Annotated in this window: 57 protein-coding genes, 3 tRNA genes and 1 pseudogene (1 of these 61 only partly in view); 26 read left to right on the top strand and 35 right to left on the bottom strand. The window is 68.1% G+C overall.

Annotated features, from left to right (window positions below; genetic code table 11):
• The 4 genes in view from ACQUSQ_RS04550 to ACQUSQ_RS04535 are tightly spaced (at most 49 nt apart) and all read left to right on the top strand, a layout consistent with a single transcriptional unit that may run on beyond the window.
• On the top strand, positions 1–99 hold the end of the coding sequence (locus tag ACQUSQ_RS04550) for a sulfite exporter TauE/SafE family protein (RefSeq protein WP_435067333.1). The gene continues 678 nt to the left of window position 1, outside the view; only the last 99 of its 777 coding nucleotides appear in the window; the start codon falls outside the window, past its left edge; the stop codon is at positions 97–99.
• Complete coding sequence (locus tag ACQUSQ_RS04545; protein WP_435067332.1) at positions 99–2,555, top strand: heavy metal translocating P-type ATPase; 2,457 nt, start codon at positions 99–101, stop codon at positions 2,553–2,555. Before ACQUSQ_RS04550 ends, ACQUSQ_RS04545 begins: the two co-directional genes overlap by 1 nt.
• A gap of 49 nt (positions 2,556–2,604) precedes the next feature.
• Complete coding sequence (locus ACQUSQ_RS04540; protein WP_435067331.1) at positions 2,605–3,456, top strand: MBL fold metallo-hydrolase; 852 nt, start codon at positions 2,605–2,607, stop codon at positions 3,454–3,456.
• Positions 3,453–3,629, top strand: a complete 177-nt coding sequence (locus ACQUSQ_RS04535; RefSeq protein WP_435067330.1) for a hypothetical protein — start codon at positions 3,453–3,455, stop codon at positions 3,627–3,629. The genes ACQUSQ_RS04540 and ACQUSQ_RS04535 overlap by 4 nt, the downstream gene beginning before the upstream one ends.
• Here ACQUSQ_RS04535 and ACQUSQ_RS04530 read toward each other — a convergent pair.
• Both ACQUSQ_RS04530 and ACQUSQ_RS04525 read right to left on the bottom strand, forming a co-directional pair.
• Positions 3,622–4,581 (bottom strand): DUF5787 family protein, encoded by a 960-nt coding sequence (locus ACQUSQ_RS04530; RefSeq protein ID WP_435067329.1) that lies wholly within the window; start codon positions 4,579–4,581, stop codon positions 3,622–3,624. The two genes, ACQUSQ_RS04535 and ACQUSQ_RS04530, sit on opposite strands and share 8 nt — an antisense overlap.
• The gene (locus ACQUSQ_RS04525) at positions 4,581–4,856 is read right to left on the bottom strand and encodes a DUF5808 domain-containing protein (RefSeq protein ID WP_435067328.1); all 276 of its coding nucleotides are present in this window, start codon (positions 4,854–4,856) and stop codon (positions 4,581–4,583) included. Before ACQUSQ_RS04525 ends, ACQUSQ_RS04530 begins: the two co-directional genes overlap by 1 nt.
• 169 nt (positions 4,857–5,025) lie before the next feature.
• Here ACQUSQ_RS04525 and ACQUSQ_RS04520 point away from each other — a divergent pair, with 169 nt between their 5' ends.
• Positions 5,026–5,301, top strand: a complete 276-nt coding sequence (locus ACQUSQ_RS04520) for a hypothetical protein (RefSeq protein WP_435067327.1) — start codon at positions 5,026–5,028, stop codon at positions 5,299–5,301.
• Here ACQUSQ_RS04520 and ACQUSQ_RS04515 read toward each other — a convergent pair.
• The 7 genes from ACQUSQ_RS04515 to ACQUSQ_RS04485 all read right to left on the bottom strand — a co-directional run bounded on the left by ACQUSQ_RS04515 (position 5,298) and on the right by ACQUSQ_RS04485 (position 10,306).
• Positions 5,298–6,920 carry a bifunctional N(6)-L-threonylcarbamoyladenine synthase/serine/threonine protein kinase gene (locus ACQUSQ_RS04515; protein WP_435067326.1) on the bottom strand — a complete coding sequence of 541 codons (1,623 nt, stop codon included), beginning with the start codon at positions 6,918–6,920 and terminating at the stop codon, positions 5,298–5,300. The genes ACQUSQ_RS04520 and ACQUSQ_RS04515 overlap by 4 nt on opposite strands.
• A gap of 70 nt (positions 6,921–6,990) precedes the next feature.
• Positions 6,991–7,317 carry a 30S ribosomal protein S24e gene (locus ACQUSQ_RS04510; protein WP_435067325.1) on the bottom strand — a complete coding sequence of 109 codons (327 nt, stop codon included), beginning with the start codon at positions 7,315–7,317 and terminating at the stop codon, positions 6,991–6,993.
• A gap of 63 nt (positions 7,318–7,380) precedes the next feature.
• Positions 7,381–7,905 carry a GTP-dependent dephospho-CoA kinase family protein gene (locus ACQUSQ_RS04505; RefSeq protein WP_435067324.1) on the bottom strand — a complete coding sequence of 175 codons (525 nt, stop codon included), beginning with the start codon at positions 7,903–7,905 and terminating at the stop codon, positions 7,381–7,383.
• A gap of 2 nt (positions 7,906–7,907) precedes the next feature.
• Positions 7,908–8,105 (bottom strand): transcription elongation factor subunit Spt4, encoded by a 198-nt coding sequence (gene spt4, locus ACQUSQ_RS04500; RefSeq protein WP_435067323.1) that lies wholly within the window; start codon positions 8,103–8,105, stop codon positions 7,908–7,910.
• Positions 8,105–8,677: a DNA-directed RNA polymerase gene (locus ACQUSQ_RS04495; protein ID WP_435067322.1), complete on the bottom strand. Its 573-nt coding sequence runs from the start codon at positions 8,675–8,677 to the stop codon at positions 8,105–8,107. Before ACQUSQ_RS04495 ends, spt4 begins: the two co-directional genes overlap by 1 nt.
• A gap of 1 nt (position 8,678) precedes the next feature.
• On the bottom strand, positions 8,679–9,050 hold the full coding sequence (locus tag ACQUSQ_RS04490) for a DUF188 domain-containing protein (protein ID WP_435067321.1): 372 nt from the start codon (positions 9,048–9,050) through the stop codon (positions 8,679–8,681).
• A 23-nt stretch (positions 9,051–9,073) separates the two neighbouring features.
• The gene (locus ACQUSQ_RS04485; RefSeq protein WP_435067320.1) at positions 9,074–10,306 is read right to left on the bottom strand and encodes a translation initiation factor IF-2 subunit gamma; all 1,233 of its coding nucleotides are present in this window, start codon (positions 10,304–10,306) and stop codon (positions 9,074–9,076) included.
• A 129-nt stretch (positions 10,307–10,435) separates the two neighbouring features.
• On the opposite strand from ACQUSQ_RS04485, the gene ACQUSQ_RS04480 reads away from it, so the two are divergent.
• Together ACQUSQ_RS04480 and ACQUSQ_RS04475 are read left to right on the top strand one after the other, a co-directional pair.
• On the top strand, positions 10,436–11,056 hold the full coding sequence (locus tag ACQUSQ_RS04480) for a non-canonical purine NTP pyrophosphatase (RefSeq protein WP_435067319.1): 621 nt from the start codon (positions 10,436–10,438) through the stop codon (positions 11,054–11,056).
• A gap of 40 nt (positions 11,057–11,096) precedes the next feature.
• Positions 11,097–11,675 carry a hypothetical protein gene (locus ACQUSQ_RS04475; RefSeq protein WP_435067318.1) on the top strand — a complete coding sequence of 193 codons (579 nt, stop codon included), beginning with the start codon at positions 11,097–11,099 and terminating at the stop codon, positions 11,673–11,675.
• 11 nt (positions 11,676–11,686) lie between these two features.
• On the opposite strand, the gene ACQUSQ_RS04470 is transcribed toward ACQUSQ_RS04475, so the two are convergent.
• The 7 genes from ACQUSQ_RS04470 to ACQUSQ_RS04440 all read right to left on the bottom strand — a co-directional run bounded on the left by ACQUSQ_RS04470 (position 11,687) and on the right by ACQUSQ_RS04440 (position 15,319).
• Positions 11,687–12,160 (bottom strand): DUF7384 family protein, encoded by a 474-nt coding sequence (locus ACQUSQ_RS04470; protein ID WP_435067317.1) that lies wholly within the window; start codon positions 12,158–12,160, stop codon positions 11,687–11,689.
• Positions 12,161–12,584: 424 nt separating this feature from the next.
• On the bottom strand, positions 12,585–12,866 hold the full coding sequence (locus ACQUSQ_RS04465) for a type II toxin-antitoxin system RelE family toxin (protein WP_435067316.1): 282 nt from the start codon (positions 12,864–12,866) through the stop codon (positions 12,585–12,587).
• Complete coding sequence (locus ACQUSQ_RS04460) at positions 12,859–13,137, bottom strand: ribbon-helix-helix domain-containing protein (protein WP_435067315.1); 279 nt, start codon at positions 13,135–13,137, stop codon at positions 12,859–12,861. Before ACQUSQ_RS04460 ends, ACQUSQ_RS04465 begins: the two co-directional genes overlap by 8 nt.
• Before the next feature lie 132 nt (positions 13,138–13,269).
• Positions 13,270–13,341: transfer RNA gene (locus tag ACQUSQ_RS04455), tRNA-Thr, on the bottom strand.
• A gap of 41 nt (positions 13,342–13,382) precedes the next feature.
• The gene (locus tag ACQUSQ_RS04450) at positions 13,383–14,039 is read right to left on the bottom strand and encodes a DUF7114 family protein (RefSeq protein WP_435067314.1); all 657 of its coding nucleotides are present in this window, start codon (positions 14,037–14,039) and stop codon (positions 13,383–13,385) included.
• 61 nt (positions 14,040–14,100) lie between these two features.
• The gene (locus tag ACQUSQ_RS04445) at positions 14,101–14,958 is read right to left on the bottom strand and encodes an NAD+ synthase (RefSeq protein WP_435067313.1); all 858 of its coding nucleotides are present in this window, start codon (positions 14,956–14,958) and stop codon (positions 14,101–14,103) included.
• 100 nt (positions 14,959–15,058) lie between these two features.
• The gene (locus ACQUSQ_RS04440; RefSeq protein ID WP_435067312.1) at positions 15,059–15,319 is read right to left on the bottom strand and encodes a hypothetical protein; all 261 of its coding nucleotides are present in this window, start codon (positions 15,317–15,319) and stop codon (positions 15,059–15,061) included.
• Positions 15,320–15,407: 88 nt separating this feature from the next.
• Here ACQUSQ_RS04440 and ACQUSQ_RS04435 point away from each other — a divergent pair.
• Together ACQUSQ_RS04435 and ACQUSQ_RS04430 are read left to right on the top strand one after the other, a co-directional pair.
• Positions 15,408–15,478, top strand: a tRNA-Gly gene (locus ACQUSQ_RS04435).
• A gap of 372 nt (positions 15,479–15,850) precedes the next feature.
• Positions 15,851–16,951, top strand: coding sequence for a peptidase (locus tag ACQUSQ_RS04430; protein WP_435067311.1), 1,101 nt, complete (start codon positions 15,851–15,853; stop codon positions 16,949–16,951).
• Here the strand turns inward: ACQUSQ_RS04430 and ACQUSQ_RS04425 are convergent, their stop codons facing one another.
• The 5 genes from ACQUSQ_RS04425 to ACQUSQ_RS04405 form a co-directional block, all read right to left on the bottom strand.
• Positions 16,952–17,632, bottom strand: a complete 681-nt coding sequence (locus ACQUSQ_RS04425) for a hypothetical protein (protein ID WP_435067310.1) — start codon at positions 17,630–17,632, stop codon at positions 16,952–16,954.
• Positions 17,632–18,702 (bottom strand): PQQ-dependent sugar dehydrogenase, encoded by a 1,071-nt coding sequence (locus ACQUSQ_RS04420; protein ID WP_435067309.1) that lies wholly within the window; start codon positions 18,700–18,702, stop codon positions 17,632–17,634. Before ACQUSQ_RS04420 ends, ACQUSQ_RS04425 begins: the two co-directional genes overlap by 1 nt.
• A gap of 30 nt (positions 18,703–18,732) precedes the next feature.
• Positions 18,733–19,632 carry an acyltransferase gene (locus ACQUSQ_RS04415; protein ID WP_435067308.1) on the bottom strand — a complete coding sequence of 300 codons (900 nt, stop codon included), beginning with the start codon at positions 19,630–19,632 and terminating at the stop codon, positions 18,733–18,735.
• Positions 19,633–19,697: 65 nt separating this feature from the next.
• Positions 19,698–21,365 (bottom strand): heme-binding protein, encoded by a 1,668-nt coding sequence (locus ACQUSQ_RS04410; RefSeq protein ID WP_435067307.1) that lies wholly within the window; start codon positions 21,363–21,365, stop codon positions 19,698–19,700.
• 64 nt (positions 21,366–21,429) lie between these two features.
• Entirely contained in the window at positions 21,430–23,220 is a 1,791-nt protein-coding gene (locus ACQUSQ_RS04405) for a site-2 protease family protein (protein WP_435067306.1), read from the bottom strand.
• Positions 23,221–23,315: 95 nt separating this feature from the next.
• Between ACQUSQ_RS04405 and ACQUSQ_RS04400 the strand changes: the two genes are divergently transcribed.
• The 5 genes from ACQUSQ_RS04400 to mutL all read left to right on the top strand — a co-directional run bounded on the left by ACQUSQ_RS04400 (position 23,316) and on the right by mutL (position 30,846).
• Positions 23,316–23,735, top strand: a complete 420-nt coding sequence (locus ACQUSQ_RS04400; RefSeq protein WP_435067305.1) for a hypothetical protein — start codon at positions 23,316–23,318, stop codon at positions 23,733–23,735.
• Positions 23,736–23,817: 82 nt separating this feature from the next.
• The gene (locus tag ACQUSQ_RS04395; RefSeq protein WP_435067304.1) at positions 23,818–24,264 is read left to right on the top strand and encodes a universal stress protein; all 447 of its coding nucleotides are present in this window, start codon (positions 23,818–23,820) and stop codon (positions 24,262–24,264) included.
• Positions 24,261–26,489, top strand: coding sequence for an amino acid permease (locus ACQUSQ_RS04390; RefSeq protein WP_435067303.1), 2,229 nt, complete (start codon positions 24,261–24,263; stop codon positions 26,487–26,489). Before ACQUSQ_RS04395 ends, ACQUSQ_RS04390 begins: the two co-directional genes overlap by 4 nt.
• 38 nt (positions 26,490–26,527) lie before the next feature.
• Positions 26,528–29,206 (top strand): DNA mismatch repair protein MutS, encoded by a 2,679-nt coding sequence (gene mutS / locus ACQUSQ_RS04385; protein WP_435067301.1) that lies wholly within the window; start codon positions 26,528–26,530, stop codon positions 29,204–29,206.
• Positions 29,203–30,846, top strand: a complete 1,644-nt coding sequence (mutL, locus tag ACQUSQ_RS04380; RefSeq protein ID WP_435067300.1) for a DNA mismatch repair endonuclease MutL — start codon at positions 29,203–29,205, stop codon at positions 30,844–30,846. The genes mutS and mutL overlap by 4 nt, the downstream gene beginning before the upstream one ends.
• An 81-nt stretch (positions 30,847–30,927) precedes the next feature.
• Here the strand turns inward: mutL and ACQUSQ_RS04375 are convergent, their stop codons facing one another.
• The 4 genes from ACQUSQ_RS04375 to ACQUSQ_RS04360 form a co-directional block, all read right to left on the bottom strand.
• Positions 30,928–31,089 (bottom strand): DUF7573 domain-containing protein, encoded by a 162-nt coding sequence (locus ACQUSQ_RS04375; protein ID WP_435067299.1) that lies wholly within the window; start codon positions 31,087–31,089, stop codon positions 30,928–30,930.
• Positions 31,090–32,070: a 5,10-methylenetetrahydromethanopterin reductase gene (locus ACQUSQ_RS04370; RefSeq protein ID WP_435067721.1), complete on the bottom strand. Its 981-nt coding sequence runs from the start codon at positions 32,068–32,070 to the stop codon at positions 31,090–31,092.
• A 123-nt stretch (positions 32,071–32,193) separates the two neighbouring features.
• Positions 32,194–32,952, bottom strand: coding sequence for a coenzyme F420-0:L-glutamate ligase (locus tag ACQUSQ_RS04365; protein WP_435067720.1), 759 nt, complete (start codon positions 32,950–32,952; stop codon positions 32,194–32,196).
• Between the two features lie 23 nt (positions 32,953–32,975).
• Positions 32,976–33,479: a metallophosphoesterase family protein gene (locus tag ACQUSQ_RS04360; protein WP_435067298.1), complete on the bottom strand. Its 504-nt coding sequence runs from the start codon at positions 33,477–33,479 to the stop codon at positions 32,976–32,978.
• Positions 33,480–33,786: 307 nt separating this feature from the next.
• Here ACQUSQ_RS04360 and ddh point away from each other — a divergent pair, with 307 nt between their 5' ends.
• Complete coding sequence (gene ddh / locus ACQUSQ_RS04355; RefSeq protein WP_435067297.1) at positions 33,787–34,719, top strand: D-2-hydroxyacid dehydrogenase; 933 nt, start codon at positions 33,787–33,789, stop codon at positions 34,717–34,719.
• Here the strand turns inward: ddh and engB are convergent.
• Positions 34,716–35,330: a GTP-binding protein EngB gene (engB, locus tag ACQUSQ_RS04350; RefSeq protein ID WP_435067296.1), complete on the bottom strand. Its 615-nt coding sequence runs from the start codon at positions 35,328–35,330 to the stop codon at positions 34,716–34,718. The genes ddh and engB overlap by 4 nt on opposite strands.
• Positions 35,331–35,410: 80 nt before the next feature.
• Between engB and ACQUSQ_RS04345 the strand changes: the two genes are divergently transcribed.
• The 4 genes from ACQUSQ_RS04345 (at position 35,411) to ACQUSQ_RS04330 (ending at position 39,396) form a co-directional block, all read left to right on the top strand.
• A complete protein-coding gene (locus ACQUSQ_RS04345; RefSeq protein WP_435067295.1) occupies positions 35,411–36,100 on the top strand; it encodes a 5-formyltetrahydrofolate cyclo-ligase in 690 nt (229 codons plus the stop codon).
• 49 nt (positions 36,101–36,149) lie between these two features.
• Positions 36,150–37,130 (top strand): bile acid:sodium symporter family protein, encoded by a 981-nt coding sequence (locus ACQUSQ_RS04340; protein WP_435067294.1) that lies wholly within the window; start codon positions 36,150–36,152, stop codon positions 37,128–37,130.
• 67 nt (positions 37,131–37,197) lie between these two features.
• Positions 37,198–38,574, top strand: coding sequence for a TIGR00341 family protein (locus ACQUSQ_RS04335; RefSeq protein WP_435067293.1), 1,377 nt, complete (start codon positions 37,198–37,200; stop codon positions 38,572–38,574).
• Positions 38,575–38,718: 144 nt separating this feature from the next.
• Positions 38,719–39,396 carry an SIMPL domain-containing protein gene (locus ACQUSQ_RS04330; protein ID WP_435067292.1) on the top strand — a complete coding sequence of 226 codons (678 nt, stop codon included), beginning with the start codon at positions 38,719–38,721 and terminating at the stop codon, positions 39,394–39,396.
• Here ACQUSQ_RS04330 and ACQUSQ_RS04325 read toward each other — a convergent pair.
• Genes ACQUSQ_RS04325 through ACQUSQ_RS04315 form a run of 3 tightly spaced genes read right to left on the bottom strand, consistent with a single transcriptional unit; the run spans position 39,393 to position 41,435 of the window.
• A complete protein-coding gene (locus ACQUSQ_RS04325; protein ID WP_435067291.1) occupies positions 39,393–40,397 on the bottom strand; it encodes an NOG1 family protein in 1,005 nt (334 codons plus the stop codon). The genes ACQUSQ_RS04330 and ACQUSQ_RS04325 overlap by 4 nt on opposite strands.
• A gap of 45 nt (positions 40,398–40,442) precedes the next feature.
• A complete protein-coding gene (locus tag ACQUSQ_RS04320; RefSeq protein WP_435067290.1) occupies positions 40,443–40,907 on the bottom strand; it encodes a hypothetical protein in 465 nt (154 codons plus the stop codon).
• A 39-nt stretch (positions 40,908–40,946) separates the two neighbouring features.
• Positions 40,947–41,435, bottom strand: coding sequence for a DUF367 family protein (locus tag ACQUSQ_RS04315; protein WP_435067289.1), 489 nt, complete (start codon positions 41,433–41,435; stop codon positions 40,947–40,949).
• A 460-nt stretch (positions 41,436–41,895) separates the two neighbouring features.
• On the opposite strand from ACQUSQ_RS04315, the gene ACQUSQ_RS04310 reads away from it, so the two are divergent.
• Positions 41,896–42,237, top strand: a complete 342-nt coding sequence (locus ACQUSQ_RS04310) for a nuclear transport factor 2 family protein (protein ID WP_435067288.1) — start codon at positions 41,896–41,898, stop codon at positions 42,235–42,237.
• On the opposite strand, the gene ACQUSQ_RS04305 is transcribed toward ACQUSQ_RS04310, so the two are convergent.
• Together ACQUSQ_RS04305 and serS are read right to left on the bottom strand one after the other, a co-directional pair.
• Positions 42,234–42,524 carry an amphi-Trp domain-containing protein gene (locus ACQUSQ_RS04305; protein WP_435067287.1) on the bottom strand — a complete coding sequence of 97 codons (291 nt, stop codon included), beginning with the start codon at positions 42,522–42,524 and terminating at the stop codon, positions 42,234–42,236. The two genes, ACQUSQ_RS04310 and ACQUSQ_RS04305, sit on opposite strands and share 4 nt — an antisense overlap.
• A 54-nt stretch (positions 42,525–42,578) precedes the next feature.
• Complete coding sequence (serS, locus tag ACQUSQ_RS04300; protein ID WP_435067286.1) at positions 42,579–43,964, bottom strand: serine--tRNA ligase; 1,386 nt, start codon at positions 43,962–43,964, stop codon at positions 42,579–42,581.
• A gap of 90 nt (positions 43,965–44,054) precedes the next feature.
• Here serS and ACQUSQ_RS04295 point away from each other — a divergent pair, with 90 nt between their 5' ends.
• From ACQUSQ_RS04295 to ACQUSQ_RS04285, 3 genes are all read left to right on the top strand, one after another.
• Entirely contained in the window at positions 44,055–44,948 is an 894-nt protein-coding gene (locus tag ACQUSQ_RS04295) for an MBL fold metallo-hydrolase (protein WP_435067285.1), read from the top strand.
• 126 nt (positions 44,949–45,074) lie between these two features.
• Entirely contained in the window at positions 45,075–46,940 is a 1,866-nt protein-coding gene (locus ACQUSQ_RS04290; protein ID WP_435067284.1) for a cation:proton antiporter domain-containing protein, read from the top strand.
• Positions 46,941–47,017: 77 nt separating this feature from the next.
• Complete coding sequence (locus ACQUSQ_RS04285) at positions 47,018–48,379, top strand: ATP-binding protein (protein WP_435067283.1); 1,362 nt, start codon at positions 47,018–47,020, stop codon at positions 48,377–48,379.
• Position 48,380: 1 nt separating this feature from the next.
• On the opposite strand, the gene ACQUSQ_RS04280 is transcribed toward ACQUSQ_RS04285, so the two are convergent.
• The 3 genes from ACQUSQ_RS04280 to ACQUSQ_RS04270 all read right to left on the bottom strand — a co-directional run bounded on the left by ACQUSQ_RS04280 (position 48,381) and on the right by ACQUSQ_RS04270 (position 51,171).
• Positions 48,381–48,578, bottom strand: coding sequence for a hypothetical protein (locus tag ACQUSQ_RS04280; protein ID WP_435067282.1), 198 nt, complete (start codon positions 48,576–48,578; stop codon positions 48,381–48,383).
• Positions 48,579–48,624: 46 nt separating this feature from the next.
• Positions 48,625–50,088 (bottom strand): methyl-accepting chemotaxis protein, encoded by a 1,464-nt coding sequence (locus tag ACQUSQ_RS04275; protein WP_435067281.1) that lies wholly within the window; start codon positions 50,086–50,088, stop codon positions 48,625–48,627.
• Between the two features lie 69 nt (positions 50,089–50,157).
• The gene (locus tag ACQUSQ_RS04270; protein ID WP_435067280.1) at positions 50,158–51,171 is read right to left on the bottom strand and encodes an alcohol dehydrogenase; all 1,014 of its coding nucleotides are present in this window, start codon (positions 51,169–51,171) and stop codon (positions 50,158–50,160) included.
• A 129-nt stretch (positions 51,172–51,300) separates the two neighbouring features.
• On the opposite strand from ACQUSQ_RS04270, the gene ACQUSQ_RS04265 reads away from it, so the two are divergent.
• The 3 genes and pseudogenes from ACQUSQ_RS04265 to ACQUSQ_RS04255 all read left to right on the top strand — a co-directional run.
• Positions 51,301–52,725 carry a PAS domain-containing protein gene (locus ACQUSQ_RS04265; protein WP_435067279.1) on the top strand — a complete coding sequence of 475 codons (1,425 nt, stop codon included), beginning with the start codon at positions 51,301–51,303 and terminating at the stop codon, positions 52,723–52,725.
• 41 nt (positions 52,726–52,766) lie between these two features.
• Positions 52,767–53,084 carry a hypothetical protein gene (locus ACQUSQ_RS04260; RefSeq protein ID WP_435067278.1) on the top strand — a complete coding sequence of 106 codons (318 nt, stop codon included), beginning with the start codon at positions 52,767–52,769 and terminating at the stop codon, positions 53,082–53,084.
• 40 nt (positions 53,085–53,124) lie between these two features.
• A pseudogene (locus tag ACQUSQ_RS04255) lies at positions 53,125–53,438 on the top strand (succinylglutamate desuccinylase/aspartoacylase family protein); the annotation flags it as partial.
• Between the two features lie 291 nt (positions 53,439–53,729).
• On the opposite strand, the gene ACQUSQ_RS04250 reads toward ACQUSQ_RS04255, so the two are convergent.
• A tRNA-Cys gene (locus ACQUSQ_RS04250) sits at positions 53,730–53,805 on the bottom strand.
• Positions 53,806–53,964 lie beyond the last annotated feature (159 nt).

Genomic DNA, 53,964 nt, shown 5'->3' with positions numbered 1-53,964 from the left:
TGCTTCGTCGTCCTCGGCTACCTGCCGCTGGCACACGGGCTGGCGCTGTTCGGCGTCCCGCTTCCCCACCCGCCGATTCCCGTCTACCAGCCCCTGTAATGCCCTGTACGCTCTGTGACCTGCCGACGCCCGACCCGCCCGTGAGCGACGACGACGTCGACGGCACCTTCTGCTGTCGGGGCTGTCTGGAGGTGGCGCGAACCCTCGACGACAACGCGAGCGATATCGACGGCCCGGAGGACGTGCGCTCGGCGCTCGGCGACGACGGCGAGGATTCGGCCCCCGACCACACCGACGCCGCCTTCGTCGCCGTCGACGGGATGCACTGTGCCACCTGCGAGGCGTTTCTCGAAGCCCGAGCGACCGAGCACGAGGGGGTCGTGGCCGCCGAGGCGTCCTACCCCTCGAACCTCGTCCGACTCGTCTACGACCCCGAGCGGTTTGACGAGGAGGACTTACCGCCACTGCTCGACGGCGCCGGCTACCGCGCCCGCCCCGTCGACGCAGAGGGCGAGGACGACACGACCGAGACGATTGGCCGTCTCGTCATCGGCGGCTTCTTCGGCATGATGACGATGGCGTGGTACGTCCTCTTTCTCTATCCGACGTATCTCGGCGTCGCGCCCGACGCCCTGCTTCTGGACGTGACGGGCGTGGCCGGCCAGTATCTCCTCTGGAACGTGTGGGTGATGACGAGCGTCGTCCTCGGCTACACCGGCTACCCCATCCTCCGGGGGGCCTACGTCAGCCTTCGGGCGAGCCAGCCGAACATGGACCTGCTGGTCGCGCTGGCGGCGGGCACCGCCTACGTCTACAGCACGGCGACGCTCCTCCTCGGCGGAACGGAGGTGTATTTCGACATCACGACGGTGGTCGTGCTGGTAGTGACTCTCGGCGGCTACTACGAGACGCGCCTGAAAGACCGGGCGGCGGGGCAGTTGACGGAACTCACCGAGAACCGAGTGGCGACGGCGCGGCGCCGCACCGACGACGGCGAGGAGACGGTCGATATCGACGACGTACAGGCGGGCGACGAACTACTCGTCGGCGCCGACGAGCGCGTTCCAGTCGACGGGACGGTTATCGAGGGCACCGCCGCCGTCGACGAATCGCTCGTGACCGGCGAGTCCGTCCCCGTCGACCACGAACCGGGTGACGAAATCATCGGCGGGGGGCGCGTCACGTCCGGCGGCCTCGTCGTCGAAGCCGGCGACGAGGCGACGAGCACGCTCGACCGCCTCGTCACACATCTCTGGCGCGTCCGGAGTTCGCGGCCGGGGGTCCAGCGTCTCGCCGACCGTCTCGCCGCCGTGTTCGTGCCCGTCGTCCTCCTGCTCGCGCTCGGCGCGTTCGTCGTCCATCTCGCGCTCGGTTCGGCGCCGAGCGACGCCGTGTTGACCGGGTTGGCCGTCCTCGTCGTCTCCTGTCCCTGCGCGCTGGGGCTGGCGACGCCACTCGCCGTCGCGGCGGGCGTCCGCGACGCGCTCGATGCGGGCATCGTCGTCACCGACGGCGACGTCTTCGAGCGCGCGACGGAGGCGGAGGTAATCGCCTTCGACAAGACGGGGACGCTGACGACGGGCGAGATGCGCCTGCACGACGCCGTGGGGTCGGACGACGCCCTCGCCCGCGCCGCCGCCGTCGAGGCCTTCGCCAGCCACCCGATGAGTCGGGCGGTCGTCGAGGGGGTCGACGCTCCCGACCGACCCGTCGAGGCGTTCGAGCGCCACCCCGGCCGCGGCGTGAGCGGGCGGGTGGACGGCGTGCGCGTCACCGTCGGCCGCGCCGACCTGTTCGAGGACTGCACCGTACCCGACGCCTACCGCGAGCGCTACGAGCGAGCGGTCGAGGCCGGTCACGTCCCCGCCTACGTCGGGTGGGACGGGGCCGTTCGGGGCGTCCTCGTCGCGGGCGACCAGCCCCGGCCCGAGTGGGAGCGCGTCGTCGCCGCGGTGGCCGAGGAGGTGCGTCGCGTGGTCGTCATCACGGGCGACGGCGGCGACGAGCGCTCGCCGAGCCGAGCGCCGCGGGCCGACGACGGGGGCGTGGCGGACCGCTTTCGCGCCCATCCCGACGTCGACGACGTGTTCACCGGCGTCCCGCCCGAGGCGAAAGCCGAAATCGTCGAGCGACTTCGCGAGGACGGGACGACGGTGATGGTCGGCGACGGGAGCAACGACGCGCCGGCGCTCGCGGCCGCCGACCTCGGCATCTCGCTGGAGAGCGGGACGCGCCTCGCCGCCGACGCCGCCGACGCCGTCGTGACGACGGACGACCTGACGACCGTGCCGCGAGTGTTCGACCTGACGCGGGCGACGAAACGGCGCATCCGCGAGAATCTGGGCTGGGCCTTCTGCTACAACGCGCTCGCGGTGCCCGCGGCCGCCATCGGCGTCCTCAACCCGCTGGTCGCGGCGGTGGCGATGGCGGCGAGCAGTCTGCTGGTGGTAGCCAACTCCGCGCGCGGGGTGGGCGGCGAGGGCGAGGCACCGACGACGGAGGCCAGCGAGGAGCCGGCCGCGCTCGCGGGCGCGGCGCCCACCGCCGACGACTGAAGCGCCGAACCGCGACCACTAAGAGCGCCGGGCGGCAAGCCACGCCCGAATGCGGGTGACGCTACTCGGAACGGGCGATACGACGGGGACACCGACGGTCGGCTGTGACTGTGCCACCTGCGAGCGCGCTCGCGAACTCGACGTCGAGCGCTCCCGGTTCTCCGTCCACATCGAGAACGAGCGGACCGGCGAGTCCCTCCTCATCGACTGCAGCCCCGACTTCAGACACCAGTTTCTCACGCAGGACGTGCCGCTGCCCGACGCCGTTCTCGTGACCCACATCCACTTCGACCACCTCGACGGCCTCGGCAACGCCTACCGCATCTTCGACGACCTGCCGGTCCACGCCACCGACGTCGTCGACCCCGTGACCGACGAGAGCGTCGCCGGGACGGTTCGGCGGAAGTTCGACTACCTCGACCGGGTGACGGTCCACGACCAGACCCCCCACGAGACGTTCCGAACCTGCGGGCTCGACGTGACGTTCGTCCCCGTCGACCATCCCCCGCTCCTGTGTTACGGCGTCGTCGTCACCGACCCGGAGACGGGGGCGAAATGCTCGCTCACGGGCGACACCAGTTACGACATCCCCGAGCAGTCGCGCGCGGCGCTCGCGAATCCCGACCTCCTGCTGGCGGAGGCTATCGTCCCCGCGTCGGCCGCCGAACACCACCCGCTCGGCGGCAACCATCACGACGACGAGGGCGTCCCGCGAACCTTCGGCACGAAACACATGACTCGCGAGGGGGCGCTCGACTTGGCCGCGGAACTCGACGCCGACCGAACCCGGCTCGTTCACCTCGCACACTACTACCCCGCCGAGGAGGCGTTCGCGGAGCCACTCGCCGTCGACGGCGAGCAGTACGACCTTTACCCCTCGGCGGCGGAGGGAGACACATGACCGTCGTCACGACGCTCGGCCGCGGCGCCGCCAGCGGCCTCGCGGGCGCGCTGGTGTGGCTTGCCGTCTCGGTGCTCGCGTTCGGAACGCCGGAACCGGTCCGGGCCGCCGTCGCCGGCGTCGCACTCGGTGCGCTCGTCGCCCTCGTGACCGCGCTCGCCCGACTCAGGTGAAGCGGTCGAGTCCCGCCTGTCGCCGCGCCACGCCCTCCGGGTCGGCGACCCACGGCGTCCGCGCGTCGCGCAAGGCCGCGGTGTCGACGCTCGGGGCGTCGGCGGCCTCGAAGTGGGGACAGGCCGCGCCGCAGTCGCTTCCGGGGTCGACCACGCAGTCGAGGGCGTCGCAGTAGGGTCGGCCGTCCTCGGTCGGCGACATCGACGCACACGCCGGAAACTCGTCGGGGCGCCACCCCTTGCCGTAGGCGCGCTCGGCGATAGCGCGGCGCTTGCGGGCTTTCGCCGCCGCCGAGACGATGGCCACGTCCGTCCGGAGCGGTCGCTCGGCGACGGGTTCGACGCCCGGCGCATCGACGTCGATAGGCGTCGGGTCACGGACGACGGTCAGGTCGCCGTCGTCGGGGTCGAATCGCCAGACGCCGACCGCCTCGGGGATGCGGTTGAGATGCGCGCCGGTCACGTAGCTCTCGGTGGCGAGGACGACGGTGTCGAAGAGGCCGAGCGAGACGTCGCGGCGCAACTGTCGCTGTAGGTCACCGGGGCGACCAAGGTCCGGCTTGTTCTCGATGCCTATCAGCCCCCCAATCCAGTCGGGGTAGCGCGTCGTCGCGCGGACGTGACGCCGACTCCCGCGGCGCTCTGTCTCGAAGAAGCCGACGTCGACCGCGCGGTCGGTGGCGCGGGCGGCGATTTCGGGCGCGCAGTCGAAGGCCTCGGCGGGGTCGACCGCCCGGCCGGGGCCGACGTCGCTCTCGACGGCGCGGGGCGGGATGGTGGCGTCAGTGATGGCGGCTCGGCGGTCGAATTCGGGGCCGGGAACGACCGCACAGACGTCGACGACGCGAGCGCCGGGGTCGGCCACCGACGCCCCGAGTTGCCGGCCGAGAATCCACTCGCGAGTTCGTTCAAGCGACGCACAGAGCGCGAGTTCGAAGGCGTACTCCGACACTAGTCGTCGACGATGACTTCCACCGGCTCGTCGTCGGCTTCGGCGTCGCCACCCTCGTCGCCGCCACGCTCCTGCCAGAGCAGAGCCGCGGCGACGAGGACGACGACCCACGACCGCCAGTTCGCCATGTTCAGCGTGTAGCCGATGCCGAAGGGCTTCTCGACGACCATGCCGTCACCGGGCTGCCAGTGCGAGGAGAGGAGGCGACCCAGACTCGGGCGTTCGAAGTTGTAGGGGATGCCGAAAATCGAACCGGACTGCGGCTTATCGACCATGCCAGCCCGTACGGTCCCCCGGAATAAATCGTTTCGGCTCGGAGACAGACGACACCCGCCGCGACGACCGACCGAAGACCGTGTTCCTAACCGCCCCGAATCATTCATTATCGACCGCTTCAGACCGTCAGCACCAATATTATGCCGCTCGGGAGCCAACGGTGTGGTGATGAGTCCCCCAGCCGAGTCGTCGTCCGTCGACGCCCGCGACCGCAAGGCAACCCTGTTCTGTCAGGACTGCGGTCACGCCAGCCCCGTCGACGGCGACTGGAAGGTCCGCACCCTCGGCAGTCAGCGGCGCATCCGCTGTCCCGAGTGTCGGACCGTCGTCGACGAGCGACGCCCCAGCGCCCGAGACACGCCGGTTCGACAGTGTGCGGAGGCGTGGCGACGCTACTGGTCAGCGTGGACGACCCTCTTTGCCGACGAGACGCGGCCGGTTTAGGTGTAGCGGCCGCGCCCCTCGACTTCTCGCAGCCGCGTCAACACGGCGTCGTCACCGACGGCCGCGTAGCCCGCCTCGAAGGCGTCGAGGAGGGTGTCGGCGTCCGCCGCCGCCACCGTGCCGCGGACGCTCCCGCCGAAGACGTGACAGTCCATGGCGTGGTCCTCGACGTGCCCGCTGTGGTAGCCGAGGCCGAAGTCGATGAGATAACAGCGGTCGCCGACACGGACGTTCCGAACCGTCGGGTCGCCGTGGACGATGCCCGCCGAATGGAGCGTCGCGAGGTGTTTCCCGACCGTCCGCGCCGTCTCCGTCGTGAGCGCCGCGCCGAGGTCACAGTCGCCGACCGAGTCGAAGGTGAGCGTCGCCGCCGGCACGTCGATGTCGCGGACCACGGGCGTCGGCACGCCGTGGCGCCGCGCCTCGCTCGTGAGTCGTGCCTCCGCGACGGTTCGCTCCCGACGCAGGCGCGCGTCTAAGTCCGGGTGGCGGTACTCTTTCGGGAGGCGGCGCTTCACGATGCGGTCAGTCGCGCCCGCAACCTGTTCGACGGTGACGACGGCCTCCGCGCCCCGTTGCTCGGCGCCGTCGTCGGGGCTGAAGGAGACGGAGGACTCGCCCGCCCGCCACGTCACGTCTACTTGGTCGGGGCGGAAGTTGGGGTCGATAGCCGACTCCTCGATTGACAGTCGCTCGCCGGCGACGAACATCTTCGCGCCGAGGACGGCTATCATCCCCGCGTTATCGCGGAGGTAGCGGGCGTCGGGCGCGTAGAACTCCGCGCCGCGCTCGGCACACATCGTCGCGAGCATCTCTCGCAGACGGGCGTTCTGCCCCACGCCGCCACCGAGGACGAGTTCGTCCGCGCCCGTCAGCGAGAGGGCGCGCTCGGACACCTCGGCCAGCATGGCGAAAATCGTCTCCTGAAGCGAGAAACAGACGTCCTCGACGGGCGTCCCCTCGTCGTAGGCGTCTTTCGCGGCGCTCATCAGGCCGGAGAAGGAGAAGTCCATCCCCTTGACGACGTAGGGCAGGTCGACGTACTCGCCCTCGGTCGCCGCCTCCTCGACCTTCGGCCCGCCGGGGTGGGACCAGCCGACGTGACGGGTGAATTTGTCGATGGCATTGCCGACGCCCGTGTCCATCGTCTCGCCGAGGACGCGATACCGGCCGTCGTGGAAGCCGAGCAAGTGGGCGTTGGCGCCGCTCGCGTTCAGACAGACCGGGGCGTCGAACCCGGAGCCGTGGCGCCCGATTTCGAGATGGGCGACCATGTGGTTGACGCCGACGAGCGGCACGTCGAGCGTGCCCGCGAGCGAGCGCGCGGCGGTGCCGACGATGCGCAGACACGGGCCGAGCCCCGGCCCGCGGGAGAACGCGACGGCGTCGATGGGGCCGTCGGCGGCCGCGAGCGCCGACTCGACGACTTCGGGGATGGCCTCACCCATGTGTTCGGCGGCCTCGCGCGGGTGAATCCCACCGCTCTCGGGCTGGTAGGCATCAGTTTCGATGAATGGGGGATTGGAATCGAGCGGTGCCGGATTGTCGGGGTCGTACTCGAAGACTGCGGCGCTGGCCGCCCACGCGGTGCCTTCGATACCGAGTACGCGGACGGTCATAGCGGTCGCTGAAAAAGGGCGGTCGCGGACTGACCACACGACGCCGTGCGGTCAGCGAGCGGCGTCACGTCTAGGCTTCTTCGGCTTCGGCGTCGGCCTCGTCGGCCTCCTCGCCGTCGGCGCTGATTTTGTTCCGTTCGAGCATGTGTTCCTGCTCGACGTCGCGGGCGTGGTCGGGACTCTCGTACACCTTGGCGTAGCCAATCGTCTTCCGCATCCCGAACTTCGTGTCGAGTTCGTGGACGACGACTTCGGCGGAGTCCTTGTTAAGTTTGGCCGCGAGACTGTCACGAACAGAGAGCCGCGAAGGGGTCGCCTCGTCGTGCGTAATCTGGAATCTAACGTCCGTCCGGTGCAACATGGGGTTCTCGTCTTCCTCGATGATGTCGATATCCATCGTTCAGTTACTCATACGTGGTCCCGAACTGGACAAAAGGATTACGAAGCGTGCGACAGCCGGCTAGCGGGCGTCGAGACGGGCGAGTGCGGCGTCAGTGTCGCCGGTCATCCGTTCGAGAAGGTCGCGGGCGCGCTCCTGTGACGACTCGGTGACGGAGACGAGGACCATCCCCTCGCCGGGCTGGCCGTAGACGACAGAGCCGCCACGTGGTGTCGCGAGGATGGCCGGCAGCGCCGCCAAGTCCTCCTCGCCGTCGACGCCGATGACGGTCGGCGCGTCGCGGTCCAGCGCGTCACACAGCGCGTCGAGAAGCTCTCGCGAGAGCGTCGCGGGCGGGTTCGCCACCTCGATGTCGGGGTCGGGGAGGTGTCGCGCGACATCGTCGTCGATTCGCTCGCGCTCGGTGTGGCCGTCGATGAGCGCCACGTCGGGGGCGAAGTCGGCGGCGTAGAGATGCGCGGTGACGACGTCGCCGACGGCGACGAGTGGGCGGGAAGCGTCGTCGAGCAGTCGCTCGGCGTCGGTGAAGACCGGCCCGAACGGCTCTTTGAACGCCCCCCGGAGGTCGTCGGGGAGTTCGAGCACGGTTAGCGGACCTTGAGCGCGTAGCCGCCGGGCTCCGAGACGTTCATCTCGTCGGCGACCTCCGACTGTTCGGGGTGGGTGATGATGACATAGCCCGCCCAGTCCTCCGTGAGGCTCGACGACCCGCAGCTCGCACACGTCTGCGTGTCGGGGTCGTTGATGAAGTGACACTCACGGCAGGCGAGGCGGTCCTCGGCCATCAGTTACCCTCCATCTGTGCCTCGCGCTCTTGGCGCTCCGCTTCGAGCCACCCGTGTTTGCCGAGGCCGGGCTGTTTGGCCGTCAGCCCAATCTTGCTGTCGCGGGGGTTGCGCTCGTCGACGCTCTTGGTGACGATACGGACCCGGATTTCGTCGCCGACACCGAGGGTCCGGTTCGTCTCCGTCGAGGCGAGTTGCTGGTTCTCGCCGTCGTAGGCGAGGTATTCGTCGGAGATCTGTGAGACGTGGAGCAGGCCGTCGACCGGGCCAATCCCGATAAACGCCCCGAACTCTACGACTTCGACGACCGTTCCGTCGACGACCTCCTGCATCTGTGGGTCGAAGGTGATGGCGTCGAACTCGGCCTCGTAGTAGACGCCGGGGCGGTTGGGCAACACGGCGCCGTCGCCGATGTCGTGAACTTCGCTGACGCTCACGATACTGCCCACCTCCTCGTCCATTCGTCCTTCGAGCTTGTCCTGGAGCAGGCGCTTTACCCGCTCGGGCGTCACGTCGGCGAGGTGCCGCGGCGGCACCTCGACCGTGTCCTTGAGTCGTACCCGTTTGTACATGCTAAGGTTGTGTTATGTTCAGTTTGTTCCGACCCCTTAAACCGATTACCCGAACACCGCGTTCGAGCACCCGGTCACGCAGGGGGCCGTCGTTCGTCACGACGTACGCACAGTCGCCCGCTTCCGCGAGTTCGACCAGCGCGTCGTCGGCGTACGATGCTTCCGTCTCCACCACGCGACACCGCTCGGCCAAGTCCCGACCGACACTGGCCGCGGTTGCATCCTCGCCAGCGCCCGTCGCCAGCCGGTCCAGTTCCGCAATCACTGCGGATGGCGTCACGAGGTCGACGTCGTCCAGACCGAGCAGTCGGTCGAGTTCGTCGAACACGCGGACGTCGCACTCGACCGGCATCATGAGTGCGCTGGTGTCCATGGCGACGGATGGCGAATCACGTGTCACTTGAGGGTGCCAATACCGATGAGTCGCCAGCGCGCGCCGACGCGGCGGTTGATGGCGATTTGCGCTCCCGGCTCTGCACAGACCGGGCGCTTCAGCGATACCTCACACTCGCCGGACCGGGCGCTGGTCACGGCGCCGACCGTCGTCGCGGTGCCGACGGTGAGCATCAGCGGCTCGCCGGTCGAGATGTCCTCGATTTCCTCCTCGTCCTCGCCGACGACGCGGTCGAGCAGTTCCACGTCCATCTCGAAGGACTCGTAGGTCGGCGGGAGCGTGCCGGGTTCGCCCGCGACCTGTCCCGCCAGCGCGTCACCCTTGGTGAGCGCGGGGTCGAGACCGGTGCCGACGCCGAGCAGACCGCCGGGACGAGCCACGTCGACCGTGTTTCCGCCCGCCTGCAACGACCGAACCTCGGTCGTAATCGGGCGCCACTCGGTCTGGCCCTCCTCGTCTATTTCGCGGCCGGGGCGGAGTTCGAGTTCGTCCCCGACTTCGAGCGTGCCGTCGACCAGACTGCCGCCGACGACACCGCCGCTGAGGTCCTCCCACGTCGTCCCCGGCCGGTTGATGTCGAAACTCCGGGCGGCGAACATCCGTGCCGCCTTCGTCTCGTCGCGGTCCGGCGTCGGGATTTCCTCCTCGATGGCGCCGATGAGGAGGTCCATGTTCACTTCCTGCTGTGCGCTGACCGGGACGATGGGGGCGTCCTCGGCGACGGTGCCCTCGACGAACTCCTCGATTTCCTCGTAGTTCTGTATCGCCTGCTCGCGGTCCACGAGGTCGATTTTGTTCTGGGCGATGACGATGTTCTCGACGCCGACGATGTCGAGTGCCATCAGGTGCTCCTCGGTCTGGGCCTGCGGCACCGGGTCGGTCGCGCTCACGACCAACACCGCCCCGTCCATGAGCGACGCGCCCGAGAGCATCGTCGCCATCAGCGTCTCGTGACCGGGCGCGTCGACGAACGACACCGTCCGTAGCGCCTCACTCTCCGAGCCGTCGGGGCACGTCTCGTCGACGGTGAAGGCCTCGGGCTCGTCGACGCCGGGACACTTGCGGAACGTCGCGTCCGCGTACCCGAGTCGGATGGAGATGCCGCGTTTCATCTCCTCGGAGTGTTGGTCCGTCCACGACCCACTGAGGGCCTGTACCAGCGTCGTCTTTCCGTGATCGACGTGGCCAACGAGACCGATGTTCACCTCCGGTTGTTGGTGTGTTTCCGTCGCCATTGAGAGTAATCTTGGAGGATTTTCGCTCCCTGCCGGTGATAAACTTGCTGTTTGCCGACGAGAAGCGAGTCACGGGGGCGACCGCCCCCGGACCGACGCCTCTTTGCCCCGACCCGCCCCACGCCCGCTATGCTCCGGTACGTCACGACCAACGCGGGAAAGGTCCGCGAGGCCCGCGACTATCTCGACGACGGCGTCGAGCAACTCGATTTCGACTACACCGAGATTCAGGCCCCCGAACTCGAACCCATCGCCGCCCGCGGGGCGCGCGAGGCGTATCGCCACGCCGAGGAACCCGTCCTCGTCGACGACGCCGGCCTGTTCGTCGACGCCCTCGACGGCTTCCCCGGCCCCTACTCTGCGTATGCCGAGGGAACGCTGGGGATGGAACGGGTCGGCGAACTCGCGCGCGACGCCGCCGACCCCGCCCGCGCCGGCTTCCGCTGTGTCCTCGCGTACTGCGACGGCGACGCCTTCGACGCCAGCCCCGACCCCGTCGACCGCGAGGACCGCGCCGCGGCGGCCGCGATGGACGAGGAGTCAACCGACGACGCCCTCCCCGTCAAACTCTTTCGGGGCGTCGTCCGGGGCCGTATCGTGGAGCCGCGGGGCGACGGCGGCTTCGGCTACGACCCCATCTTCGACCACGAGGGGACGACGTTCGCGGAGATGAGCGCCGCCGAGAAAAACGCCGTCTCCCACCGCGGCCGGGCGCTCGAAAAGTTCGCGGAGTGGTACGCGACGCGCTGAGCGGCCGAAAGCACTTGCCGAGGGTTCGACAAGATATACCATGGCCCCCACGGAGCGTCTCGCGCCGTACGCGACCCCAGCCCTCGTAATCGGTCTCACCGCAGGCGTGTTACTCCTCGTCCCACCGCTCGCCGCCGGACCGCTCGCTCTCGGCGAGGCGTACATCATCACCGCGGCACTCGTCCTGCTCGCCGTGGGATACGGCGCGCCGTACGCCGCCGTCGTCGCCGTCGGAACGCTGGCGCTGTTACGACTGGGGTACGCCGGCTACGCTTCACCGACTGTCGCCGACGGCGGTCCGTCTACGACCGCGGCAGTCCGCCACGCAGGTGCCGGCTTCGGCTACGGACTCGCGTCCGCCTGTGTCGGGAGCGTCCTCGTCGGTGCGGAGGTGGCCGGACTGCCGCTGCCGGGCGCGTTCCCGATACCGTCGGGCGCCGTCGTCGGCGGCCTTCTCGTCGGTGGAGCCTTCGTCGCGTCGCAACTGTGGCGGTATCGAGCGCTCGACGTCGCCCACGACTGGCAGACGGTCGCTACGACGGCGGCGCTCGGGGCGTTGCTGTGTCTGTCGCCGGCGGTGACGTACTGGCGGTTCGGCGGACGGCTGGGCGGACTGTAACCCCCACCCGCTCACTCGCGTGGGTCGCTATCCGGTCCCGGGTACTCCCCGCCAACGACCTCCCGATACAGGCTCTCCGCGTCGAACAGGGTGTCGAACGCGTCCGGGTGTCGGGGACTGGTCTCGACTCGTCCCCGGAGCGCGGCACCCGTCGACGCCGACGTGAGCGACTCGTCGAGCGTCAGGAGGTGCATCGCGCCGCCGCGGTAGGCCGACGCGAGCGCCGGGTGGTCCTCCGGCGGGTGGTCGACGAGTTCGCACTCGCGCTCGATTCGGTCGCGCCAGTCCTGTGCCAGTTCGTCGTCGGCGATGTCGCGGATTATCGCAGCGGCGTCGTCGAGCAACGGGTCGCTGGCGACGAGCGTCAGCCACGAGTGCTCGCGGACGTGGTCAAGCGCCGCGCGGGACGGCCCGCCGACGAGAAGGTCGGCCGCGAGGACGTCGGCGTCGGCGGTCACCCGCGCCGGCGACGGCTCAGTCGGCATCGTCCGTCCGGTGGCGGCAAAGTGCGTCGGTCACGTCCGCCTCGCTACAGTCGTAGCGCTCGGCGCGCGCGAAGAGGTCGGCCCAAGTCACACACGCCCTCCGTTCGGGGCGACAAAGAGCCTTCCCGATTCCCGTAACCGTGCGACGGCAGACCCTTGTCTGACGCATGTTTAAGTCGGGGGATTGTAAGTGTTCGACCGGGCGCGCACACCGGCTTCAGTTCCCATCCTCCCCACCCGCGCGCCCGGCACACCCCACTGGCACCTCGGTGCTCGGCGCCGTTCCCCCACGGCGCCGCCTTCGGCGATGCGTAGCCGGGGCTCCGTTCACACGCTCACGGGCCGGGTACCGAGCCGGGGGGCAAAGCCGCGCTTTTACGAGTAGTCTGAAGCGCAGGAGTGCAACAGAGCCATAGCTCGTCGCTCAGTCGTCGCCAGCGGTGTACGCGCCGCCACGGCGCTTGATACGCGCGACGAGCAGTCGCTCGTCGTTTTGCCGGAAGCTCACGGAGAGCCGGAACTCCCCGACGCGAATCTTCCGATACGGGCTGTTCTGGAGCGGTTCACCGTAGTCGGGCGGGTCGTGCCACGGCGAGGAGACTATCTCGTCTAATTTATCGAGTATTCGGTCCTGTTCGGCGGGCGACAGTCTGTCGAAGTCGTCCTCGGCAGTCGAAGAGAGTTCCCACGACCACCCGTCACTCATCCGTACCGAACCGCTCACGGGCCTCCTCGGCGCTCGTCGTCCGCTCCTCACGAACGTCTTCCTCGGCATCGAGCAGAGCAACGAGTTCGTCGCGGTCGAACGTCGGGAATTCGACGGCATCTCGGAGTGTGTACCGAATGAACTCACTCCGACTGTTGAACCCGCGTCCCTGCCACGTATCGTCTATCTGTTCGAGGAACGACTCGGTGAGTTTGAAGTTGACCGTGGTGATGTCGTCCCCGCCATCGCTGTTTGTGGTCGCTTCGGACATATGTGCGTAATACGCTGGTCTTACCGATAGTCGTTTCGTCGGTATCGAAGCCGTCGGAGCGGATGCTCAACACACGCTCGTAAAGTGAGACTGTTCAGCCAAGCGTTCGCTCAGGGAGTGAGTTGGGAAAAGAGCCTAGGCCGGAATTTGAATCCGGGGTCTCGTCCTTACCAAGGACGCGCTTTACCGCTAAGCTACCCAGGCGCGTCTTTCGCTTGGCTGGAGACGTCTTTATTCGTTTCGATTTACGGGTCGGCGGCGGAGGGCGCGGCGTCGCCGTCGGCGAACGCGAGGATGCGCTCCGACACCGTCTCGGGGAGGGCCGCCTCGGGCGGCGGCAACTCGCCCTCGAACTCGCGAGCGAGGCCAGCGGCGTATTCGAGGAGGTCCTCGCTCGGCGCGACGCCCACGGCCGTCGTCCCCGCGGCGGCGGCGAGGGCGAACACGTCGGCTTCGAGGTTGCGGTCGAGTGTCGCCGTGTCGGCGTCGTCCGCTCGGCGGCGGGTCTGGTCCCGGCCGAACGCCCGCACCACCTCGACGGCCCGCTCGGCCGTCTCGGTGCGCGCGAGGAGGTAGAAACCACGAGAAACGAGGACGTCGGCGGCGAGAATGTCGAGGTCGGCCCGTTCGGCGTCGCTGTCGCCGTCGGTCCACGGTTCGTCGTGTGCGAGGACGCGAGTGAGACGCAGGCCTTCGTAGATGAGTTGGACGCCGGCGGCGCGCTCGGCGAGAGGCGCAGTCTCGACGGCGGAGTCGAGAGTGCGAGCGCTCAGAAGCGTGAGGACGCTCGGCGTCATCGAGGCGTCCGCGAGTCGGTCGCGAAGCACCTCGCGGAGCCGTTCGGGTTCGATGTCGGCGAGCGCATCGACGGCGGCACGCCGGGCCCGTACGGCGTCGTCCATTGCCGTACGGTAGCGACGGGAAGGGCAAAGACCTTTGGAAACGACGGCCCGCGGGCGACCGCTACAGGTGGAGCGGGTCGGGCGCGGGCGGCATAGAGCGCTTGTGAACGCTCTGCTCGTACAGTTCGACGACGCGGTCGACCTGTTCAGCAGTCACGTCGAGGTGGCGCACCGTCGCCGACTTCGAGAGCGGGCCGTCGACGTGGAGCGCGAGGATGGCGTCCAGCGTGTCGTAGCCCAGCCCCATCTCGCCCTCGTCGGTCTGGCCGGTCCACATCTCGGCGGAAGGGGTTTTCGTCACCAAATCGTCGTCGACGCCGAGGTAATCGGCCAACTGGCGCACCTGCTGTTTGTAGAGGTTGCCGATGGGGTGGCAGTCGACGGCGCCGTCGCCGTACTTCGTGAAGTAGCCGGTGAGCGTCTCGCTCCGGTTACCCGTGCCGAGGACGACACGGCCCTCCGCGTTGGCGACGAAGTAGTTGAGGACGGCCCGAATCCGCACGCGGACGTTGCCAGCGGCGGTCCGAAGCGGGTCCGTCTCGACTTCCGTCTCCGTCGACTCGCCGGGGAACGCCTCGACGAACGCGTCGTAGATGGGGCCGATGTCGACCACGTCGTACTCGATACCCAAGTCGTCGGCGACGCGTTCGGCGTCGCTCATATTGTCCGCGGTGTTCACGTCGCTCGGCATCACGAGTCCGTGGACGTTGTCGGCGCCGAGGGCGTCGACGGCGAGATAGGCCGTCAGCGTGCTGTCGATACCACCCGAGAGGCCGAGCACTGCCCCCTCGGCACCGGCGTCGTCGACGACGTCTTGGATGAACGTCGTGATGTGCTCACGCGCGCCCTCCAGTTCCGGGTCCGACAGACGGAGGTCGAGCGGCGCCGACGCTTCCACGATGACGGAATCGTTGCTCATCGGTGAGTGATACGCCCGCCAGTTTGAAATACCCTCGCGTTTCTCAGCTCCGCTGGACGTGTGTCCGTGTCGGAGTGCCGAAAACGACCGGACCGCCAGTTCACTCCACGTCGAGTTCGGTGTCGTCGACGGCGCCCGCCGACCCGCTCGACGCGTCGCGTCGCTCGCCCGTCGGCTGCGCGGCGGGCTGTTCGCGAATCCGGACGATGCGGCGATACGGGAAGAAGTCGCGTTCGCCGCCGTGAGACACCCAGACGCCCGAATCGTAGAAATCGACGGCGTCGGCCCGAATCGGGTCGTCGTCGATACCGGGGTCCGCTTCGTCGGTCAGATACACCGCGAAGGACTGTGTCTCGGTCATATCGACCCGAAATACGGCCGGAACGGGTATAATTCGTTCGGCGAGAACGCTACGTTCAAGTAGGTCGCGGCGGAATTCCGGTCCGCGAGCGCCGTTGGTCCAGTGGTAGGACAGTGGCTTCCCAAGCCACTAGCCCGGGTTCAATTCCCGGACGGCGCATTTTCGAGCGAAGCGAGAAAATCGCCGGGAGGGAATTGAAGCCTATCAGTCGCGCGCAACGAACGAAGTGAGTGAGCACGTCTGATTTCGGTTCAATTCCCGGACGGCGCACTCCCGTCGGTCGTTTGCCGGCCGATGTCCCACTCGTTCCTCGCGGGACTCCCGGACGGCGCATTTTCGAGCGGGGCGAGAAAATCGCCGGGAGGGAATTGAATCAGGGAGTGGAGCGAGCGACTGCGAGCGGAACGACCGTGGTTCAATTCCCAGAGCGCACTCCCGGTGGTCGGTTGCCGTCCGACGTCCCACTCGTTCCTCGCGGGACTCCCGAACACAGCCCCCCGATTTTTGTGTCGAGCTATCGGACCACGACCCGTGTTCGCCCTCCAATCCACAGCCCCGTCGCTGGCGCCGCCACTCGCCATGTTCGCCGCCCTCCTCGTCGGCGGCGGTATCGTCGGCGGCCTCGGAAGCGCCGTCGCGCGGCGACTGTCGAACCCCGTCTCCAAGTATCGCCTCCTGTACGCGGGCGTCATCGCGCCCTACACCCTCCTCGCCTACGGCATCCTCGCACTCCTCGGTCTCGGCCCGGCCGTCGCGTCTGCGCTCGGCGTCGGCCCGCCGTTCGCGACGCACGTCGGCGACTTCGTGACGGTCCTCGCCGCGGGCGGCGTCGGCCTCGCCGCCTACGCGCCGACGATTCGGGGCGTCCGCGCCGTTCGCGACATCGACCTCTCGACGTCTACCGCACTGGTCCGGATGACCCGATACGTCGTCGGGATGAGCGCGCTGGTGACGGTGATACTCGCGCCGCTCAGCGGTGGCGTCTCGCCGCTCGGCCTCGTCGGCGTCTTCGCCGCCCTCTTGCTCGTCGTCGTCGGGGGCGCGCCGTGGCTCATTCCCCTCGTCCGGTCGACGGTCGACCCGGACGCGGCGACCCGAGAGCGTCTCGACACGCTCCGCGAACGCGCGGGCCTCGACGTCCGCGACGTTGCGGTTCTCGACACCGACGCCGAGGAGACGGCGAGCGCCCACGTTCGCGGCCCGCCGGGCTACCGACGGCTGTTCGTCACCACCACCTTCCTCGACGGCTTCGACGACGCGACGGCGACGGCTCTGCTCGCGATACAGGCCGGGCGCGTCCGGACGCATCTGCTCGCCGCTCGGGTGGGGACGGTCATCCTCGCCGCGGCACCGCTCGTCGCCGCGGTGACGGGTGTGCGCCGGCGCTGGCTACTGCTCGGACTCGCGTTCGCTGTCGTTGTCGGGGGATTCTGGCTCACTCGCCGTCAGGTCCGCCGAGCGGACGACATCGCCGCCGAGCGCGTGGGTGCCGACGCCGTCGCCGACGCTCTCGAACGCTACGCCGAGAGCCACGGGATGGAGCCGACGCGGCGGCGAGTTCCGAATCCGCTCTCGACGAACGTCGCGCTCGGCGACCGAATCGACCGATTGCGGGCGCGAGCCGAGCGATAGTCAGGGCTGGTGGTGGTCGACGACGGTCCGCAGTCGCGCCGTCGCGTCGGCGTCGTATCGGAGCACGCGCCGCCACCACGGCCCCTTCCCCGAGTCGCTGGAGAGGTCGGTGACGAGCGGTCCCGCCGTCGCGCCGGCCTCGGCGGCGCTCAGGCGGACGGCACGGTCGAACAGCCGCGAGTCCGGGCCGCCCGCCACCAGCACCTCGGCGTCGAACGGGTCCCGCTTGGCGTGGGCGTTGCTCGCGAATCGCTCGCGGACCGCGGCATCCTCACGGTATTCCTCGCCGGTGCAGACGCGGTCGACCCGAAACTCGCCGATGAGATAGGCACCCCAGTCAGCGGCGGCGTCACCGCGAGCGGAGAGCGTGGCGTAGAAAAAGAGTGAGTCGCCGGGGTCGAGCGTCGAGAGCGGCCCGGCCTTCACGCCGTGGTTGTCGCCGTAGGTGTAGGCCGTCGACCCGTGGACGCCCGCGAACTCCGGGTCGAGATGTACCGGCCGGTCGGCCACCTCGCTCACGTCGATATCGAGCGAGAGGTCGGCGTAGGTCGGAACTGGCTCGGCGACGGGTGCCCGCTCCGGGATGGGGACGTACTCGAACCGGCCGTCAGGATATATCGGCCCGCGAAAGCCGGGGAGCGTGGTGTTCGCGCCGACGTTGATGGCGAGAGACCGGGCCATCAGGGAACGAACCGAATCAAGCGGTCGTCGGCGTCGACGGGCGACCCCCGTCCGTCGCGGTTGCTCGTCACGGCGTGCAGGTGGCCCTCGGGGCCGGTGAACACCGTCCGAATCCGGCCGAACTCGTCCTCGACGAGACGCTCCTCGCTGGCGATGCTGGGGCCATCACCTTGGAACGTGACTCGGTGGACATGTTGGGCCTTGAGCGTCCCGAAAAAGAGGTCGCCCTGCCACGCCTCGATTGGGCCGTCGTACATCGTTGCGCTCGCGGGGGCGATGGTGGGCGAGTAACTGGTGACGGGGTCGGTGAATCGGTCGTCGGAACTCGGGCCGCGCGCCTCGGGCCAGCCGTAGTTCTCCCCCGCTCGGAGGACGTTTATCTCGTCGGCGACCTGCGGGCCGTGCTCCGTGCTGTAGAGGGCGCCGTCGCGGACGGTGAGTCCCTGCGGGTTTCGATGGCCGTAGGAGAACACGGGCGAGTCGAAGGGGTTGTCGGGGTGGGCGTCGCCGTCGAGAGTCACCCGGAGGACCGACCCCGCGAGTACGTCGCGGTCCTGCGCCCGGTCGGCGTCCGAGGCGTCGCCACAGGTCATGTAGAGGGCGTCGTCGTGGACCAACAGCCGCCCGCCGTCGTGGATGTGCGCGCCCGGAATCCCGGTGAGAAGCGGCGTCGGCTCCCAGTCGGCGGTCAGGTCGTGTCGGACGAGGCGGTTCGCCAGTCCGTCCGCTGCCTCGTAGGTCTGGTGGGTGTAGGCGACGGGGTCCGAGGGGTGGAAGGCAAGTCCCAACAGTCCGCCTTCGCCGGCGTGGCGGACGCCCGCGACGGACTCGACGACCGGTTCGACCGAGCCGTCGACGACCCGGACGATTCGCCCCGGTCGCTCCGTGAGATAGAGCGTGTCGTCGCGGTAGGCGACTCCCCACGGGATTTCGAGGTCGGTCGCGAGCACTTCCACGGTCGGGTCGACGGCCGGCAAGTCGTCGTCGGTCGGAGTGCCGTCGCCCGACTGGCCGGCACAGCCACCCACCGCGGCGACGCCGAGCGCGGCGAGATAGCGTCGTCTGTCCATATCCGATATCGGGGCTGGAGCGTGAAAAGCCTACTCTGGGGGGGTGAGCGACCGCTGGAACTCGTCGAAGACGTTGAGGTCGTCGGGCAGGTCGTAGTCGATGCGGCGCTTCTCCTTGTTGCTCTGCCCACCCGCATCGAGCGGTTCGGCCACGCTCTCCCAACCGGGTTTGACGCGAACGCTCTTTGCCGGCATCCCGACGGCGATGTGGTGGGCCGGCACGTCGCCCTGTACGACGGCGCGGGCACCGACGACGGCGTTCTTGCCAACTCGCGACCCGGCGCTGACCATGGCGTCGTAGGTGACGCGAGCGTCGTCTTCGACGACCGTGTGGTAGTTTTTCACCTCGGTCTGGTCGACGATATCGTGGTCGTGGCTGTAGAGATGGACGCCGTCGGAGATGGAGACGCGGTCGCCGATGGTCAACTGTCCTCGGTCGTCGAGGTGGACGTCGTCGTGGATGACGACGTTGTCGCCGACGGAGATATTGTGCCCGTAGGTGAAGGAAATGCCCTTGAAGAACCGACAGTCGTCGCCACACTCGGCAAAGAGGTGGTCGGCGAGCATCCGCCGGAACCGGAGCGCGAACTCGACGTTGTCGGCCATGGGCGTGGCGTCGAACTGCCGCCAGAGCCACTGGAGATGTTTCGAGCGCTGGAAGCGGTCCTCGTCTTTCTCCGCGTAGTACTCGCTTTCGAGGGTCGCGTTACAGGGGTCGTACCCCTGAAGCCGAACCCGCTCTGCCGGCGAGACGTCGCCGCCCTCCTGCCAGCGCTCGTACGCCTCGCGGTCCCCGAACAGGTCGATGAGCACGTCCTGTACTACCTCGCACGTGCTCTCGTCAGAGGAGAGCCGTTCGTCGACGTAGTCGATGAACTCGCCGACCCCCGCGTCGGCCGCTCCGGGGAGCGAGACGTGTCGCTTCGTCATTGAAGCCGTGGTAAGTCTGGGGTCCCCAAAGGGGTTCGGATGTGCGCGCCGAGTGGGAAATCGCCCTACGCCAGGAAGACGTGACGCGGCCGGTCCGCGAGGACGTCACGCCCCCACGAGACGGTGTCCGCGAACTCGTCCGAGCGGAAAAATCCCATGGCGTCGTCCTTCGAGCGCCACTGACTGGCGATGAACATGTCGTTCTCGTCCTCGACGTTAATCATCAGGTCCGTCTCGCCGTGGCCCTCCATCTCGGCCAGCAGGTCGCCGACCGTCTCGAACTTCTCTACGAAGTCCTCGCGATGCTCGGGTTTGACCGTGTAGAACATCCCCATCGTGCCGAAGCCGGACTCCTCGCCCGCCCGGCTGACGATGCCGGGGAGTTCGGAGAGGAAGCCGGCGGCGGTGTCGGCGGCGCTCGCCGTCTCCCAGATGCTCACGACCGCCCGCCGGTCGCGTTCGAGGGCGTCGTACACCGCCGTCAGTTCGTGGGTGTCGTAGTGGTCGAAGTTCGAGCGCAGGCCGTCGACCTCCTCGAACAGTTCGTCGGCGTCGGCCTCCGAGTAGAGCACCGTGGCGTACACGTCCTCGCCGTGTGGCTGGCCGGCGTAGATGTTCAGGTCCTCGAGTTCGCCGCGGATGTCGTCGTCCTCCTCGTCCTCGGCGTGTGCGTGCCCGTCGCCACCCTCACCGTGAGCGTGGTCGTCGCCCTCACCGTGAGCGTGATCGTCGCCCTCACCGTGAGCGTGATCGTCACTCTCGCCGTGAGCGTGATCGTCACTCTCGCCGTGAGCGTGATCGTCACTCTCGCCGTGAGCGTGATCGTCACTCTCGCCGTGAGCGTGATCGTCACTCTCGCCGTGAGCGTGATCGTCACTCTCGCCGTGAGCGTGATCGTCACTCTCGCCGTGAGCGTGACCGCCACCTTCGCCGTGAGCGTGCCCGTCCTCCTCGGCAGGCACGTCCTCGCCCGCGAGGAAGGCCGGCAGGTCGCTCGGCGGGAAGCGCCGCCCGACGTAGAAGGGGCCGAACTCGCTGTAGCGGGCGCTGGCCTCGTCGTAGCGCATCTCGTAGACGATGTCCTTGAGGTCGGTCGGGTCCTCGGAGAAGAGGGTGACCCCCCACTCCCAGTCGTCGAGACCGACCGACGAGGCGACGATTTGTTTCACCTGTCCGGCGAACTCGCGGCCGTGTTCGCCGTGTTCCTCCATCATCTCGCGGCGGCGCTCGAAGGGCAGGTCGTACCAGTTGTCCTGCTCGCCGCGCTTCCGGCTCATGGGGTAGAAGCTGACGTACTGGTCGTCCGGAATCGACGGTTCGAGTTTGCCCTCGATGTAGCGTTTGAGGCCCGCGTCGACCTCCTCCTCGCCCTCGGTGAAGTAGGCGTCCGAGACGTAGCCGCTGACCTCGGTGACCGAGACGTAGGAGGTGGACTGCTCGGTGAAGGCGCCGAGCGTCGTGCGGTCGAACTGGCGTTCGGCAGTCGAGAGGGCATCAAGCGTCGGACGCAGGTGGATGATGAGCAGGTCGGCCTTGTGTCCGACCATGGAGAAGACGGCGGAGGCGCCGTCGTCGGCGTCGGCGACGTCCTCGTGTCGCTGGAGATACTCCACGCCCTCCTCGATGGCCCGGTCACGCTCTCGCTCGGGGGCGTCCCGCCACGCCGCCCAGTCGATGCGACGGAAGTCGTGCAGTGCGTACCAACCTTCGTCGGTCTGGGGTGGCTCGCGCATGACCGACCGTTGGCACTGGGGGGGTATGGGAGTTGTGTGTCGCTTCCAGCGAGTGGGAAGCGACCTAAGATAGCAACTGCGGCCCAAATATCATCAGAATGAGCGACGCGAGCATCGTCAGCCCGATACTGGTGGTGATGGTCCGCACCAGCCGCGGCGAGTCGGAGACGGGGAGCCGCGACACCACGGCCTCCGTGGCGGTCCGCAGGATGCGCCCGCCGTCGAGGGGGTAGCCGGGGATGCAGTTGAACAGGCCAAGTTGGAGGTTCACCCACGCGGTCCAGAAGAGGACGTTCGCGAGGATGAACACCCCATCGCCAAGCGGCGCCAGCGGCCCCTGCACCACGTAGAAGTTGGTGACGGCGGGGGTGAATCCCGGGAAGTTGGGGATGCCGAGGACGACGGAGGCGAGGGGAAGGACGAGCGAGACGTAGACGAGTGCGAACGGCGAGTCGGTCAGGCCGGGGAGAAGCGAACTCGACCCCTCGCCACCCGAGCCGCCGAGGAGTTCGAGGTAGGTGCCGGCCGGATACGTCTGGACGCCGAAGTCGGTGACGAGCAATCCGCTGGTGCCGGGGAAGAGGTCGACGCCGACGAAGGCGTTGCCGTCGCGCGGGTTCTCGCCCAGACGCACGTCGTAGGGGCGGAACTCGCCGTCGGCGTAGACGCGGACGGTAACGCGGTCACCCTCCTCGTAGCCGTCGAGGGTGCGCGCGAGGTCCGTCGAGGAGGTGATGCGCTCGCCGTCGATGCCGGTGATGATGAAGGAGGCGTTCGTCGGCGCGGAGGCGTTTGCCAGCGGCCCGTCGGGGGCGGCGCGCGTGACGTAGGCTCCGACCGGGATGACGTGTGTCCCGTTCGACGTCTCGATGCGGGCAAACTCGCCGCCGGATTCGAGCGCCGACTGGAACTCGCCGCGGGTCTCGACTGGCGTCCCGTTGACGGCGGTGAGGTGAATCGGCTCGTCCTCGACGGTCAGGTTGGCGGGGTTGCCAGCGACGCTCCCGACGACCGTGAGCGACCGCTCGACTTGCACCGTCCGCTCGCCGTCGATTTCGACGCTGACGGTCCGGTCCTCGGCGGCGAGCAAGGCGTCGTCGAGGTCGCGCTCGGTCGTCACGTTCGTCCCCTCGATAGCGGTGATGCGGTCGCCGTCGTCGATGCCCGCCGTCGCGGCCGCCGACCCGCCGTAGGCGCCGTCGACGGCGACGCCGGGGGCGACGCCCACCGCGCCGATGACGGGGCCGAACAGGAGGGCAAAGGCGATGGCGGTCAGGACGAAGTTGTTCGTCACGCCCGCCGCGAACATCCGGGTTCGAGCGCCGCGGTTCGCGTTCGCCTGACTCTCCTCGTCGGGTTCGACGAAGGCGCCGATGGGGATGAACGCGAGGAAGACGGCGCCCATCGACTCGATGTCGATGTCCTCGACCCGGCAGAGCAGGCCGTGCCCGCCCTCGTGGACGACGAGCCCTATCAGCAGGCCGAAGACGATTTCGGGCGCGACGGCGAGCGGGAGGAAGTCGTTGACGCCGGGGACGACGAGGAAGTTCTCGGGCTGATTGACCGCCGACGGCGCCGGCGGGTTCCGGAGGATGGAGATGGCCTGAAAGAGCAGGAGGGCGAACATCCCGACCATGATGACGAGGGCGACGCCGACGCCGACGTTGCTCCACGCCCGCCAGAAGCGCTTGGGCTGGGCGAGACGGGTGAGAAGGGCGCGCCCGCGACGCGTGTGTATCGTCGCAATCGGCCCCTGAAGGCGCACGGAGTCGGGGAGATAGCCACGAACTTGGAGGGCTTTCGCCACGAGAGAGTAGGCGAGAATACCGACGAGCACCCACAGCAGCGTGTTCATTCGACCGGAGGGACGGCCGCGATGGCAAAAGGCGTTCGGATACCGCGTGTCCGGAACCCGCGCGGCTTTTTCCCGTGGCGGTCGAATGGCGGGGTATGACACGCTTCGACGCCGCCGACACTGGCGCCCGACGCAAACTGTTCGCGGAAGCGGTGCTCGCCCACCGAAACCGCGGGAGCCAGTTTCTCACCATCGAAGTCGACCCGGCCGACGCCCCGGACGTCGACGCCGACGCCGACGCCGACGAGCCCGCCCCGGCCCCGTGGATTCAGTTCGCGGACGAGACGTTCAACCTCGACTGCACCGACGCGGAACTCGACCGCCTGAAAGACGTGCTCGACGAGTTCCCCGAGTGTCGCATCGAGCAAATCGAGCGCCCCGAGGAGGCCGACGGGGCGAACGTCCGCGTCACCGCTCGGTCGGACGCCAACCGGCTGGGTCAGTTCGCCGACCGCGCCCTGCAGGCCACCTACGAACTCGACGACGACTACCGGGCGTGGGTGACGCAGCTGTAGGGGAAGTGTGATGGTCGTTGCGCCCGCAGAGACCCAGTATGAACGGACGAACGAGTCTCATCCCACGTCGGGGTGATGCGACGTGAGCGCGCCATCGAATCTCCTGTCTCGTCCCCTCGTACCCGTCGCGAGTGAAGACGACGCGCGAGCGACGTGCCGGGCCGCGTTCCCCCGCATCGCCGCCGCTGGCGGCCGTCCCGTCGTCGTCCACGTCATCGAGAAGGCGGGCGGCGCGCCGGACAAGGCCTCCGTCGAACAGCGAGAGGCGGCCGCCGCGGACGCGTTCGCCGTCGTTCGCGACCACGCCGAGGACGCCGGCCTCGACGTGACGACCGAGATTCGGTACGGGACGGACGTGGCGGCGACGATTATCGACGCCGCGGCCGACGTCGACGCGAGCGCCGTCGTCTTCCACCCGCGAGACGGGTCGTGGCTGCTCGACCTGCTGACCGGCAACGTGCGTGACCGACTGCTCGAAGAGAGCGAGCATCCCGTAGTCGTGTTGCCCGATGCGGAGGTCGACCAGTGAGCGACGAGGAACTCGCGAAGGACCTCGGCCCGCTCGCGGCGCTGACCATCGGCGTCGGGACGATGATAGGCGCGGGCATCTTCGTCCTGCCACGAACGGCCATCAGCCAAGCGGGGTCGTTCGCCGTCGTCGCCTTCGTCCTCGGAGGCGCCATCGCGCTCCTGACGGCGTTTTCGGCGAGCGAACTCGGGACGGCCATGCCCCGGTCCGGCGGTGCGTACTACTACGTCAATCACGCGCTCGGACCGCTGTTCGGGTCGGTCGCGGGGTGGGCCAATTGGCTCGGTCTCGCCTTCGCCTCCGCGTTCTACATGGTCGGGTTCGGGCAGTACATCCAGCAGATATTCGGCCTCACGGGAGCCGTCGGCGTCGGCCCAATCGCCCTCGACCCGGTGAAGGTAATCGCGCTCGCCGGGGCGGTTCTGTTCGTCGCCATCAACTACGTCGGCGCGAAGGAGACGGGACGCCTCCAGAACGCTATCGTCATCCTGCTGGTCGGTATTCTGGCCGTCTTCACCGTCTACGGCGCGCTGCGTGCCGACCCGGCCAACCTGCCGCCGGTGGCGACGTTCAGCGACACGATGGCGGTGACGGGCGTCATCTTCGTCTCCTATCTCGGCTTCGTCCAGATTACGAGCGTCGCGGAGGAAATCAAAAACCCCGGCGTCAACCTGCCGCGGGCGGTCATCGGGAGCGTCCTCCTCGTGACCGTCATCTACGCGCTCGTGCTGGTGACGATGGCCGCCGCCGTCGAGCGAGGGTTCATCGAGGCGCTACCGACGGAACAGATTGCCGTGGTCGAGGTGGCGCGGCTGTTGCTCGGCCCCGCCGGCGCCATCGCAATGTTGCTCGGCGGACTGCTGGCGACTGCATCCAGCGCGAACGCCTCCATCCTCGCCTCCTCGCGAATCAACTTCGCGATGGGGCGGGACGGCATCGTCAGCGAGTCGCTCAACGAGATTCACCCGCGGTTTGCGACTCCGTACCGCGCCATCGCCATCACGGGCGCGCTCATCGTCCTCTTTATCGCCGCCGGAACGGTCGAGACGCTGGCGGCGATGGGGAGTGTCCTCCACCTGCTCATCTACGCCCTCCTCAACGTGGCGCTCATCGTGATGCGAGAGGTGCAGCCGGCGGATTACGACCCGGACTACACGGTCCCGCTCTACCCGGTCGTGCCGATTCTGGGCGCGCTCACCGCACTCGGCCTCATCGTCTTCATCGCGCCGCTGGTAATCGCGCTCAGCGCCGTCCTCGTCGCCGGCGCAATCCTCTGGTACTTCGGCTACGCCCGGTCGCGAGCCACCAAACAGGGCGTCCTCTCGGAGTACATCCTCGACCGGGCGGGCGAGATGCCAGACGCCGCCGTCGACGCGGCGACGAGCGTCCAACCCGACGGCGGCGAGTACCGCGTGATGGTGCCGCTCGCCAACCCGGAACACGAGGCAGAACTCATCGAACTCGCGAGTATCGTCGCCAAGCAACACGGGGGAACGGTCGTCGCCACCCACATCATCACGGTGCCGGACCAGACGGCGCTCGAACGCGCCCGCGGCCGTGCCGACGAAATCGACGAGACGTCGAAGTTCCTCCTCGACCGGGCGCGCGAGGACGCCGAGACGTTCGGCGTCGACGTCGAGACCCACACCATCCTCTCGCACCGCTCGTACGAGGGCATCTTCGACGCGGCACAGAGCCAAGACGCCGACCTCGTGGTGATGGGTTGGAACCCCGGCGCCCACGGCGCGCCGGGACGTGTCGAAGGGACGATGGACGAACTCGTCCACTCGCTGCCCTGCGACATGCTGGTGCTCAGAAACCGGGGCTTCGACCCGTCGCGCATCGTCGTCCCGACGGCGGGCGGCCCGGACTCCGAACTCGCCGCGGAGGTGGCCGCAATCCTCCGGATGACACAGGACGCCGAGGTGGAGGTGCTACACGTCGCCGACGACGTGGCGGCGGGCGAAGCGTTCCTCGAAGAGTGGGCGGCGGAACACGGCCTCGGCGAGGCGGAACTCGTCGTTCGCTCGGGCGACGTCGAAGACGCAATCGAGGCGTCGGCCGAGGACGCGACGCTACTCATCATCGGGGCAACGGAGCGGGGCCTCCTCTCGCGACTCGTCCGCGGCGCGCTCGCGCTCGACGTGGTCGACGAGGTGGATTGTTCGGTCCTGCTGGCCGAGCGCAAACGCGACCGGAGCCTCCTGAAGCGCCTGTTCGGCTAACCTGACGGTTTTTATCCTTCGACCGCCCGGTGTCGGATATGGACGCGGATTCGGACACGGGCGGGGTTGACGTCGACGCCGCCGCGGTGACCGGCCCCCCGGACGGCATGGTCGACGTCCGTGACGACCTGACGCCGATGCTGAGTCAGTACTTCGACCTGTGTACCGAGTACGAGGACGCCCTCCTGCTCTTTCAGAACGGCGACTTCTATCAGACCTACTGCGAGGCGGCGGCAGAGACGGCCCGGGTGTGCGAACTCACCCTCACCGAGCGCGAGGACAGCACGGGCACCTATCCGATGGCGGGGATTCCCGTCGACAACGCCGCGACGTACGTCGAGCGACTGCTCGATGCGGGCTACCGGGTCGCCGTCGCGGAACAGGTCGAGACGCCCGAGGAGGCGTCCGGACTCGTCGAGCGCGCGGTTACGCAGGTGGTGACGCCGGGGACGGTCCTCGACGACGAACTCCTCGGCACGGGGACGAAAAACTACGTCGCCGCGGTGGTTCAGGACGGAGAGACGCGGGCCGTGGCCGCCGTCGACGCCGCGACCGGCGAGTGTCTGATCACGAGCGTCGACGCCGACGCGAGTCTGGCGGCGGAACTCGACCGCCTCGCGCCCGCCGAACTGCTCGTCGGCCCGGGCGCGACGGTCGACCGCGAGGCGCTGTCGGTGTCGCCGATGACGACTGACCACGAGGCGGCGGCGATGGACGCCGAGGGCGCGCGCGACACCCTCGAATCCTATGTGGCACGCCCCGACGCAGTGGTCGAAAACGAGGCCGAACGGCGGGCCTGCGGGGCGGTGCTCGCGTACGCCGAGTGGACGCAGGGCGACGACGGCCCGCTGGAGTATGTCACGCGCATCACCCGCTACGACCCGCGGGAAGCGCTCGGTCTCGATGCGACGGCGCTTCGGAGCCTCGAACTGTTCGAGAACCGGGGCACGGGCGCGAGCGAGACGCTGTTCGACGTGCTGGACGAGACGGCCTGCGCGCTCGGCCGTCGGGCGCTCGACGGGTGGCTCCGTCGTCCTCTCGTCGACCGAGACTCTATCGAGGCGCGTCACGACGCCGTCGCCGCCCTCGCCGACGACGCCCTCGCTCGCGAGGAGATTCGGGCGGCGCTGGCCGACGTCTACGACCTCGAACGCCTGACTGGCCGGGTGTCACGGGAGCGAGCCAACGCCCGCGACCTGCGCTCGCTGGGCGCGACACTCGACGCGGTGCCCGCGGTGCTGGAGGGACTGGACGCGGTGGAGGGCACGGAACGGCTCGACCACCTCCGCGAGCGAATCGACCCGCTGGATTCGGTTCGGAACCTCGTCGACCGGGCCATCCAGCCCGACCCGCCGGTCGAAGTGACGGAGGGGGGCGTGATTCGCGAGGGGTTCGACGACGAACTCGACGACCTGCGGGCGACGGAGCGGGAGGGCCGCGCGTGGGTGGCCGATTTGGAGGCTCGCGAGCGAGAGCGGACGGGCATCGACTCGCTCTCGGTCGGTCACAATCAGGTACACGGCTACTACATCGAAGTGACGGACCCGAACCTCGACCGGGTGCCGGAGGACTACACGCGCCGGCAGACGCTGAAAAATGCGGAGCGGTTCTACACGCCGGAACTCAAACGCCGCGAAGACGAGATTCTGGGCGCCGCCGAGCGGGCCGACACGCTGGAGTACGAGCGCTTCCGCGAGGTGCGGGCGTCTGTCGCGGAGGAGACGGAGCGCCTCAAAGCGTTGGCGGACGCCCTCGCGGAACTCGACGCGCTGGCGACGCTGGCGACGGTAGCCGTCGAGCGCGACTACACCAGACCGACGTTCCACGAGGGCGGCATCGACATCGAGGCGGGCCGGCATCCCGTGGTCGAGGCGACACAGGAGCGGTTCGTCCCGAACGACGCTGCCCTCCCGCCCGAGAGCGTGACGCTCGTCACCGGCCCGAACATGAGCGGGAAGTCGACGTACATGCGACAGGTGGCGCTCATCGTCGTGTTGGCGCAGGCGGGGAGTTTCGTGCCCGCGACGGCGGCGCACCTGCCCGTCGTCGACCGGGTGTTCACCCGCGTCGGCGCGAGCGACGATATCGCGGGCGGGCAGTCGACGTTCATGCGCGAGATGACCGAACTCACGTCGATTCTCCACGAGGCGACGCCGGACTCGCTCGTCCTCCTCGACGAGGTGGGCCGGGGAACGAGTACGGCCGACGGCCGCGCAATCGCCCGCGCCACCGTCGAGTTCCTCCACGACGAGGTGGGCGCGACGACGCTCTTTGCCACCCACTACCACGACCTGACGGACTTGGCGACGGCCTACGACCGCGTCCGCAACCTGCATTTCGCCGCCGAGCGCGAGCGTGTCGACGAGGAGGGGGAGAACCGCCCAGCCGGCGACGTGACCTTCCTCCACCGCGTCGCCGAAGGGCCGGCCTCGTCGTCGTACGGCGTCGAGGTGGCGCGACTCGCCGGCGTGCCCGACCCCGTCGTGGAGCGAGCGCGGGCGCTCGTGACCGACCGCCGGGCGACGAACGGGCACGAGGCGGAGATGGCGTTCGACGAGGGGAGCGACGGCGACGGCGACGAGTCCGCTGATGCCGACCCCGACGACGGCGCCGACTCCGATATCGCGGCCACCCTCCGCGAGACGGACCTCGCGACGACGACGCCCATCGAGGCGCTGACGCTCCTCGCGGACCTGCAAGAGCGGGTGACGGAGTGATGCGCCGTCTGGACCGTGAGACGGTCGACCGCATCGCCGCCGGCGAGGTGGTGACGCGGCCGGCCCGCGTCGTCGTCGAACTCCTCGAAAACGCGCTCGACGCGGGCGCGGAGCGGGTGGAAATCGAGGTGGCGGGCGACGGCACCGAGCGGATTCGCGTCGTCGACGACGGCAGGGGGATGAGCGAGTCCGAGGCGTCGATGGCCGTCGAGCGCCACACGACGAGCAAGCTTCCGGGCGGCGACCTGACGGACGTCGACACGCTCGGCTTCCGGGGCGAGGCACTCGCGAGCATCGCGGACGTGGCGCGGCTGACGCTCACGACCAACGACGACGGGGCGCGAGGGACGCGTGTCCGTGTCGATGGAGACGACGTGGCCGTCGACTCCGCGGGACGAGGGCAGGGGACGACCGTCGAGGTTGCGGACCTGTTCTACAACCGCCCGGCACGGAAGGAGTCGCTCGCCGCGCCGGCGACGGAGTTCGAGCGAATCAGCGAGCGCGTGGCGGCGTACGCCCTCCTCCGTCCCGAGGTGGCCATCGTCCTCGAACACGACGACCGGCAGGTGTTCGCGACGGCGGGGTCGGGCGACCCCGTCGACGCCGCCCTCGCCGTCTACGGGCGAGAGGTAGCGCGCGAGAGCACGACCATCGACGCCGAGACGACGCTGTCCGTCGGAGACGAGGCGACGGCCCGAATCCGCGGCCTGCTCGCCTACCCGTCGGTGACACGGGCCGCGAGCGACCACGTCCGCCTCGCGGTCAACGGGCGCCCCGTCTCCGTCCCGTCGCTCCGCCGGACGGTCGAACGGGGCTACGGGTCGCTCCTGCCGGGGGACCGCTACCCTATCGCCGCACTCGACGTGTCGCTCCCGCCGTCGGCAGTCGACCAGAACGTCCACCCGACCAAGGAGACGGTGGCGCTCCGGGCGGCCGACGACGTGGCCGCGGCGCTCGAAGACGCCGTCTCGGACGCCCTCGAAACGGCCGACCTCCGGCGCTCGGCGGAGGTGGCGATGGACTTGGAGGCGGCGCTCGACCCCGTCGAGGCGTCGTCGGCGCTCGGCGACGCGACGTTCATCGGCCGGTTTCGCGACCTCTACCTGCTCTGTGAGGCGGGCGAGGAGTTGCTGGTAATCGACCAGCACGCCGCCCACGAGCGCATCAACTACGAACGCCTGCGCGACGCGGTGGCGTCGTCGGGCGTGCCGTCGGCGGCGCTCGACCCGCCGGTCACCAAGTCACTCTCGCCGGGCGAGGTGGCCGCCGTCGAGCGTCACGCCGCCGAACTCGAACGCCTCGGCTTCGACTGCGACCCCTTCGGTGGCGGGATGGTCCGGATTCGGGCCGTCCCCGCGCCGCTCGGTCGGGTGGCGGACGCCGACGCACTCGAAACGGCGGTGTCGGCGCTCCGCGACGGCGACGACGCCGACCGGCGGGACGAGCGTCTCGCCGAACTGGCCTGTCACCCCTCGCTCAAGGCGGGCGACGACCTCTCGGCCGAGGATGCCGCGGCGCTGGTCGACCGACTCGGCGCCTGCGACCAACCGTTCGCCTGCCCGCACGGCCGGCCGACGGTACTCGCACTAGATGAAGCGCATCTCGCGGGCGGGTTCGACCGCCACCCGCGCCGCGGTTGATACTGTTGGCTGTCACCGATTCGAGGCATTCGGCTCCCCGGAGTGCCGAATGTCTGTATTGACTTACAGTCGACAGTATGCTCACCACTCCTTGCAGTCGGCACAGACGTAGCGCTCGTCGTCGCGGAAGCGCCACGAGACGACCGCTTCGCAGGCGTCACAGACGCCGTCGGCGGTCCACCGAGCAGTCGGGACAGCGGCGTCGTCGCCCGGCGCGACGTCGTCGAGCGATGGGTCGGACATCTATTCGGTCGCGCGGTCGTGGGCCGTCGCCGCGAGTTCGAGTGCGCTGTCGATATCGGGACCGATTGGCGACCCGACGACGACGCTGTCCGCGTAGTCGAGGACCGCGTCGAGTCGGTCGGCCACCTCGTCGACCGTCCCCGCGACACAGAACGCCTCGACCATCTCGGGAGTGACGCGCTCGAACGCCGTCTCGAAGTCGCCGGCGCTCAGGGCGTCGCCGATGGCGTCGGCGCGGTCGGCGTCCAAGTCGTGCCGGGCGAGGACGGGCGGCGCGGCGCCGGCGGCGATGAACGCGACCGGGGGGCGGGCGGCCTCTCGCGCGGCGGCGCCGTCTTCGGCGACGCTGACGCTCGCGTAGGCGGCGAGGTCGAATTCGCCGAGGCCGTCGAGTCGGTCGGCCAGTCCGTCCTCGACTTGGTCGCGCGCCCACCGCAGGTCGGCGGGATGGGAGCCGTTGAACAGCAGGCCGTCGGCGTGTTTGGCCGCCATCTTGCACATATGCGGCCCCTCGCCGCCGACGTAGGTCGGTATCGGCGTCGGCACGTCGAAGTTCAGCCCCGCGTCCTCGGCGGTGAAAGTGCCGTCGTGGGAGACGCGCTCGCCGTCCCAGAGCCGCTGAGCGACTTTGAACGCCTCAAGGACGGAGCGGAGCCCCCGGTCGTCGGCGAGGCCCAGATTGCGGAGCGTCGAGGGGTCGCCGGGGCCGATACCGAAGACGGCGCGGCCGTCGCTCGCCTCGGCGACCGTCGCCACCTCGCCCGCGAGGGTCACGGGGTGACGTTCGAGGGGGTTGACGACGCCCGGGCCGAGTCGGACCGACTCGGTCGCGTCGGCGAGGCGGGCGAGCGCCGCGAACGGCGAGCGGTTGTTGTAGTGACTGGAGACGAAGAGGGTGTCGTAGCCGGCGCGTTCGGCCGCCGTACCGAGGTCGACGAGGCGGTCGATGGGATGCTCGGGCGTGAGTTCGAGTCCGAACATCAGCGTCGGTGCCACCTCGGGACTGTCGTCGGCGAACGCGTCGGGGTCATCGGTCCGTGGATTAGCGCGGACGGGCAAAAAGCGTTCGTCGTCCGCGGCGTCTGCCGGAAGCCACGACGCCGCTCAGTCGACCTCGAACGACCAGTTCCGGAGGGCTTGCCTGACGAAATCGCCGTCCACGTCCCGAAAGAGGGCGTCGCTGCCGTCGTGGTCACCGAATTCGAACCCGCGGACGACGACGGCGGGCGTCCCACCCGCGCCCTCGCCGGCGACGAGGTTCGCAGTGGCGGCGAGTTCGTCGACGATGGCCTGTACGGTCACGCCGAGTTCTCGCCCCTCCCGGTCGTGTTCGCCGCGCCAGTCGCGAGCGGCGGGGGTGCCGGCCCACCCGATGGCGACGCCGCGTTGCCCGTGTCTGAAGGGGCGCCCGCAGGTGTCGGTGACGACGACGCGGTCGGCGGTCAGGCCCGCGGCGATGCGGGCCGCGCTCTCGTCCGGGCGCCGGGGGAGGAGCAACAGGTCGCCGTCGGGCACGTTCGAGCGGTCGATGCCCGCGTTGACCGTCACGTGGCCGAAACGCGTCTCCGTGAGGAGAAAGGGCGCCTCCATCAGGAGGTCCGTGCTCTCCTCCAAGACTGCCTGCGCGAACCGGGGGTCTTTCTCGTCGCCCGTGGCGCGTTCGAGGCGGGCGGCCACCTCCTTGGCGCGCGGTCCCGCCGGAAAGTCGGCGAGGTCCGCGACCCGGCCCTCGACTTTCGAGACGACCGTACTCGCCACACAGACCACGTCGTCCGGGCGGAGGTCGACCCGCTCCGAAACCAGTTCGGCGATGTCGTCGTCCGGGCCGAACTCGGGGAGGTCGGGGACGGCAAACACCGTCAGGTCGTCCCCGTCGACGGCGGGCGTCACCACTCGTCCTCGCGATGGACCGTCACGTCGATATCGCCCGCGGAGACGGTGGCGGTGAGCATCGTCGTCTCCGTCGCGGGGTCGGCGCCAGTCGCGGAGCCGGGGTTGAGGATTCGCACCCCGTCGTGGACTTCATCGAGGAGTTCGTGGGTATGGCCGGCGACGCCGACGGCGTTCGGACCGCCGTGGCTGGCCACCGCGTCGACGACGCGGTCCTCGTACCCGATGCGGTCACCCGTCCCGTGGGTGACGACGAACTCGACGCCTCCGAGTTCGGCGGTGGCGACGGGCGGCAGGTCGACCGCTCGCCCGTCGGCGTTGCCCCGGACGCCCGTGAAGGCGCCGTCGGCGAGGGCGCGCATCTCGTCGACGACGGCATCGGTCGCGAAATCGCCAGCGTGAACGACGTGGTCCGCCGCCTCGGCCCGCTCACGCACCCAGTCGGGGATGCCACTCGCCCGCCCGGGGACGTGCGTATCGCTGATAATCGCCAACTCCATACACGCCCGTCGGCGTGAAGCGTGAAATCCTTGTCCCACCGGTCCTGTCGGTGGAGAGACACCCTGACCGGGGCGCGCCGTGTCACGGGGTTCTTCACACTCCGGGTGCAACCAATTCCCGGTGGCAGTGACGACGGTTACCCCCTCCGAGCCCCGTGTGACGAGGCCTTCACCCGAGCCACCATCTCATATGTGTATTGTGAGTCGATATCGCTGATTCGCCGACATCGTTCGGCGAACCAGTGGTAGACAGTCACAAGACACACTATCACACAGATTTTTCGTCTCCGCGCCGGTAGCGGCGGATATGCCCGCACCCGCGACGCTCGGCGTCCACGAATCGGTCGGCGACGTGTTTCCGACGGCGGTGTTTCGCGACGAACTCGCGGACAGCGGCCCGTCGGTGCGCGTCGTCGGGACGGAAGCCGTCGGCGACTGCGACGCCCTCGTTACCTTCGCGTACGACGACCAGTTTCTCGACGCCGGCCTCGACTGGATTCACTCGATTCAGGCCGGCGTCGACCGCTTTCCCTTCGACGAACTGCGCGAGCGAGAGATTGCGCTCACGAACAGCACGGGCATCCACGGCGACGTCGTCGGCGAGACGACGATGGGGGTGCTGCTCGCGTTCGCCCGTCGCCTGCACGTCCACCGCTCGAATCAGGAGCAGGGCGAGTGGCGCCAACCCGAGTGGGACGAGGCCTTCGCCCTCCGCCGCGAATCGGTCTGTGTCGTCGGTTTAGGGACGCTCGGGCAAGGGGTCGCCACCCGCGCCGCCGCGCTGGGGATGGACGTAACGGGCGTCAAGCGCACCCCGACGCCCGTCGACGGCGTCGACGACGTCTATCCGCCCGCAGAGTTACACGACGCCATCGCCGACGCGCGGTTCGTCGTTCTCGCCGTCCCGCTGACCGACGACACCGAAGGGATGATTTCGGACGCCGAGTTCGAGACGATGCGCGACGACGCCTATCTCGTCAACGTCGCGCGCGGGCCGGTGGTCGACGAGGACGCCCTCGTCGACGCCGTGGAATCGGAGAGCATCGCCGGCGCCGGCCTCGACGTGTTCGAGACGGAGCCACTCCCCGAGGACTCGCCGCTCTGGGACCGGGAGAACGTCATCGTCACGCCACACGCCGCCGCCTTCACCGACGAGTACTACGAGCGCGTCGCGACCATCGTCCGCGAGAACGTGCGCCGACTGGCGGCGGGCGAGTCGCTGACCAACCGCGTCGTTTAGAGGAACTTCAGCAGGTCGTCGCGCTTCTGGTCGTGGAAGTGGTTGCCGAGCGCGTCGGTGAGCGCGTCGATGTCCCCGGTCTTTGCGGTGATGGGCGCGATGGTGTCTTGCCACTGTTTCCACGGCGGGAACAGGCCCAGACGGTCACAGAGGTCGTCGAGCCGTTCGTCTCGGTCGTCGACCTTGTCCATCTTGTTGACGGCGACGACGGTCGGAATATCGAGTTCGCGGAGGAAATGAAAGAGTTCGACGTCGTGGGGAATCTCGTCCGGGCCGCTGTGGCGGTCGATGATGTCGACGACGCTCTTGCCGTCGACGACCAGAATCCCTGCCAGAATGTCGTCGGCGTTCGCCTCGACGTACTGCACCACGTCGGTCTTGATTTGCTCGCGTTGCTCCTCGGGGACGCCGGACATGAAGCCGAATCCGGGGAGGTCGGTGAACATGAAGCTCTCGGAGGTCCAGTCGAAGTGGTTGGGCTGGCGGGTAACCCCCGGTTTGCGGCCCGTGGAGACGGAGTGACCGGTCAACTCTCGCATCAGCGTCGACTTGCCGACGTTCGACCGGCCGACGAGGACAACCTCGTCGCGGTCAGGGCGGTCCTCGAACATGGCCAGTCTAGACGGGTCGCGGGTTTAAACTCGGCGTGTCGAGCCGGGAGACGTATGTGACGCCCGCCCCCAGCGGAGGCATGGACAAGCAGTCGCTCCGCGAGCGCGTCTGGGACGACTTGGAGGATAGCGGCGAGGCGCGATTCCCGTTCCCGCCCCACGGTCGCATCCCCAACTTCGCGGGGGCGAGCGAGGCCGCAGACCGCCTCGCGGCGACGGAGGCGTGGGAAGCGGCGGCGACGGTCAAGACCAACCCCGACGCCCCGCAGTTGCCGGTGCGACGCGCCGCGCTCCGGGCGGGCAAGACCCTCTACGTGGCCGTGCCCCGCCTGCGCGACGAACAGTGTTTCCGCCGCATCGACCCCGACGTCGATGTCGACGCCGCGACGACCGTCAGCGGCATCGACGAACACGGCACGCCGGTCGGCCCCGAGGAGATGCCGCCCATCGATTTCGTCGTCAGCGGGAGCGTCGCGGTGAGCGAGGAGGGCGCCCGCGTCGGCAAGGGCGAAGGGTACAGCGACCTCGAATTCGCGGTGCTGCGGGCCTTCGACTGCGTCGACGATACGACGACGACGGCGACGACGGTCCACGAGCGACAGGTGGTCGAGACACCGGCGCCGGCGGCCCACGACGTGCCGATGGACCTCGTCGTGACGCCGGAGCGAACGATGCGGACGGCGGCGGGCGCAAAACCAGAGGGCATCGACTGGGCGGCGCTGGAGGGGCGACTCGACGAGATGCCCGTGTTGGAGCGACTGCGCCCGTGACGGCGGCGAATAGATAGACCTTTCCGCGACTGGCGTCCGACACAGCGACGTGACCCTCACAGACCAACTCTCGCGCGCGAGTCGTCTCGCGAGCAAGTACTTCGTCGTCTGGGTGGTGCTGGCGTCGGGCGCGGCGCTGGTCAACCCCGACCCGTTCGTCCCCATCCTGAACTACGTCACGCCGCTGCTCGGACTGATTATGCTGGGCATGGGCCTGACGCTCCAGCCCGCGGACTTCAAGCGACTGGTGGACCGCCCCGTCGACGTCGGTATCGGGGCTGTGACCCAGTGGCTGGTGATGCCGCTTGCGGCCTACGGCCTGTATCTCCTCCTCGACCTGCCCGACGCAATCGGCGTCGGCCTCGTCCTCGTCGGGGCGGCGCCGGGCGGCACCGCGTCGAACGTGATGACCTACCTCGGCCGGGGCGACGTGGCGCTGTCGGTGGCGATTACGACGCTGACGACGCTCGCCGCGCCCATCGTGATGCCCGCGTGGACGCTGTTCATCCTCGGCGAAGGCATCGACGTGACCTTCATGGAGATGTTCACGAGCATCGTCCAAATCGTCATCATCCCCGTCGTCCTCGGGTTCACCATCCGATATCTGCTGGACCGGAAGGCGCCGAAGGCGGCCGCAATCGGCGTCGACGTGTTCCCGGTCGTGAGCGTCGTCGCCATCGTCGCCATCGTCGCCGGCGTCGTCGGCGCGAACGTCGAGAACATCCTCACCGCGGGTGCGCTCGTCCTCCTCGCGGTGGTCGTCCACAACGCCATCGGCCTCGGCGCTGGCTTCGGCGTCGGGCGCGCGGCCGGGATGTCCGAGGACCGCGTCCGAACCTGTACGTTCGAGGTGGGCCTCCAGAACAGCGGCCTCGCCGTTGCCCTCGCCACGTCGCTGTTCTCCCCCTCTGCGGCCCTGATTCCCGCCCTGTTCAGCGTCTGGCACAACGTCTCGGGACCGGCGCTCGCGAGTTACTTCACGTGGCGCGACGGACAGGCACCGGACGGCGACGCCGCGACGGCGGACTGACGCCGCCGTGTCGGACTGACGCCGCCGGCGACACAGACTATTTGACCGGCCAGCGAGACGTTCGCCCGTGCGACTCGTTCAGGTGATGGTCCCCACGGGCAAGCGCGAGGCCGTCCTAGAGACGCTCGACGAGGAGGGCATCGACTACGCCGTCACCGAGGAGACGAGCAATCGCGAATACGCGGCGACGGTGACGTTCCCGCTCCCGCAGTCGGCGGTCGAACCCGTCCTCGAACGCCTCCACGACGCCGGACTCGAACAGGACGCATACACCGTCGTTCTCAACGCCGAGACGGTCATCTCGCGCCGGTTCGAGGACCTCGTCGAGCGCTACGAGGAGAGCGAGGAGAACGGGAACCGCATCGCCCGCGAGGAACTCGCTGCACGGGCGCGCTCGCTCGCCCCCGAGTGGCGGACGTTCGTCACCATGACGGCCATCAGCGCCGTCGTGGCCACGTCCGGTCTCCTGCTCGATTCTGCGGCCGTCGTCGTCGGCTCCATGGTCATCGCGCCGCTCATCGGACCGGCGATGGCGACGAGTACGGGGTCGGTCGTCGACGACCGAGAACTCATGCTCCGAGGCGTGAAACAGCAGGTCGCGGGCGGCGTCATCGCCGTCGTCGCCGCGGCGGCGTTCGCGACTCTCCTGCGGACCGCCCACGTCGTCCCGATGGAGGCGGCCGACGTGTTCGCCATCGGCGAGGTGCGCGAGCGACTCGTGCCCGACGTCCTCTCGCTCGCCATCGCCCTCGGCGCGGGCGTCGCGGGCGCGCTCAGCCTCGCGACCGGGGTCTCGACGGCGCTCGTCGGCGTCATGATAGCCGCGGCGCTCGTCCCCCCGACTGCCGTCGTCGGCATCGGCCTCGCGTGGGGGTCGCCCCGAACCGTCTCGGGGGCGCTCGTGCTCGTCCTCGTCAACTTCCTGTCGATAAACTTCGCGGCGCTGGGGGTTCTGTGGCTGATGGGCTATCGCCCGCAGAGCTGGTTCCGACAGGAAGAGGCGCGCTCGGCCACGCTGAAACGCATCGCCACGCTCGGCGTCGCCCTGCTCGTCCTCTCGACGCTCCTAGCGGGCGTCACCTACGGCACGTACCGAACCGCGGCGTTCGAGGAAGACGTCCGAACCGCCGTCGACGACGCACTCGCCGACTACGAGGACTTGACTCGCCTCTCGGTCGACGTCACCTACGAACAGCGCTTTCCCTTCACCACCCCGGAGCGGGTGACGATTACCGTCGGCCACCCGCCCGGCGGTGCGACGCCCAGACTCGCCGACGACCTCGCGAGGCGAATCGACCGCCTCGACAGCCCCTCGCTCGACGCCGACAGCGTCGTCGTCGAGGTGCAGTACGTCGAAGTCGACGTGGCGGCCAGCGGGCGCGAGCGCCCGTCACCGACGCGGACGGCGGCGACGACTGCGAGTGGCGTCAGGCTGGCGCCGTAAGCCGACCGGATTCCGCCATCTGCCAGACCGTGAGGGCGCCCGTCACACCGAGACCGGCCGCGACGAGGGCGCCACTCCCTGTCGCCGAGAGAGCGACCCCGATGCACCGAGCCAGTTCATATACTCTGACAGCCTCTAGAGGGTATGAAACGCACACTCGCGCTGACACTCGCTATCGTCGTCCTCCTCGCTGGCTGTACCACGCCGCTCCAAGCGGACGCCGGAGAATCGGGCGACGAGTCGACTATCGCTGTCTCGGCGACCGGAGCCGCGACGGCGGACCCGGACCTCGCTATCGTCTCGCTCAGCGTCGAGGCGGCGGCCGACAGCGCCGCCGAAGCCCGGAGTCGCGTGGCAACCGACGTGGCGAGCGTTCGGTCGGCACTCGCCGGCGCAAACGTGACGACGACCGGCTTCCTCATCGAACCCATATACGAAACGGATGGCGAGCGCCGAACGATGGTCGGCTACCGCGCGCGACACTCCTTAGCCGCCGAGACGACGCCCGAGAACGTGGGAGAGGTCATCGACCGGGCCGTCGATAGCGGCGCGACGAGCGTCGACGGCGTGCAGTTCACGCTGAGCGACGACCAGCGAGCGTCGCTCCGGGCGACGGCGTTCGACCGGGCAATGAGCGCGGCCCGGACCGACGCCGACGGCCTCGCGTCGACGGCAGACCTCACGATTACGGGCGTTCGGCAGGTCAGCACGGGCGCCGAGTTCCTGCCCTACGCCGGCGCTCGATTCGAGGACGCGACGACGCTCGAACCCGGGCCGGTGACGGTGCAGGTGAGCGTCGACGTGACCTACGCGGCGGCCTAGCGCGAGGGCAGGTCGGACTCCCAATCGACCGTCTCGACGGCCAAATCGAGAACGCCCTCGACGTTCTCGCCTTCGGTGACGCTCATGTAGGCGTCGGCCTCCACGTCCCGCGAGCGGTCGCTCTTGTTGCAGACAGTGATGACGGGCGCGTCGAAGCGCTCGACGATTGCGTCTCGGAGGTCGAGTTGGGCGTCGAGCGGGTAGCCACACGCCCCGCTGGCGTCGACGACGAAGAGGACGGCATCGGCCAAATGCGCCAGCGCGCTGACCGCCTGACTCTCGATGTCGTTGCGCTCGGCTTCGGGCCGGTCGAGCAGACCCGGCGTGTCGATAATCTGGTAGCGGATGTGGTCGCGCTCGAAGTGCCCGATTTGAATCCCGCGCGTGGTGAACGGGTAGCGGGCGATTTCGTTGCTCGCGCGGGTGACGTCGTTCACGAACGAGGACTTGCCCACGTTCGGGTAGCCCGCGACGACGATGGTCGGTTCGTCGGGGCGGATGTCGGGCAGGTCACGGAGGGCGTCGCGCGCCTCGCCGACGCGGCGGAGGTCGGTCGACACTTCCTCGACGACGTCGGCCATGCGCGCAAAGGCCTGTTTGCGGTGTTTGCGCGCCGTATCCACGTCCGTCTTCCGGAGTTTGGAGTTGTACTCGCGCTGTATCTCCTCGACCTGACGGCTGGCCCACGTCACTTCGGAGAGACTGGCCCGGAGCGCGTCCAATCCGACCTGTTCGGTGCCGTCTTCGGCGGTACGAGTCGATAGCTCGCGGCGCAACACCGCGTCGGCGAGGTCACGATAGAACGGGTCGACGACGCCGAAGTCCGGCCACTCCGTCACCACGTTCTCGAGGTTGTCGGAGAGGATGTTGCCCGCCGTCTGGAGCATAGACTGCTGGGCTTCCACCCCCGACTTCGCACGCCCGGAGCGAGCGGCCCGCGAGAACGCCTTGTCGATGAGTTCCTCCGACCATGGCGTGGTCGGCAGGCCTTCGAAAATCATTGTCGACGCTTCGACACGCGCGGATAAAAGGTCGTCCGTTCGCGGTTAGACGGTCGATGCGGGAGACGGACTCGCGGTTTCGGCGTCGGTCGCGCGCCACTCGACGACGCCGGCGGCGACGAGGAGGGCGCCACCGACCACGAGCAAAACGGGTTCGGCGCCGAGGACAAAGCGGGTCGGCCCGCCGTAGACCTGCACTTCGACGTACAGCCCCGGGTCCAGCGCGTAGTGGAGGACCGCCCGAAGGGCGTAAAAGAGGACGACGCCGCCCGTCGCGGCCGGAACGACGGCAAGGCGCCGCCACCGGAGCGCGGCGACCGACCCGACGACGCCGACGACGGCGAGACGGGAGAGCAGTCGCTCCTCGTGGTTCAGCGGCCCGTCCCAGCCGGTCATAATCGTTCCTTCGTAGCCCGGTGCGACGTGGACGAGTCCCTGTCGCACTCCGACGAGGACGGCGACGAGGCCGAGAACGGCGAGGGCGACGGGGAGGGCTCGGCGGCGCTGCATACGTCACTCTTGTGAGCGGAGCGACATCAACGCTGTGGGCTAGCGGTCCAGATACTCGCCCTGCACGGCCACCACGTCCGCCGAGTCGTCACAGTCGGCGTACCGCCGCAGCGGTTCGTCATTGAGTTCGAGAAACGTCTCGCCCCACGTGAACTTCGAGAGAATCCGCTCGGCGTGGGGTCGCTCACCGAGGATGACCAGCCCCGCCGCCAGCGCCTCCACCGTCGTCAGTCGGAACGGCTTGCCGAAGTTGACGGGGTTGGCGGCGACGAGATAGGGGAGCGCGCGGTGTTCGCCGGGGAGCGAAAAGCGCGCCTCGCCCGCCGACTCCCACGAGCAGTCGAGGGCAACCAGCGTCTCCGTCGAATCCGCTGGCGACAGCGCCTGCTCGGCGTGTGGGTTGAGGACGACCCCGTACGGCGTCGCCCGGTCCGACCGGTGAAGTTCGGCGAGGTCGAATCGCGCGAGTTTGCGGGCCGTACACTTCTCGGGGTCGTCGTCGCCCGCGTACCGCACGTGAAGGTCCACGCCGAAGGCAGGCGGGCGTCGAATAAATGGGTTGTCGTCGACAGACAGTTGGGCTTAGAGCGCTGCGATTGAACCCACCTCGAAAGCCCCCGTCCGTTCGCCGCCTGCGACTCGCTGCGCTCCTCACTTCGTTGCGGTGCTTACGTCGTCTTGGCTGGCGAACGGACGGCCCCTTTCAGTCCCGCCCGCATCGGCTGACCAACCGGCCGTCGCTGGGTGGGACTGAAAGGGGCGACTCGTCATCGGGCGGCTTCGCCGCCCGATTGCCCGAGGGAGCTTTGCTCCCTCGCTGCTGGAGGAAGGCGGACGACGCAAGCACGCGAGCAAAGCGAGCGCGCGCAGCGAGTCCCCCGACTCCAGCGAGTCGGGGCTTTCGAGGTGTCCCAAACTTCAACACAGCAACCGGATACACTTCGTCACGGACCGAACCGTTCATGCGGGCGTCGGCGAAAGTGAGGGTATGACACGCCGTGACGTGGTCCGGGCGTACTACGCGGCCATCGACGACGGCGACGACGGCCGGCTTCGGGACTGTCTCGCGCCCGAGTTCGTCCACTACCGCCCCGACCGCACGCTCGACGGTCGGGAGCGATTCGTCGAGTTCATGGCGACGGAGCGGCCGCGAACCGACACGGAACACGCCCTCTCGGAGGTGTGTGTCGGGAGCGAGGACGAGACGGGGACGACGACGGTGTTCGCCCGCGGCCGTCTGCGGAGTCTCGACGGCGACGACCTGTTCGGCTTCGTCGACGTCCACCGCGTCGGAGAGCGAATCGAGTCGCTGACGACCTACACCGACTAGCCGAGCGACGGGGGCGATTCGTCGTCGCTCGCGGCCGACAGCTCAACCTCGATTTCCAGTTCCCCGTCGGCGCCGTCGACGTGTTCGATTTCGAGTTCGACGGTGTCGCCGTAGGCAAAGTCGAGGTCCCAGTCGTCGCCGGAGAGGGTCACGTTGTCGCCCGCCTGCAGGAGTTCGCCGAGTTCGACCAGAAAGTCGCCGGCGTCGGCGGCGCTCAGTTCGTACTCCGCTTCGGTGTAGTCGTCGGTGCTGGTCACGTCGGTTTCGTCAGTAGGGAGGTCGGCCATCGTACCTTCCTGTACGCTCAGTGACGAGATAATAGTGTCGCAGGGAGCGGGGGCCTACTCGCGGTCGCCGGCGCCGAGTGCGCTCTCGCCCACCTTCTCGTGACCCTCGATTGTCTCCAGTCCGCCCATGTAGGGGCGGAGCGCCTCGGGGACGGTGACGGTGCCATCCTCGTTCTGGTAGTATTCGAGGATGGCGACCATCACGCGCCCGACGGCGGTGCCGGAGGCGTTGAGCGTGTGGAGGTAGTCGGCGGATTCGTGGCGCTCGGGCCGGTAGCGAAGCCCCGCGCGACGCGACTGGAAGTCCTCGAAGTTGGAGGCGCTGGAGACTTCGAGCCATCGCCCGCCGCGGTCCGGGCCGTCGTCGGCGTCGGTGCCCGGCGCCCACACCTCGATGTCGTAGGTCTTCGCGGAGGCAAAGGTGAGGTCACCGGTACAGAGCGAGAGGATGCGGTAAGGAAGCCCGAGACGGCGCAGGACCTCCTCGGCCTCGTCAACCAAGCCTTCGAGGCGGTCGTAGCTCTCCTCGGGTTCGACGAAGTTGACGAGTTCCACCTTGTTGAACTGGTGGACGCGCACGATACCGCGGGTTTCGGTCCCGTGTTCGCCCGCCTCGCGCCGGAAGTTCGGAGTGTACGCCTGATGTTTGAGCGGAAGGTCGTCCCGGAGGAGGATGTCGTCGGCGTACATGTTGGTGACGGGCACCTCGGCGGTGGGACAGAGCCACAGGTCGTCGTCGTCGTACTCGGTGGTCTCCTCGCCGCCGATGCGGTAGGCGTCGTTGGCGAACTTCGGCAACTGGCCCGTCCCCTCCATCGACGTGGACTTGACGGGAACGGGCGGGAACAGGTCGACGTAGCCCTGTTCGCGGTGGACGTCCATCATGAACTGGATGAGGGCGTGTTCGAGGCGGGCACCCTCGCCCTTGAGGAAGTAAAAGCCCGCGCCGGTGGTCTTTGCGCCCCGCTCCTCGTCGATGATGTCGAGGTCCTCGCCGAGGTCGTAGTGAGGCGTCACCGTCTCGGGCAGGTCGCGCAGGTCGTCGAACCCGTGGCGACGCCGCTCGACGTTGTCGCTCTCGTCGGCGCCGACGGGGACGTCCTCGTGTGGAACGTTCGGAATCTCCATCAGCCCCGCTTCGAGTTCGGCTTCGAGTTCGTCGGCACGGGTTTCGATCTCCTCCAGACGCTCTTTGAGTTCCTGCGAGCGCTCGATGGCCTCTTGGGCCTCTTCCTCCTTCCCCTCGGCTTTCAACTGGCCGATGCGGTCGCTGACCTGATTGCGCTCGTGACGCAGGTCGTCGCCTTCGCTCTTGAGCGACCGCCACTCCTCGTCGATGTCGAGGAGGCGGTCGAGGTCGACGTCGTCGGCCATCCCCCGGTCGTCGAGGTTCTGTCGCACCTCGTCCGGATTCTCGCGGAGATACTGCCTGCTGAGCATTTGGCCGATGTTCTCGGGGGCGCGACAAAACCGTGTCGGGACGACAACGGGTGACAGAACGCTTTTCACCGCCGCCGCTGGCGTATGCGCATGGCGATAGGCGATATCACTGCGGTCGACGGCACCGACGTCTACTACGTCGACGTGGGCGCGTACGACGTCCCCGGCTACGGCTCGGTCTACATTCTCGACGCCGAGCGCCCGGCCGTCGTCGACACCGGTCTCGGGACGAACGTCGACCTCGTTATCGACGCCCTCGACGAGGTTGGCGTCGACACGCTCGAGTACATCCTCACGACTCACGTCCACCTCGACCACGCGGGCGGCGCGGGCTTGCTCGCCGCCGAATACCCCGACGCGGCGGTGCTGGCCCACGACATCGGCGTTCGGCATCTGGTCGACCCCTCGCGACTCGTCGACGGGACGAAAGCCGCCGTCGACGACCAGTGGCAGTACTACGTCGACCCGAAACCGGTCCCCGAAGACCGCATCGAGGGCATCGAAGGCGGCGACGAACTCGACCTCGGCGACCGGACGGTCGACGTGGTCCACGCCCCCGGCCACGCCCCGCATCAGGTCGTGTTTCACGACCGAGCCGACGACGTGCTGTTCTCGGGTGACGCGGCGGGCATCCGCCCCGAAGGGTCCGACCAACTCCGACCCACCTCGCCGCCGGTCAACTTCGACTTGGAGGGCTGTCTCGCGGACGCCGAAACCATCGCCGAGCGAAACCCCGACCACCTCTGTTTCGGCCACTTCGGCGCGGTGGCGTTTACCCCCAACCTGATGGACGAGTACGCCGACGTGCTCACCGAGTGGGTCGAGTCGGTGCGCGAGAAGCGAGCGGAACTCGGCGACGACGACGCCGTCATCGAACACTTCGTCGAGACGGCACCGGTCGTCGAACCGTGGGGCGAGCGCAAGAGCCGAGCCGAGTATCGCCTCAACACGAAGGGCGTCCTCGGCTACCTCGACAGCCGGTAGTTGTCAATCGTCCACTTATTTAGCGGAAAAGCAAATGTTAGTAGATATATATTGCCATGACGGGGAGAGAAACCGTCGGGTTTTATTCAATCCGACCGCGTCGTCACTAGTCATGGAGGTGCTCTGATGGCCGCTGGGGGTGGCAATCTCATCACGCTCGTCGCGGCGCTCATCGGCGTCGGCGTCGTGGCGCAGATTCTGTCGGACCGGTTCCGTATCCCGAGCGTCGTCTTTCTGCTCGCGTCGGGCGTCATCCTCGGCCCCGAAGTGCTGGGCGTCGTGGGCCCCGACTCGTTCGGGAACGCGCTCTCGGCCATCGTCGGGCTCTCGGTCGCTATCATCGTCTTCGAGGGCGCCTTCCACCTGCGCATCGACCGCCTGCGCGAGGCGCCGAGCGCGACGTTCAAACTGATGACAATCGGCGCCGCCATCGCGCTCGTCGGGACGATGGTCACGGTCCACTACGTCCTCGGCGTCCGGTGGATGGTCGCGGCGCTCATCGGCGCCCTGTTGGTCGCCACCGGGCCGACCGTCATCGCTCCGATTCTCGAAGTGGTTCCGGTGCGGAATCGGGTCGGCGCCGCACTCGAAACGGAGGGTATCGTCAACGACGTGACGGCGGCGATTCTCGCCATCGTCATCTTCGAAGCGATTATCGAGGACGTCCACGCACCCGCGGCGCTGCTCGCGCTGTTCACCCAGCGTCTCGGCACCGGCATCGTCGTCGGTCTCGTCGTGGCGGGGGTCGTCATCTACGCCCTGCGCTACGTCGACCTCTCGCCGGGGAACGCCCCACAGAACGCTCGACTGCTCGTCCTCGGGGGCGCACTCGTCGCCTACGGCGGGGCAGACGCCGTCGCCACCGAAGCGGGCGTCGCCGCCGCGGCCACCGCGGGCATCCTCCTCGGTAACGCCGACGTGCCCTACGAGGAGGAGATTACGGACTTCAAGGGCGACGTGACGCTCATCGTCCTCTCCTTCGTCTTCATCACGCTCGCGGCGCTACTCCAGTTCGAGTACCTCATCGCGCTCGGTCTGGGAGGACTGGTCGTCGCCGCCGTCGTCGCCGTCGTCATCCGACCACTTCTCGTGTTCGTCTGCACGGCGGGCGACCGCTTCACCCGTGGGGAACGGCTGTTCATGAGTTTCGTCGCCCCCCGTGGTATCATCCCCGCCTCGGTCGCGACGCTGTTTGCCGTCGAGTTCCGGGCACAGGGGATGCCCGAGGTGGCGAGTGTCCTCGTCGGCACCGTCTTCCTCGTCATCTTCCTGACGGTCGCACTCGAAGCCGGCTTCGCCAGACAAATCGCCGAATTCCTCGACGTGATACCCATGCGTGTAATCATCATCGGCGCCGGGAACGTGGGCCAGACCCTCGCTCGGCGCCTCGAAGACCGCGGAGAGAACGTCGTCCTCGTCGAAGAGGACGTGAACAGCGTAGAGGCAGCCAGAAACGGAGGGCTGACCGTCCACCACGGCGACGGCACCGACACGGAGGTGTTGCGCTCGGCGGGCGCGGAAAACGCCAAAATCGTCGCCACGACCACCGGCGACGACGACGTGAACCTGCTGGTGTCACAGCTAGCCGAATCGAAGTTCTCGCCCGAAACAATCCTCGCGCGGGTGAACAACCCCGACAACGTGGACGCGTTCGAGGACCTCGGCGTCCGCGCCATCTCCGCCGTCGACGCGACGGCGATGGCGTTCGACGACTACATCGAGCGCCCGGCGCTCGTCAACTGGATGAGCGAAATCGGGGAGAGCGGCGAGGTGCAGGAAATCGAGGTCACGTCCGAGGAACTCATCGGCAAAACCATCGCGGATATCGGCCCGAAACTCCCGCCGCGCTGTCTGATTGCCCTCGTCTCGCGCGACGGCGAGACAATCGTTCCCGACGGCGACTGCACGCTCGAACGCGGTGACCGCATCACCGTCATCGGCGAGGACGAATCGGTGCTGGAGGCGCTGTCGTTCGCCCACCCCGAGGAGTGAGCCGCCTGTCGGCGTCGCACACGGTGCTGTCCGGTAATCCGACGGTCTTAAACGGTTGCCACGAGAATAGTTGAGGGATGAGTGACCCGGCTCTCGAAGTCGTCGAGTTTCTCCTGACGGCCCACGTCTACACGGACGACCGGAGCCTCGACGAGAACGATCTACCGCCACGCTATCGGCGCGTGTTCTGGGCCGACGAGGACGACGACGACGAGGATACCAGCGACGACACCGTCGCGGGGGGCATCGTGCGACCCCTCGTCGTGACCGAACAGACCGCCCGGCAAGCCACGGGCGTCGAACACCCGTGGGACGCCGTTTCCGACCTGCTGTTTACCGAGAAAGAGAACTTCTCCGGACGCATCACGCTCACGCAGCCGGACATGGCTATCGACTGGCTCGTGGAACGGGCCGACCGTGAGCGACTAGCTACCAACCCGACCGTGGCCTCTGTCGTCGCCGACCGCGACGACGTCGACGTGACCCTCGAAGAGGCTCGCGACCAGACCCGTCCCATCCACGCCGACCGGGTGTGGATAGACAGCCTCCTTGAAGCCTACTTCGACGAGGACGAAGACGGCGAGATGCTCGACCTCGTGCAGGTGCGCGCCCCCGAGGAAATCGAGATGACGCTCGACGACCTCGTACTCACCGAAGACCAAGAGGGCGAGATTCAGAAAATCGTCAAGGCCATCGAACACCGCGACTATCTCGCGGAGATTGGCCTGCGCGAAATCGGCAAACTGCTCTTCGTCGGCCCGCCCGGAACCGGGAAGACGACCGCTTCGCGCGCGCTGGCCCACGAACTCGGCCAGCCCTTCGTCGAGGTGAAGCTGTCGATGATAACCAGTCAGTATCTCGGCGAGACGGCGAAAAACGTCGAGAAGACCTTCGAGGTGGCAAAGCGGCTCTCGCCGTGTATCCTCTTCATCGACGAGTTCGACTCGGTGGCCAAGACCCGCCGCTCCGACGAACACGCCGCGCTCAAACGTGCCGTCAACACCTTGCTCAAGAGCATCGACGACATCAGCCTCATTCGCGACGAGGTGCTTCTCATCGGTGCGACCAACCACCCCGACCAACTCGACGCCGCCGCGTGGCGACGCTTCGACGAAATCGTCAACTTCCCCAAGCCAGACCGGCAGATGCGGTCGGACATCCTGCAGGTCATCACCAAGCAGATGGACATCGCGGAGTTCGACCCGCAGGCGGTGGCCGAACTCACCGACGGCCTCACCGGGAGCGACCTCCGGATGGTCCTCCGGGAAGCGGTGCTCGAAGCCCTCACCGAGGAGCGCACCACGCTCACACAGCAAGACATCGTCGACGCCGTCGAGGACTTCGAGGAACGGGACAACCTCAAGAATATGGACATGATAGACGGCGACTCGGACGCCCTCGTCGCCGGCGACGGCGGGCACGCCGACCACGACCACTAACCTACTCGGCCCAGTCGGGACGGTACGTTGGTTCGGGTGTCTCCGGCGACGGCCGCACCACCGCCGAGACGGCAGCGGCGACGGCGATAAAGGGCAGTATCGGCAGGATGAACAGGAGACACAGCGCCGCGACGCCGTGACCGATTCGCGTCATCACTAACTCTGCAAACGACATACCGAGTGTCGCTCTCCGGTTCATACGCGGCCGGGCGTGACGGAGCGCAGACAGTAAAATCGTTCGGGCGTCAGTTCGAGTCGCTGCGCAACTGGCCGACGCTGCGCTCGATTTCCGCTACCTTCTCCGTCTGGCGCTCGGCGGCGCGTGCGACCTCGCGAACCTCCTCGGCGACGCGCTCGGAGCGGTCGCGGGCGTCGTCGACCATCGCGGCGATTTCCTCCGCGCTCGCCGCCTGTTCGTCAGTCGCCGTCGACACCTCCTGAATGCCGGCGACGGCGTCGCCGACCGCCTCAACGATTTCGTCGAGTTTCTCCATGCCGGCCTCGACCTCCGAGACGCCGGAATCGATTTCTGACTCGGTCGCTTCGAGGCTGTCGACCGTCCGCTCGGTGCGGCTCTGGACGTCGACTATCATCGACTCGATTTCGCCCGCCTGCTCTTGGGCCTGCTGAGCGAGCGACTTGATTTCGTTGGCGACGACGGCGAACCCGTCGCTGTCGCGGTCGGCACGCGCCGCCTCGATGTTCGCGTTCAGCGCCAGCAGGTTCGTCTGGTCCGCGATGTCGTTGATGACCTCGATGACCTCGTCGATTTCGTCGACGGTGCTGTCGAGTTCGTCGACGTCCTCGCGCACGTCTCGACTCGACTCACGGACGGACGACATGGCGTCGCGCGCCCCCTGACTGAGTTCGCGGCCGCCCTCGGCGTGGTCGCGGGCCTGTCGGCTGGTGTCGGCGACGGAGTCGGCCGTCGAGGCCACCTCCTCGATGGTCGCGCTGAGATTCGACACCTCGCCCGCAACCTCCTCGGTGCGTTCCGCCTGTTCGTCCGCAATCTCCTCCATCCGGGTGGCGCTTTCCGCGACGTCCTGCGTAATCTCTCGGAGTTCGTGGGTCTGGTCGTCCACGTCGGCGACGAGGGCGTCGAGGGTCGACCCCATCTCGTTGAGCGAGTCGACGACCGTCAACAGCTCCTCGTCGATGTACTCGTTGGCCTCGAACTCCGCGCGAGCGCCGAGGTCACCGCTCTGGATGGCGTGCATGGCGGTCGTCACTTCCTCGACGAGCGCCTCGACTCGCTCGCGGCGACGAACCTCCTCCGTCCGGTCTTTGACGAGTTCGACCACGCCGACGAGTTCGCCGTCGTCGTACAGCGGCGATGCGCTGAAGACGATGTGTCGAGTCTCGCCCTGCGTGTCGGTGAAGGCGCTCTGGTCGCGATACTCGGGGTGGTCGCCGTCGTCGATGCGCTCGACGTCGAACTCGTCGTGTGCGTCTTCCGGGGCGTCGAGGACCTTGTCGGCGAGCGTCTTCGCGCGGCGCCCGTCCTGATACCACGCCTCCCCGACCGAGTCGGCCGCCTGCGCGTCCGCCTGACTGCTACCCGTCAGTTCCTCCATCCCGTCGTTCCAGAGGACGACCTCGTGGTCAGCGTCGAGGATGAATATCGGCGCACCGATACGGCCGACGATTCGGTCGAACGACAGGGGAAACTCGACTGCGGGCTGACTGGGCCGTTGGGATACAGTCATCGTGGCTATCGCGGAGAAACAGTTAGAACATATATATTTGATGGACGAATTATCTCGGCTGATACTACATCAGTCGCCGGCGATGTCGAGAACGGCCCGGAACCGCGCCTCGTTCGACACCATCTGGTCGTAGGCGTCGTCGGCCTCGTCGAGGCCGAATCGCTCGACGACGGGCGTGATGTCGCGGAGGTCGCTGAACTCGAGGGTGTCCTGCGAGTCGCGGGCGTGGCCGGAGCCCCATCCGGAGACCGAACTCCGCGTGCCGACGAGGTCCATCACGTCGACGGACACCGATTCGCCGGGGATACCGACCGCGACGAGGTCACCGTCGGCGCCGAGGCCACCGACGACGGATTCGACGGCCTCCGCCGAGGGCGCCGTCGAGAGGACGACCCGCGCGCCGCCCAGTTCCTGCAGGGCCTCGGCGGGGTCGTCGTCGCTCGCGTCGACGAAGTGGTCGGCGCCGAGGTCAAGGGCCAGTTCGCGCTTCTCGGGACTGCGAGAGATGGCGACGGTTTCGAAGCCGGCGGCGTGGGCGTACTGGATGCCGAGGTGGCCGAGGCCGCCGACGCCGACGACGGCGACGAGGTCACCCGGTCGGGCGTCGCTGTTTCGGAGGGCGTTGTACGTCGTCACGCCGGCACAGAGGAGGGGTGCGGCGTCGACGGCGTCCAGCGATTCGGGGACGGCCGCCAGCGCCTCGGTCGGAACGGTCGCGTACTCCGCGTACCCGCCGTCGAAGGTGACGCCCGTGATATCGGCGTTCTCACACAGGAGGAAGTCGCCGCGACGACACGCCTCGCAGGTGAAGCAGTGCCCGCCGTGCCAGCCGGCACCCACGCGGTCACCCTCGCTCCACGCGGTCACGTCGTCACCAACGGCGTCGACGCGGCCGACGATTTCGTGACCGGGCGTCCGCGGATAGGACACGCCGGGGAAGGTGCCTTCCTTCACGAAGACGTCGCTGTGACAGACGCCACAGGCGTCGATAGCGACCCGGACCTCGTCGGGGTCGGGGTCCGGAACCGGGCGCTCGACGAGTTCGAAATCGGCACCAGCCTCGGGAACCACGGCTGCGCGCATCGTATCGGACATACACGCCGATAGAGGGCGGCCGGCCCGAAAAGTCCCGGCTTTCGAGTGGAGGATTCACACGCGAGCGGACAGGTCTATTACGGAGGCCCACAAGAGAGGCACCGTGACGACACAAGCATGCCCGGTGGCCTGACCGAGGCAGCGTTCGATTCGCTCCCGACCCGCGTCGCCGTTCTCGACGAGACGGGGCGAGTCGTGGAATCGAACGCGGCGTGGCAGTCGTTCGCCGACTCCCACGAGCATCCGCTGGCGCCCGACACGCGACCGTATCTCGACGGACTCCGACAGTCCTCGAACGAGCAAGCAGTCGTACTCGCCAATCGACTGCGGTCGCTACTCGATTCGGCCGACGTCGCGAGCGACGACTCCCAGTATCGAATCCACGTCGACGGTCGCTGCGTTCAGTACGCGTTGCTGACCGACGACGGCGGCCGCTACGCGGTCCTGACACACCACGAGTGCGACGACCGGGCGACGGCGGCCGACGTCCGACTCAAGGAACGAGCGATGGACGAGGCGCCGGTCGGCATCACCATCTCCGACCCGAGCCAACCAGACAACCCGGTCATCTACGCCAACGACGCCTTCGAGCGGATTACGGGCTACCCCATCGACGAGGTCCTCGGCCGAAACTGTCGCTTCCTCCAAGGTGAGGACACCGACCCCGAGACGGTCGACCGGATGCGCCGCGCCGTCGACAACTGGGAGCCGGTGACCGTCGAGGTCCGGAACTACCGGCAGAGTGGCGAGATGTTCTGGAATCAAGTGACTATCGCCCCCATCTACGACGAGAATGGCGAGCCGTCACACTTCGTCGGCTTCCAACAGGACGTGACCGACCGCAAAGAGGTCGAACGCTCCCTCGAAACCGAGCGCGACCGTCTCGCGCTCCTCAACCAAATCGTCCGCCACGACATCCGCAACGACATGTCCGTCGCGCTGGGGTGGGGCAACGAACTCGCCGACCGGATTCCGCCCGCCGAGACGGAGGCGTTCGAGCGAGTCATGACCGCCGCGACACACACGAAAGAACTCACGGAGGCGGTGGGCGACCTGACCGACATTCTCGGTGCCGCCGACCCAGAACTCGAACCCATCCCGCTCGATGAGGTTCTCAAACGCGAAATCGAGCGCGTGCGCTCGAACTTCGACTACCGCACCGACGGCGTCCGAATCGAGGGCGACGACGACCTGCCCGCTGTCGACGTGCTTGCGACGTCGATTCTCTCGTCCGTGTTCGGCAACCTCCTCGACAACGCCGTCTTCCACAACGACAAGTCCGATATCGTCATCTCGGTCGACGTCGAGGTGCGACCCGAGACGGTGCTCGTCCGCATCGCCGACAACGGACCGGGAATTCCCGACTCGCGCAAGCGCGACGTGTTCGGCCGCGGCGAGAAAGGCCTCGAAAGCCCCGGCAGCGGCCTCGGTCTCTATCTCGTCGACAACCTCGTGGAGACGTACGGCGGCCGCGTGTGGATAGCGGACACCGACGATATGGGCACCGCCGTCTGCGTCGAACTCCAGCGCGCCCACTCCTGACGACGAACACGCTTATTTCGGTGACCGTCCGAGTGGATGCCATGACGAAGCAACCAGTCCCGGACGGCTGGCTGAAAGTCGGGCGGCGCGAGTACGAGCATCGCACCCTCGAAGTCGAGGTGAAGTTTCAGCCCACTCCGGACCGAGACGGCAACTTCGAGGTGTGGCTCGTCGACGAGGACGCCGAGGCGTCGACCCGTGTCGAGAACGTCCAGCCAACGGAAACCGACGGACGCGAACTCGCGAAAGACGTGATGCTGGATTTCACTACCGCGTTCGAGGCCGCTTCGGACGGCACCGACGAGGACGCCGCCATCGCACAGGCCATCGAGCAGGCCGCCGCCGAAAACAGCGCATGAGGGATACAGGTTAACGACCCCCGCGAGCAAAGGGGCGAGCATGCCCGACACGCCCCGTTCGTTCCCACTCGACGACGTCGCCTCCGGTGAGAAAGGACAGTTCCGCTACCCCGTGAGCGAGACGTATCTCGGCGACCCCGCGAGATTTCGGTGACGATTATCAGCGGCGAGCGAGACGGTCCGCGGGTCTGCATGACTGCGGCGCTCCACGGCGACGAACTCAACGGCGTCGAAGCCCTGCAAGAAGTCGCCTCGCAGTATCATCCGAGCGATATCCGCGGCACACTCGTTCTCCTCCACGTCGTGAACGTCCCCGGCTATCACGCCCAGCAGCGATATCTTCCACTTTCCGACCCCTTCGAAGTCGACGAGCAGATGGTCGAGGCACCCCTTACCGGCCTCATCGTCGGTATCCTCGAAACCCCCGTCGCACTCCCCGGGCATCCACTCTGCCATCTCGTCCGACTCAGCGACGAGGCGCGAGCGGAGATAGAACACGAAATCACGCGTGTCGAGTTCGACGGCTACCGGGCGTACGGACAACGGTGGATGGCCGACGCCGAAGGGGCCGAGTGAGGCGGCGTCGCCACTGGGCAGTCGCTGTCGAAGTGACCGTCAGACCCGCAGCTGTGCGGGCGGTACAAAAGCCAAGGGCCGGATTTGAACCGGCGGTGGGCGGCTCTGCAGGCCGCTGCGTTCGGCCGGACTCTGCCACCTTGGCGCATTCGACAGTATCGGTGTCCGGCGCTTAAGCCTAGCGGTCGGCGGTTGAATTGTATGCAAAAAGCCGAGCGACACTGCTGTCGCTCGGCCCTGTGAATGAAGTATGAATGGTGAGGCGGCGAATCGGGTCTCCCAGAGGGTCGCCCACTCCAGTACT

The sequence above is a fragment of the Haloplanus sp. C73 genome (assembly GCF_051195115.1).
In the GTDB taxonomy this organism is placed as follows: Archaea; Halobacteriota; Halobacteria; order Halobacteriales; family Haloferacaceae; genus Haloplanus.
The sequence above is the reverse complement of the archived record's forward strand: the minus strand, read 5'-3'. Positions and strand labels throughout refer to the sequence as shown.

What these genes read in the sequence shown, in the direction of transcription:
- ACQUSQ_RS04545 (WP_435067332.1), top strand. Translation starts at nt 99, where the DNA reads ATGCCCTGTACGCTCTGTGACCTGCCGACGCCCGACCCGCCCGTGAGC.
- ACQUSQ_RS04540 (WP_435067331.1), top strand. Translation starts at nt 2,605, where the DNA reads ATGCGGGTGACGCTACTCGGAACGGGCGATACGACGGGGACACCGACG.
- ACQUSQ_RS04535 (WP_435067330.1), top strand. Translation starts at nt 3,453, where the DNA reads ATGACCGTCGTCACGACGCTCGGCCGCGGCGCCGCCAGCGGCCTCGCG.
- ACQUSQ_RS04525 (WP_435067328.1), bottom strand. Translation starts at nt 4,856, where the DNA reads ATGGTCGATAAGCCGCAGTCCGGTTCGATTTTCGGCATCCCCTACAAC.
- ACQUSQ_RS04520 (WP_435067327.1), top strand. Translation starts at nt 5,026, where the DNA reads ATGAGTCCCCCAGCCGAGTCGTCGTCCGTCGACGCCCGCGACCGCAAG.
- ACQUSQ_RS04515 (WP_435067326.1), bottom strand. Translation starts at nt 6,920, where the DNA reads ATGACCGTCCGCGTACTCGGTATCGAAGGCACCGCGTGGGCGGCCAGC.
- ACQUSQ_RS04510 (WP_435067325.1), bottom strand. Translation starts at nt 7,317, where the DNA reads ATGGATATCGACATCATCGAGGAAGACGAGAACCCCATGTTGCACCGG.
- spt4 (WP_435067323.1), bottom strand. Translation starts at nt 8,105, where the DNA reads ATGGCCGAGGACCGCCTCGCCTGCCGTGAGTGTCACTTCATCAACGAC.
- ACQUSQ_RS04495 (WP_435067322.1), bottom strand. Translation starts at nt 8,677, where the DNA reads ATGTACAAACGGGTACGACTCAAGGACACGGTCGAGGTGCCGCCGCGG.
- ACQUSQ_RS04490 (WP_435067321.1), bottom strand. Translation starts at nt 9,050, where the DNA reads ATGGACACCAGCGCACTCATGATGCCGGTCGAGTGCGACGTCCGCGTG.
- ACQUSQ_RS04485 (WP_435067320.1), bottom strand. Translation starts at nt 10,306, where the DNA reads ATGGCGACGGAAACACACCAACAACCGGAGGTGAACATCGGTCTCGTT.
- ACQUSQ_RS04480 (WP_435067319.1), top strand. Translation starts at nt 10,436, where the DNA reads ATGCTCCGGTACGTCACGACCAACGCGGGAAAGGTCCGCGAGGCCCGC.
- ACQUSQ_RS04475 (WP_435067318.1), top strand. Translation starts at nt 11,097, where the DNA reads ATGGCCCCCACGGAGCGTCTCGCGCCGTACGCGACCCCAGCCCTCGTA.
- ACQUSQ_RS04470 (WP_435067317.1), bottom strand. Translation starts at nt 12,160, where the DNA reads ATGCCGACTGAGCCGTCGCCGGCGCGGGTGACCGCCGACGCCGACGTC.
- ACQUSQ_RS04465 (WP_435067316.1), bottom strand. Translation starts at nt 12,866, where the DNA reads ATGAGTGACGGGTGGTCGTGGGAACTCTCTTCGACTGCCGAGGACGAC.
- ACQUSQ_RS04460 (WP_435067315.1), bottom strand. Translation starts at nt 13,137, where the DNA reads ATGTCCGAAGCGACCACAAACAGCGATGGCGGGGACGACATCACCACG.
- ACQUSQ_RS04450 (WP_435067314.1), bottom strand. Translation starts at nt 14,039, where the DNA reads ATGGACGACGCCGTACGGGCCCGGCGTGCCGCCGTCGATGCGCTCGCC.
- ACQUSQ_RS04445 (WP_435067313.1), bottom strand. Translation starts at nt 14,958, where the DNA reads ATGAGCAACGATTCCGTCATCGTGGAAGCGTCGGCGCCGCTCGACCTC.
- ACQUSQ_RS04440 (WP_435067312.1), bottom strand. Translation starts at nt 15,319, where the DNA reads ATGACCGAGACACAGTCCTTCGCGGTGTATCTGACCGACGAAGCGGAC.
- ACQUSQ_RS04425 (WP_435067310.1), bottom strand. Translation starts at nt 17,632, where the DNA reads ATGGCCCGGTCTCTCGCCATCAACGTCGGCGCGAACACCACGCTCCCC.
- ACQUSQ_RS04420 (WP_435067309.1), bottom strand. Translation starts at nt 18,702, where the DNA reads ATGGACAGACGACGCTATCTCGCCGCGCTCGGCGTCGCCGCGGTGGGT.
- ACQUSQ_RS04415 (WP_435067308.1), bottom strand. Translation starts at nt 19,632, where the DNA reads ATGACGAAGCGACACGTCTCGCTCCCCGGAGCGGCCGACGCGGGGGTC.
- ACQUSQ_RS04410 (WP_435067307.1), bottom strand. Translation starts at nt 21,365, where the DNA reads ATGCGCGAGCCACCCCAGACCGACGAAGGTTGGTACGCACTGCACGAC.
- ACQUSQ_RS04405 (WP_435067306.1), bottom strand. Translation starts at nt 23,220, where the DNA reads ATGAACACGCTGCTGTGGGTGCTCGTCGGTATTCTCGCCTACTCTCTC.
- ACQUSQ_RS04400 (WP_435067305.1), top strand. Translation starts at nt 23,316, where the DNA reads ATGACACGCTTCGACGCCGCCGACACTGGCGCCCGACGCAAACTGTTC.
- mutS (WP_435067301.1), top strand. Translation starts at nt 26,528, where the DNA reads ATGGACGCGGATTCGGACACGGGCGGGGTTGACGTCGACGCCGCCGCG.
- ACQUSQ_RS04375 (WP_435067299.1), bottom strand. Translation starts at nt 31,089, where the DNA reads ATGTCCGACCCATCGCTCGACGACGTCGCGCCGGGCGACGACGCCGCT.
- ACQUSQ_RS04370 (WP_435067721.1), bottom strand. Translation starts at nt 32,070, where the DNA reads ATGTTCGGACTCGAACTCACGCCCGAGCATCCCATCGACCGCCTCGTC.
- ACQUSQ_RS04360 (WP_435067298.1), bottom strand. Translation starts at nt 33,479, where the DNA reads ATGGAGTTGGCGATTATCAGCGATACGCACGTCCCCGGGCGGGCGAGT.
- ddh (WP_435067297.1), top strand. Translation starts at nt 33,787, where the DNA reads ATGCCCGCACCCGCGACGCTCGGCGTCCACGAATCGGTCGGCGACGTG.
- engB (WP_435067296.1), bottom strand. Translation starts at nt 35,330, where the DNA reads ATGTTCGAGGACCGCCCTGACCGCGACGAGGTTGTCCTCGTCGGCCGG.
- ACQUSQ_RS04345 (WP_435067295.1), top strand. Translation starts at nt 35,411, where the DNA reads ATGGACAAGCAGTCGCTCCGCGAGCGCGTCTGGGACGACTTGGAGGAT.
- ACQUSQ_RS04330 (WP_435067292.1), top strand. Translation starts at nt 38,719, where the DNA reads ATGAAACGCACACTCGCGCTGACACTCGCTATCGTCGTCCTCCTCGCT.
- ACQUSQ_RS04325 (WP_435067291.1), bottom strand. Translation starts at nt 40,397, where the DNA reads ATGATTTTCGAAGGCCTGCCGACCACGCCATGGTCGGAGGAACTCATC.
- ACQUSQ_RS04320 (WP_435067290.1), bottom strand. Translation starts at nt 40,907, where the DNA reads ATGCAGCGCCGCCGAGCCCTCCCCGTCGCCCTCGCCGTTCTCGGCCTC.
- ACQUSQ_RS04310 (WP_435067288.1), top strand. Translation starts at nt 41,896, where the DNA reads ATGACACGCCGTGACGTGGTCCGGGCGTACTACGCGGCCATCGACGAC.
- ACQUSQ_RS04305 (WP_435067287.1), bottom strand. Translation starts at nt 42,524, where the DNA reads ATGGCCGACCTCCCTACTGACGAAACCGACGTGACCAGCACCGACGAC.
- serS (WP_435067286.1), bottom strand. Translation starts at nt 43,964, where the DNA reads ATGCTCAGCAGGCAGTATCTCCGCGAGAATCCGGACGAGGTGCGACAG.
- ACQUSQ_RS04295 (WP_435067285.1), top strand. Translation starts at nt 44,055, where the DNA reads ATGGCGATAGGCGATATCACTGCGGTCGACGGCACCGACGTCTACTAC.
- ACQUSQ_RS04290 (WP_435067284.1), top strand. Translation starts at nt 45,075, where the DNA reads ATGGCCGCTGGGGGTGGCAATCTCATCACGCTCGTCGCGGCGCTCATC.
- ACQUSQ_RS04285 (WP_435067283.1), top strand. Translation starts at nt 47,018, where the DNA reads ATGAGTGACCCGGCTCTCGAAGTCGTCGAGTTTCTCCTGACGGCCCAC.
- ACQUSQ_RS04280 (WP_435067282.1), bottom strand. Translation starts at nt 48,578, where the DNA reads ATGAACCGGAGAGCGACACTCGGTATGTCGTTTGCAGAGTTAGTGATG.
- ACQUSQ_RS04275 (WP_435067281.1), bottom strand. Translation starts at nt 50,088, where the DNA reads ATGACTGTATCCCAACGGCCCAGTCAGCCCGCAGTCGAGTTTCCCCTG.
- ACQUSQ_RS04270 (WP_435067280.1), bottom strand. Translation starts at nt 51,171, where the DNA reads ATGCGCGCAGCCGTGGTTCCCGAGGCTGGTGCCGATTTCGAACTCGTC.
- ACQUSQ_RS04265 (WP_435067279.1), top strand. Translation starts at nt 51,301, where the DNA reads ATGCCCGGTGGCCTGACCGAGGCAGCGTTCGATTCGCTCCCGACCCGC.
- ACQUSQ_RS04260 (WP_435067278.1), top strand. Translation starts at nt 52,767, where the DNA reads ATGACGAAGCAACCAGTCCCGGACGGCTGGCTGAAAGTCGGGCGGCGC.